The sequence below is a fragment of the Paraburkholderia silvatlantica genome, assembly GCF_003096715.1.
Classification (GTDB): Bacteria; Pseudomonadota; Gammaproteobacteria; order Burkholderiales; family Burkholderiaceae; genus Paraburkholderia; species Paraburkholderia silvatlantica.
In genome coordinates this window covers 1-57,671 of sequence record NZ_QEOL01000035.1, presented here as the reverse complement: position 1 = coordinate 57,671, position 57,671 = coordinate 1, and the positions used below count along the sequence as shown (strand labels likewise).

Annotated in this window: 48 protein-coding genes, 1 tRNA gene and 1 pseudogene; 16 read left to right on the top strand and 34 right to left on the bottom strand. The window is 65.0% G+C overall.

Features of this window, described 5'->3' with window-relative positions; translation table 11 throughout:
- Positions 1-421: 421 nt before the first annotated feature.
- From C7411_RS33330 to C7411_RS33315, 4 genes are all read right to left on the bottom strand, one after another.
- Entirely contained in the window at positions 422-3,412 is a 2,991-nt protein-coding gene (locus tag C7411_RS33330) for a ribonucleoside-diphosphate reductase subunit alpha (protein ID WP_110388367.1), read from the bottom strand.
- Positions 3,413-3,972: 560 nt separating this feature from the next.
- The gene (gene ampD, locus C7411_RS33325; protein WP_110388366.1) at positions 3,973-4,611 is read right to left on the bottom strand and encodes a 1,6-anhydro-N-acetylmuramyl-L-alanine amidase AmpD; all 639 of its coding nucleotides are present in this window, start codon (positions 4,609-4,611) and stop codon (positions 3,973-3,975) included.
- Positions 4,608-4,946 carry a PP0621 family protein gene (locus C7411_RS33320; protein WP_110388365.1) on the bottom strand — a complete coding sequence of 113 codons (339 nt, stop codon included), beginning with the start codon at positions 4,944-4,946 and terminating at the stop codon, positions 4,608-4,610. Before C7411_RS33320 ends, ampD begins: the two co-directional genes overlap by 4 nt.
- A gap of 22 nt (positions 4,947-4,968) precedes the next feature.
- Complete coding sequence (locus C7411_RS33315) at positions 4,969-5,910, bottom strand: cytochrome C assembly family protein (protein WP_110388364.1); 942 nt, start codon at positions 5,908-5,910, stop codon at positions 4,969-4,971.
- Between the two features lie 117 nt (positions 5,911-6,027).
- On the opposite strand from C7411_RS33315, the gene ffh reads away from it, so the two are divergent.
- Both ffh and C7411_RS33305 read left to right on the top strand, forming a co-directional pair.
- On the top strand, positions 6,028-7,395 hold the full coding sequence (gene ffh / locus C7411_RS33310; protein WP_110388363.1) for a signal recognition particle protein: 1,368 nt from the start codon (positions 6,028-6,030) through the stop codon (positions 7,393-7,395).
- 129 nt (positions 7,396-7,524) lie between these two features.
- Positions 7,525-8,076, top strand: a complete 552-nt coding sequence (locus C7411_RS33305) for a hypoxanthine-guanine phosphoribosyltransferase (RefSeq protein WP_110388362.1) — start codon at positions 7,525-7,527, stop codon at positions 8,074-8,076.
- Between the two features lie 86 nt (positions 8,077-8,162).
- Here C7411_RS33305 and C7411_RS33300 read toward each other — a convergent pair whose 3' ends face one another.
- Both C7411_RS33300 and C7411_RS33295 read right to left on the bottom strand, forming a co-directional pair.
- A complete protein-coding gene (locus C7411_RS33300) occupies positions 8,163-8,762 on the bottom strand; it encodes a MarC family protein (protein WP_110388361.1) in 600 nt (199 codons plus the stop codon).
- A gap of 32 nt (positions 8,763-8,794) precedes the next feature.
- Complete coding sequence (locus tag C7411_RS33295; protein WP_110388360.1) at positions 8,795-10,531, bottom strand: proline--tRNA ligase; 1,737 nt, start codon at positions 10,529-10,531, stop codon at positions 8,795-8,797.
- Positions 10,532-10,796: 265 nt separating this feature from the next.
- Here C7411_RS33295 and C7411_RS33285 point away from each other — a divergent pair.
- Positions 10,797-11,345: pseudogene (locus tag C7411_RS33285) on the top strand (RNA pyrophosphohydrolase); the annotation flags it as partial.
- 260 nt (positions 11,346-11,605) lie between these two features.
- On the top strand, positions 11,606-12,175 hold the full coding sequence (locus C7411_RS33280) for a CNP1-like family protein (RefSeq protein WP_110388385.1): 570 nt from the start codon (positions 11,606-11,608) through the stop codon (positions 12,173-12,175).
- Between the two features lie 103 nt (positions 12,176-12,278).
- Here the strand turns inward: C7411_RS33280 and proB are convergent, their stop codons facing one another.
- The 4 genes from proB to rplU form a co-directional block, all read right to left on the bottom strand.
- Positions 12,279-13,397: a glutamate 5-kinase gene (proB, locus tag C7411_RS33275; protein WP_042270350.1), complete on the bottom strand. Its 1,119-nt coding sequence runs from the start codon at positions 13,395-13,397 to the stop codon at positions 12,279-12,281.
- Positions 13,398-13,482: 85 nt separating this feature from the next.
- On the bottom strand, positions 13,483-14,586 hold the full coding sequence (cgtA, locus tag C7411_RS33270; protein WP_110388357.1) for an Obg family GTPase CgtA: 1,104 nt from the start codon (positions 14,584-14,586) through the stop codon (positions 13,483-13,485).
- A gap of 202 nt (positions 14,587-14,788) precedes the next feature.
- Positions 14,789-15,052, bottom strand: a complete 264-nt coding sequence (rpmA, locus tag C7411_RS33265; RefSeq protein WP_042270345.1) for a 50S ribosomal protein L27 — start codon at positions 15,050-15,052, stop codon at positions 14,789-14,791.
- Between the two features lie 26 nt (positions 15,053-15,078).
- On the bottom strand, positions 15,079-15,390 hold the full coding sequence (gene rplU / locus C7411_RS33260; protein WP_007180329.1) for a 50S ribosomal protein L21: 312 nt from the start codon (positions 15,388-15,390) through the stop codon (positions 15,079-15,081).
- A 292-nt stretch (positions 15,391-15,682) separates the two neighbouring features.
- Here rplU and C7411_RS33255 point away from each other — a divergent pair, with 292 nt between their 5' ends.
- The 9 genes from C7411_RS33255 to C7411_RS33215 all read left to right on the top strand — a co-directional run bounded on the left by C7411_RS33255 (position 15,683) and on the right by C7411_RS33215 (position 23,594).
- Complete coding sequence (locus C7411_RS33255) at positions 15,683-16,675, top strand: polyprenyl synthetase family protein (RefSeq protein WP_110388356.1); 993 nt, start codon at positions 15,683-15,685, stop codon at positions 16,673-16,675.
- A 37-nt stretch (positions 16,676-16,712) separates the two neighbouring features.
- Positions 16,713-16,789: transfer RNA gene (locus C7411_RS33250), tRNA-Pro, on the top strand.
- Positions 16,790-16,987: 198 nt separating this feature from the next.
- Positions 16,988-18,307: an HlyC/CorC family transporter gene (locus C7411_RS33245; RefSeq protein WP_110388355.1), complete on the top strand. Its 1,320-nt coding sequence runs from the start codon at positions 16,988-16,990 to the stop codon at positions 18,305-18,307.
- A gap of 84 nt (positions 18,308-18,391) precedes the next feature.
- Entirely contained in the window at positions 18,392-19,678 is a 1,287-nt protein-coding gene (locus C7411_RS33240) for a GspE/PulE family protein (protein WP_110388384.1), read from the top strand.
- Entirely contained in the window at positions 19,675-20,895 is a 1,221-nt protein-coding gene (locus C7411_RS33235; protein ID WP_110388354.1) for a type II secretion system F family protein, read from the top strand. Before C7411_RS33240 ends, C7411_RS33235 begins: the two co-directional genes overlap by 4 nt.
- 28 nt (positions 20,896-20,923) lie before the next feature.
- Positions 20,924-21,841, top strand: a complete 918-nt coding sequence (locus C7411_RS33230; protein WP_110388353.1) for a prepilin peptidase — start codon at positions 20,924-20,926, stop codon at positions 21,839-21,841.
- A gap of 4 nt (positions 21,842-21,845) precedes the next feature.
- Positions 21,846-22,466 carry a dephospho-CoA kinase gene (gene coaE, locus C7411_RS33225; RefSeq protein ID WP_110388352.1) on the top strand — a complete coding sequence of 207 codons (621 nt, stop codon included), beginning with the start codon at positions 21,846-21,848 and terminating at the stop codon, positions 22,464-22,466.
- A 128-nt stretch (positions 22,467-22,594) separates the two neighbouring features.
- A complete protein-coding gene (gene zapD, locus C7411_RS33220) occupies positions 22,595-23,350 on the top strand; it encodes a cell division protein ZapD (protein ID WP_028207804.1) in 756 nt (251 codons plus the stop codon).
- A gap of 49 nt (positions 23,351-23,399) precedes the next feature.
- Positions 23,400-23,594, top strand: a complete 195-nt coding sequence (locus C7411_RS33215; RefSeq protein ID WP_028207803.1) for a DNA gyrase inhibitor YacG — start codon at positions 23,400-23,402, stop codon at positions 23,592-23,594.
- A gap of 91 nt (positions 23,595-23,685) precedes the next feature.
- Here C7411_RS33215 and mutT read toward each other — a convergent pair whose 3' ends face one another.
- The 4 genes from mutT to secA all read right to left on the bottom strand — a co-directional run bounded on the left by mutT (position 23,686) and on the right by secA (position 29,172).
- The gene (gene mutT / locus C7411_RS33210) at positions 23,686-24,117 is read right to left on the bottom strand and encodes an 8-oxo-dGTP diphosphatase MutT (protein ID WP_110388351.1); all 432 of its coding nucleotides are present in this window, start codon (positions 24,115-24,117) and stop codon (positions 23,686-23,688) included.
- Positions 24,114-24,986: an ATP-binding protein gene (locus C7411_RS33205; protein ID WP_110388350.1), complete on the bottom strand. Its 873-nt coding sequence runs from the start codon at positions 24,984-24,986 to the stop codon at positions 24,114-24,116. Before C7411_RS33205 ends, mutT begins: the two co-directional genes overlap by 4 nt.
- 19 nt (positions 24,987-25,005) lie before the next feature.
- Positions 25,006-26,247 (bottom strand): bifunctional glutamate N-acetyltransferase/amino-acid acetyltransferase ArgJ, encoded by a 1,242-nt coding sequence (argJ, locus tag C7411_RS33200; protein WP_110388349.1) that lies wholly within the window; start codon positions 26,245-26,247, stop codon positions 25,006-25,008.
- Between the two features lie 120 nt (positions 26,248-26,367).
- Positions 26,368-29,172 carry a preprotein translocase subunit SecA gene (secA, locus tag C7411_RS33195; protein WP_110388348.1) on the bottom strand — a complete coding sequence of 935 codons (2,805 nt, stop codon included), beginning with the start codon at positions 29,170-29,172 and terminating at the stop codon, positions 26,368-26,370.
- Between the two features lie 353 nt (positions 29,173-29,525).
- Here secA and C7411_RS33190 point away from each other — a divergent pair, with 353 nt between their 5' ends.
- Positions 29,526-29,999 (top strand): DciA family protein, encoded by a 474-nt coding sequence (locus C7411_RS33190; protein ID WP_110388347.1) that lies wholly within the window; start codon positions 29,526-29,528, stop codon positions 29,997-29,999.
- 116 nt (positions 30,000-30,115) lie between these two features.
- Here C7411_RS33190 and lpxC read toward each other — a convergent pair whose 3' ends face one another.
- From lpxC to coq7, 18 genes are all read right to left on the bottom strand, one after another.
- The gene (gene lpxC / locus C7411_RS33185; protein ID WP_028207797.1) at positions 30,116-31,033 is read right to left on the bottom strand and encodes a UDP-3-O-acyl-N-acetylglucosamine deacetylase; all 918 of its coding nucleotides are present in this window, start codon (positions 31,031-31,033) and stop codon (positions 30,116-30,118) included.
- Positions 31,034-31,293: 260 nt separating this feature from the next.
- Positions 31,294-31,803 (bottom strand): peroxiredoxin, encoded by a 510-nt coding sequence (locus C7411_RS33180; protein WP_028207796.1) that lies wholly within the window; start codon positions 31,801-31,803, stop codon positions 31,294-31,296.
- Positions 31,804-32,076: 273 nt separating this feature from the next.
- The gene (gene ftsZ, locus C7411_RS33175) at positions 32,077-33,279 is read right to left on the bottom strand and encodes a cell division protein FtsZ (protein WP_042270317.1); all 1,203 of its coding nucleotides are present in this window, start codon (positions 33,277-33,279) and stop codon (positions 32,077-32,079) included.
- 141 nt (positions 33,280-33,420) lie between these two features.
- A complete protein-coding gene (ftsA, locus tag C7411_RS33170) occupies positions 33,421-34,653 on the bottom strand; it encodes a cell division protein FtsA (RefSeq protein WP_042270315.1) in 1,233 nt (410 codons plus the stop codon).
- 27 nt (positions 34,654-34,680) lie between these two features.
- Positions 34,681-35,436 carry a cell division protein FtsQ/DivIB gene (locus C7411_RS33165; protein WP_110388346.1) on the bottom strand — a complete coding sequence of 252 codons (756 nt, stop codon included), beginning with the start codon at positions 35,434-35,436 and terminating at the stop codon, positions 34,681-34,683.
- Between the two features lie 60 nt (positions 35,437-35,496).
- Positions 35,497-36,450, bottom strand: coding sequence for a D-alanine--D-alanine ligase (locus C7411_RS33160; protein ID WP_110388345.1), 954 nt, complete (start codon positions 36,448-36,450; stop codon positions 35,497-35,499).
- Between the two features lie 5 nt (positions 36,451-36,455).
- Positions 36,456-37,850, bottom strand: coding sequence for a UDP-N-acetylmuramate--L-alanine ligase (gene murC, locus C7411_RS33155; RefSeq protein ID WP_042270308.1), 1,395 nt, complete (start codon positions 37,848-37,850; stop codon positions 36,456-36,458).
- The gene (murG, locus tag C7411_RS33150; RefSeq protein WP_110388344.1) at positions 37,847-38,950 is read right to left on the bottom strand and encodes an undecaprenyldiphospho-muramoylpentapeptide beta-N-acetylglucosaminyltransferase; all 1,104 of its coding nucleotides are present in this window, start codon (positions 38,948-38,950) and stop codon (positions 37,847-37,849) included. Before murG ends, murC begins: the two co-directional genes overlap by 4 nt.
- Entirely contained in the window at positions 38,947-40,212 is a 1,266-nt protein-coding gene (ftsW, locus tag C7411_RS33145) for a putative lipid II flippase FtsW (protein ID WP_110388343.1), read from the bottom strand. The genes murG and ftsW overlap by 4 nt, the downstream gene beginning before the upstream one ends.
- Entirely contained in the window at positions 40,209-41,726 is a 1,518-nt protein-coding gene (gene murD, locus C7411_RS33140) for a UDP-N-acetylmuramoyl-L-alanine--D-glutamate ligase (RefSeq protein ID WP_110388342.1), read from the bottom strand. Before murD ends, ftsW begins: the two co-directional genes overlap by 4 nt.
- Positions 41,727-41,754: 28 nt before the next feature.
- A complete protein-coding gene (gene mraY, locus C7411_RS33135) occupies positions 41,755-42,924 on the bottom strand; it encodes a phospho-N-acetylmuramoyl-pentapeptide-transferase (protein WP_042270300.1) in 1,170 nt (389 codons plus the stop codon).
- 20 nt (positions 42,925-42,944) lie between these two features.
- Positions 42,945-44,381 carry a UDP-N-acetylmuramoyl-tripeptide--D-alanyl-D-alanine ligase gene (locus tag C7411_RS33130; RefSeq protein ID WP_110388341.1) on the bottom strand — a complete coding sequence of 479 codons (1,437 nt, stop codon included), beginning with the start codon at positions 44,379-44,381 and terminating at the stop codon, positions 42,945-42,947.
- Positions 44,378-45,928: a UDP-N-acetylmuramoyl-L-alanyl-D-glutamate--2,6-diaminopimelate ligase gene (locus tag C7411_RS33125; RefSeq protein WP_110388340.1), complete on the bottom strand. Its 1,551-nt coding sequence runs from the start codon at positions 45,926-45,928 to the stop codon at positions 44,378-44,380. The genes C7411_RS33130 and C7411_RS33125 overlap by 4 nt, the downstream gene beginning before the upstream one ends.
- On the bottom strand, positions 45,925-47,820 hold the full coding sequence (locus C7411_RS33120) for a peptidoglycan D,D-transpeptidase FtsI family protein (protein WP_110388339.1): 1,896 nt from the start codon (positions 47,818-47,820) through the stop codon (positions 45,925-45,927). The genes C7411_RS33125 and C7411_RS33120 overlap by 4 nt, the downstream gene beginning before the upstream one ends.
- Positions 47,817-48,173 carry a cell division protein FtsL gene (gene ftsL / locus C7411_RS33115; protein ID WP_110388338.1) on the bottom strand — a complete coding sequence of 119 codons (357 nt, stop codon included), beginning with the start codon at positions 48,171-48,173 and terminating at the stop codon, positions 47,817-47,819. Before ftsL ends, C7411_RS33120 begins: the two co-directional genes overlap by 4 nt.
- Positions 48,170-49,123, bottom strand: coding sequence for a 16S rRNA (cytosine(1402)-N(4))-methyltransferase RsmH (gene rsmH, locus C7411_RS33110; protein ID WP_110388337.1), 954 nt, complete (start codon positions 49,121-49,123; stop codon positions 48,170-48,172). The genes ftsL and rsmH overlap by 4 nt, the downstream gene beginning before the upstream one ends.
- A gap of 17 nt (positions 49,124-49,140) precedes the next feature.
- Positions 49,141-49,569 (bottom strand): division/cell wall cluster transcriptional repressor MraZ, encoded by a 429-nt coding sequence (mraZ, locus tag C7411_RS33105; RefSeq protein ID WP_028207782.1) that lies wholly within the window; start codon positions 49,567-49,569, stop codon positions 49,141-49,143.
- Between the two features lie 391 nt (positions 49,570-49,960).
- A complete protein-coding gene (gene coq7, locus C7411_RS33100; RefSeq protein WP_110388336.1) occupies positions 49,961-50,623 on the bottom strand; it encodes a 2-polyprenyl-3-methyl-6-methoxy-1,4-benzoquinone monooxygenase in 663 nt (220 codons plus the stop codon).
- Positions 50,624-50,931: 308 nt separating this feature from the next.
- Here coq7 and C7411_RS33095 point away from each other — a divergent pair, with 308 nt between their 5' ends.
- Positions 50,932-52,128: a porin gene (locus C7411_RS33095; RefSeq protein ID WP_110388335.1), complete on the top strand. Its 1,197-nt coding sequence runs from the start codon at positions 50,932-50,934 to the stop codon at positions 52,126-52,128.
- 160 nt (positions 52,129-52,288) lie between these two features.
- Here C7411_RS33095 and C7411_RS33090 read toward each other — a convergent pair whose 3' ends face one another.
- Positions 52,289-53,962 carry a long-chain fatty acid--CoA ligase gene (locus C7411_RS33090; protein WP_110388334.1) on the bottom strand — a complete coding sequence of 558 codons (1,674 nt, stop codon included), beginning with the start codon at positions 53,960-53,962 and terminating at the stop codon, positions 52,289-52,291.
- Positions 53,963-54,110: 148 nt separating this feature from the next.
- Positions 54,111-56,189, bottom strand: a complete 2,079-nt coding sequence (locus C7411_RS33085; RefSeq protein ID WP_110388333.1) for a molybdopterin-containing oxidoreductase family protein — start codon at positions 56,187-56,189, stop codon at positions 54,111-54,113.
- 178 nt (positions 56,190-56,367) lie between these two features.
- Between C7411_RS33085 and C7411_RS33080 the strand changes: the two genes are divergently transcribed.
- Complete coding sequence (locus tag C7411_RS33080; protein ID WP_110388332.1) at positions 56,368-57,561, top strand: M20 aminoacylase family protein; 1,194 nt, start codon at positions 56,368-56,370, stop codon at positions 57,559-57,561.
- Positions 57,562-57,671 lie beyond the last annotated feature (110 nt).

Sequence of the window (57,671 nt, the reverse complement as noted above, 5' to 3'; positions counted from 1 at the left end):
GCATCGCGTGAGCACTGTGCAGAGAGCACTGATGCGTCGTGCTCGCTTCGCATGTGCGATGTGCTTCGAAGGTCTTCGCGACATCGAGAGCGTGTGTGAAAGACGGTGTTCGCCGCGCGCTTTTCGCTCGCGCTGCGAGCGCGTTCTCACTCGCCGCTCACTACTTGCCGCGCGCGGCGCCGGAAGCTCGCGCGGCCTCAAGTCTTGTCCCTGCGAGAAACTCCAGGGATTCCTTCCTGTTGCCTCTTTCGCGTACGGCAACGCGCGTGGTGCGAGTTGCCGGGAGAGTCGGCGCGCATTGCGCGCGCCTCTTTCGTTGTTACATCCCGCTGCGACTGCCTCGACTACTGTTTACTACTGATGCTTCGGTCCTCGCACGATGCGAGCGGCGTTGCACCGCGCGCATCGTGCGCAGCCAGCTTTACTGGCAAGCCTCGCACTCTTCGAAGCCGGGGTCGCCCGGACGCATCATGCACACCGGACCCTCTGCTTCCGGCGCCGCTTCAACCGCGGCTTGCGGGGCGGCCTGCATCGTGGTCGACCCTGCTGCACCGCCGAACGCGCCGCCCGTTGCGCCGCCGAATGCGCCGCCTGCATTGCCGCCACCTTCGCCGCCCGTCGGCACGGCGTTGAGCGCGCCATGCGCAACCGTCGACTTCTCGACGTGCGTCGCCGCCATCGTGCGCAGGTAGTACGTGGTCTTCAGACCGCGCACCCATGCGAGCTTGTAGATCTCGTCGAGCTTCTTGCCCGACGCGCCCGCCATGAAGATGTTCAGCGACTGCGCCTGGTCGATCCACTTCTGACGACGCGATGCGGCTTCGACGAGCCACGTCGGGTCGACTTCGAACGCCGTTGCATACACAGCGCGTAGATCGGCCGGCACGCGGTCGATGCGCGAAAGCATGCCGTCGAAGTACTTCAGGTCGGCGACCATGACTTCGTCCCACAGGCCGCGCGCCTTCAGGTCGCGCACCAGGTAGTCGTTCACCACCGTGAATTCGCCCGAGAGGTTCGACTTCACGTAGAGGTTCTGGAACGTCGGCTCGATGCAAGGCGACACGCCGATGATGTTCGAGATGGTCGCGGTCGGCGCGATCGCGATGCAGTTCGAATTGCGCATGCCGTGCGTCGCGATGCGCTCGCGCAGCGCCGTCCAGTCCATCGACTCGCTCGAGTCGACTTCGACGTAGCCGCCGCGCGCTTCGGCGAGCAGCTTGAGCGTGTCCTGCGGGAGGATGCCGCGATCCCACAGCGAGCCGCGGTAGGTCGAGTAGCGCCCTCGCTCGGCTGCCAGCTCCGTCGACGCCCAGTACGCGTAGTAGCAGACGGCTTCCATCGAGCGGTCGGCGAACTCCACGGCTTCCTGCGAAGCAAACGGCGTGCGCAGAACGTGCAGGCAGTCCTGGAAGCCCATGATGCCCATGCCCACCGGACGGTGCTTCAGGTTCGAGTTGCGCGCCTTCGACACCGCGTAGTAGTTGATGTCGATGACGTTGTCGAGCATGCGCATCGCCACGCTGATGGTGCGCTTGAGCTTGTCGTGGTCGAGCGCGTACGTGCCGTCGGCCTGCTCCACCATGTGCGCGACGAGGTTCACCGAGCCCAGGTTACACACGGCGATTTCGCTGTCGCTCGTGTTCAGCGTGATTTCCGTGCACAGGTTCGACGAGTGGACGACGCCCACGTGCTGCTGCGGCGAGCGGATGTTGCACGGATCCTTGAACGTGATCCACGGGTGACCCGTTTCGAACAGCATGCCGAGCATCTTGCGCCACAGTTGCGCGGCCGGCAGCTTCTTGAACAGCTTGATCTCGCCGCGCGCGACTTTCTCTTCGTAAGCCGTGTAAGCCTGCTCGAACTCGGCGCCGAACTTGTCGTGCAGATCGGGGCAGGTCGAGGGCGAGAAGAGCGTCCAGTCGCCGCCTTCCATCACGCGCTTCATGAACAGGTCGGGAATCCAGTTCGCCGTGTTCATGTCGTGGGTGCGGCGGCGGTCGTCGCCCGTGTTCTTGCGCAGCTCGAGGAATTCTTCGATGTCGAGGTGCCACGATTCCAGGTAGGCGCACACCGCGCCCTTGCGCTTGCCGCCCTGGTTCACGGCCACAGCCGTGTCGTTCACGACCTTCAGGAACGGAACCACGCCTTGCGACTTGCCGTTGGTGCCCTTGATGTGCGAACCGAGCGCGCGCACGCGCGTCCAGTCGTTGCCCAGACCGCCGGCGAACTTCGAGAGCAGCGCGTTGTCCTTGAGCGCTTCGTAGATGCCGTCGAGGTCGTCGGCAACCGTCGTGAGGTAGCACGACGAGAGCTGCGAGCGGTGCGTGCCCGAATTGAACAGCGTGGGCGTGGATGACATGAAGTCGAACGACGAGAGCACGTTGTAGAACTCGATCGCGCGCGCTTCGCGGTCGATCTCGTTGAGCGAGAGGCCCATCGCGACGCGCATGAAGAATGCCTGAGGCATTTCGATGCGCGTGCCGTGCACGTGCAGGAAGTAGCGGTCGTAGAGCGTTTGCAGGCCGAGGTAGCCGAACTGCAGGTCGCGGTTCGCGTCGAGCGCGTTGCCGAGACGCTTGAGGTCGAACTGCTGCAGCTTGTCGTCGAGCAGGCCCGCTTCCACGCCGCGCTTGATGAACTGCGGGAAGTAGTCGGCGTAGCGCACGGCCATTTCGGCTTGCGTCACTTCCTCTTCGAGAATTTCGCGACGGATCGTGTGGAGCAGGATGCGCGAGGTCACCTGGCTATACGCCGGGTCCTTTTCGATCATCGTGCGCGCAGCGAGGATGGCCGAGTCGTAGACCTGGCTCATCGGCACGCCGTCGTACAGATTCTTCACCGTCTCCGCGACGATCGGCTCGGCGTTGACCGCATCGCCGAGACCGTCGCACGACGAGTCGATCAGCGCGCGCAGCGCACGCATGTCGAGCGGGCGCGTCACGCCGTTGTCCGTGACGTTGATGCCGGGCGCCGCGGGCGCTGCCGTCTCCACCGCGTGCGCGCGCTCCTGGTTGCGCTTCTCGCGATACAGCACGTAGGCGCGCGCGACGTTGTGCTCGCCGCCGCGCATCAGCGCGAGTTCGACCTGATCCTGGATGTCTTCGATGTGGAACGTGCCGCCGTTCGGACGGCTGCGCACGAGTGCGCGCACGACGTTCTGCGTGAGCTGCTCGACGAGCTCGCGAATGCGCGCCGACGCCGCGCCCTGGCCGCCGTTCACGGCGAGGAAAGCCTTCGTCATCGCGATCGCGACTTTCGAAGGTTCGAACGACACCACGCTACCGTTGCGGCGAATCACCTTGTGGTCGGCGAACTGCTGCGCGCTCGTCTGGCCGTCCTGCGGTTGGCCACCCAGCGTGTGCGCGGCAGGCGCGCCTTCATACCGGGTCGAGACGTTATCGGTCGTTTGCATGTGCAAAGCTCCTGGGTCCTGGAAAGGTGCGAAGAGAGTTCGCGGATTAGTACGGACGCCGACGCCGCGCCCCCGAGTGCGCGATCGATCGGGCAGAGAAAAAAGTCCAGCCTGGCGAGGCTGCCGGATGCGACAAGGCAGATGAATCACGGACTGCTTCGGTCTTCATCGTGGATGTCGCGATCATTGGCTGTACCTTCTCTCTCGATTACAGCCGGTGCGCCGGTTCTCTCGGCCGACGGCACCGTACAAAGTTTCTGTTTTTTCTATGCCGGTAACGCGCGCGGCGCCGTGCTCGTGAAGCGGGGCGCCGCGGTACAACACAACATATGGTGTGAAGCCTTGTTTCGGGTACCAAGTATAGTGGAAGAAACAGTACGATCAAACGGCTTTTTTTTGCTGGTCCTATCTTGACAAGGCCACAAGGCAAGCCACGCGGGGCCTGGCGGCGAATGCCCCTGCGAGTGGTCTGCGCGGCGCGCGCGAAGACCCTGCGTTTGCGCGCAAGAGGTGCTTATTTCTTGTGCAGCCGGGAGGGTTTGTGCAGGCGCTCGAGCGTGTCACGACGCCGCGTTCTGCGCGCCGCGCCCCTGGATATAGGGGAAGCTCGCATCGGCGAGCTGCGTATCGTGTTTGAGGCGCGCCCAGTCGAAGTGCGGGCCGGGGTCGGTCTTGCGCCCGGGCGCGATGTCCGAATGGCCGGCCAGCGCCTCGATCGGATAGTGCGCGACGAGCGCCTTCACGAGCGCGGCGAGCGTGGCGTACTGCGGCGCCTCGAAGGCCGTCGTGTCGCTGCCTTCCAGCTCGATGCCGATGGCGAAATCGTTGCAGCGCTCGCGCCCGAAGAAGCTCGACGCGCCCGCGTGCCACGCGCGCTCGTCGCATGAGACGAACTGCTCGAGCGCGCCGTCGCGATGAATGACGAAATGCGCCGAGACGCGCACGCCGCGCAGGTTGGCGTCGAAGTACGGATGCGCGTCGCAGTCGAGGCGGTTGAGAAAAAGATCGGCGATCTCTGGCCCGCCGAAAACGTTGGGCGGCAGGCTGATGTTGTGGACGACGATGAGCGTCGGCACGGCGCCTTGCGGGCGGGCCTCGAAGTTAGGCGAAGGCAGGCGGCGCGCGCCGGACACCCAGCCCTGCGCGTCGACTTCGTACGCGCGCGACACTGGCAAACCTGGCGATGCAGCAGCGCTCATCGTGCGGGGCGATCCTGGGCCGTGGTGCGCGCGTCGTAGGCACGCGCGTGCTCGGAACTGCAGAACGAGCGCGCACCGACATTCACCGATTCGCTGCGCGGCGCATGCACGCCGCACTCGGCGCAGCGGACCATCGGCTCGGGCAGCGCAGCCTTGCCGTTCGCACCGCCATCGGCGTTGCGTGCGGCGCCCTGCCCCGGCTGTGCGCCTTGTCCCGGCTGTGCGCCTTGCCCCGGTTGGGCACCGGGCCGCGACTGCGTCTGCGCACGGCGCAGCGCCTTGACGAACCACTGCCCGACCACGAACAGCAGCACGAGGAGAAAAATCTGTCTCATCGGAATACGCGACTCAAACGACTCAAACCACAGGGCGGTGCAGCAGCACCTCGAAGACGAACCGGCTGCCCACGTAAGCGAGCAGCAAGGCGATGAACGATGCGATCACCCAGCGTAACGCAGCGCGGCCGCGCCAGCCGGAAATCTTGCGCGCGGTAAGCAGCGCGCCGAACATCAGCCACGAAAGAATCGCGAAGACGGTCTTGTGATCGAGCGAGAGCGGCCGGTCGATCAACTGCTCGCTGAACACGATGCCCGAGACGAGCGTGGCCGTGAGCAGCACGAAGCCCGCGCCGATCAGGCGGAACAGCAGCTTTTCCATCGTGAGGAGGGGCGGCAACGTCTCGATCCAGTTCGAGAGCCAGCCGCCGCCGCGATTGCTCGCGTTGCGCTGGAAGCCGGCGCCCTTCAGGGCATGCAGCCGGCGCTCGACGGCGAGCATCAGCACCGCATGCAACGCGGCGATCGCAAAGAGCCCATAGGCGACGTTCGCGATGACGAAGTGCAGCTTGAACATCGGCGCGGCCGCGTAGGGCAGCACCCGCACGCCGCCGAACACGAGCGGCAGGATCGACGCGACGGCCGCCAACGGCAGCAGCAGGAGACGCAGGCCGTCGAGCGCAAAGAAAAAGCTCTCGATCCAGTAGATGCCCGCACCGAGCCAGAACATGGCCGACAACGCGAAGGCAAAGCCGAACACCATTTCATTGGCGGGGAAGATCGTCATGTGCAGCAGCACGCCGTGCGCGGCGAGCGCGACGAAGAGCAGCGCGCGGGAAAGCGGGCCGAAGGTCCGCGCGCGCAAGGCGTCGCCACCCAAGCCCGCCCCTGCGCCGAGCGTCACCGGAACGGGCGGCACGCTGCCGAGCAGCGGCGCGGTGCCCGCGCGGCGCAGCGCGCGCCAGTCGGCGGCACACAATCCGCCGTACAGGAGCACGGTGAGGGCATACAGTACAATATCCATGTTCGAAGTTTACTATAGGCCCCCTGGCCGCGCGGCAAACACACAGAAGCGCGGCGAAACGCGGCGCATTCCCGTTTTTGCGCGCGCGGGCCGGGCCGCACTGCTCACCGCCTCCCCATGCTCGACAATCTCACTCAACGGATGGCGCGCGTCGTCAAGACGCTGCGCGGCGAAGCCCGGCTGACCGAAGCCAATACGCAGGAAATGCTGCGCGAGGTGCGTCTCGCCCTGCTCGAAGCGGACGTGGCGCTGCCCGTCGTGCGCGAATTCATCGCCAAGGTGAAGGAGAAGGCGCTCGGCGAGGAAGTGATCGCAAGCCTCTCGCCGGGCCAGGCGCTCGTCGGCGTGGTGCAGCGCGAGCTGACCGCCGTGATCGGCGGCGACTACGAGGGGAAGGCCGCCGAACTCGATCTCGCCGTCACGCCGCCTGCCGTCATCCTCATGGCGGGTCTGCAGGGCGCCGGTAAAACCACCACCACCGGCAAGCTCGCCAAGCTCCTGCGCGAGAAGTACAGGAAGAAGGTCCTCACCGTTTCGTGCGACGTCTACCGCCCTGCCGCTATCGCGCAGTTGAAGACGGTGACGGAGCAGGTCGGCGCCGACTTCTTCCCCTCGCAGCCGGACCAGAAGCCCGTCGAGATCGCCGCCGCGGCGGTCGACTGGGCGAGGCGCCACTATCACGACGTGCTGCTCGTCGACACAGCCGGCCGCCTCGGTATCGACGAGGCGATGATGAACGAGATCACCGCGCTGCACGCGTCGCTCAAGCCGGCTGAGACGCTCTTCGTGGTGGACGCGATGCTCGGTCAGGACGCGGTCAACACCGCGAAGGCGTTCAACGACGCCCTGCCGCTCACCGGCGTCGTGCTCACCAAGCTCGATGGCGACTCGCGCGGCGGCGCGGCGCTTTCCGTGCGTCACATCACGGGCAAGCCGATCAAGTTCGTCGGCGTTGCCGAAAAGCTCGACGGCCTCGAGGTGTTCCACCCGGACCGCATGGCGAACCGTATTCTCGGCATGGGCGACATTCTCGCGCTCGTCGAGGAAGCGCAGCGCGGCGTGGATGTTCAAGCCGCGCAAAAGCTCGCCGACAAGGTCAAGAAGGGCGGCGACTTCGACCTCAACGACTTCCGCGCGCAACTCACGCAGATGAAGAGCATGGGCGGCCTGTCGTCGCTCATGGACAAGCTGCCCGCGCAGTTCCAGCAGGCGGCCTCGGGTGCCGACATGGGCCAGGCCGAGAAGCAGATGCGCCGCATGGAAGGCATCATCAACTCGATGACGCCCGCCGAGCGCGCCAAGCCCGAACTCATCAAGGCCACGCGCAAGCGCCGCATTGCGGCGGGCGCGGGCGTGCAGGTTCAGGAAGTGAACCGCATGCTCAACCAGTATGAGCAGATGCGCACCATGATGAAGAAGCTCAAGGGCGGCAATCTGCAAAAGATGATGCGCGGCATGAAGGGCATGATGCCCGGCATGCGTTGATCCTGCGGGCCGCGCGGCGGCCCCGCTCGACGCGGCGCACGACGGACCCAATGCGCGGGTTTATGCTGTAGCGCGCGCCGCCGTAATTTTCCACACTTCAGTAGCGACCGCTACCTTCCCGCCAGAGTCATGAATCGCGAAGAAGCCCTGCACATTTTCCGCCACTCCGAAGAGATCGTTTCGGAGGGCGACGTCAATGCGTCGATCGGCCGGATGGCCGAAGCCATCCGCGCCGAGATCAGCGAGGACTTCCCGCTCGTGCTCTCGGTGATGGGCGGCGCCGCCGTGTTCACCGGCATGCTGCTGCCGCACCTCGACTTCCCGCTCGAGTTCGACTACATCCACCTCACGCGCTACCGCAACGCGATCAAGGGCAGCGCCGAGATGCAGTGGCGCGTGGCGCCGCGCGAGTCGGTCAAGGACCGAGTGGTGCTCGTGCTCGACGACATCCTCGACGAAGGCGAGACCATGGCGGCGATTCGCGACCGCATCATGGACATGGGTGCGAAGCGTTTCCTTTCGGCCGTGCTGTGCGAGAAGACGCTCACGAAGGCCAAGCCGCTGTATCCCGACTACTGCGGCTTTTCGGTGCCGGACCGCTACGTGTTTGGCTGCGGCATGGACGCCAAGGGTTACTGGCGCAATCTGCCGACTATCCGCGCGCTGACCGAAGGCGCGTGAAGCGCGCGTCGGCCTTTTGACGCACCATCGAAAAAGCAGCCCGCGGGCTGCTTTTTTGTTGCCTGCGACGCCCGCTCTACGCGGCATCAGAGGTGATGCACGAAGTTGGCGATGCCCGCGAGGATCATTTCCACCGATATCGCCACGAGCACGAGGCCCATCAGGCGCTCGAAGGCCGTCACGACGCGCTCGCCGAGCCACTGCTGGATGCGTTCCGCCATCACCAGCACGACCGCGCAGATCACCATCGTCACGACGAGCGCGGCGACCCATTCGTAGAGTTTGCCGGGTGCCTGCGAGGTGAGCAGCATGACCGTGGCGAGCGCCGAAGGCCCCGCCAGCGCGGGAATGGCGAGCGGCACGATGAGCGGCTCGCCGCCCTTGTCGCCGCCGCCGAACGGGCCGCCCGGATGCGGAAAGATCATGCGCAGCGCAATGAGGAACAGCACGATGCCGCCGCCGATGCGCAGCGAGGTATCGGTGAGCCCCATCATGCGCAGGAAGCTGTTGCCGGCGACCATGAAGACGAGCAGGATCACGAACGCAATCGCGACCTCGCGCAGGATCACGATCGCGCGGCGCTGCTTGGCAACGCCGCGCAGGCAACTGATGAAGAGCGGAATATTACCGAGCGGGTCGGTGATGAGGAGCAGCAGGACCGTAGCGGACAGAAAACTGTACTGCACGCTCGCAGCGCTCCTTTAACCGGGATGGACCGTTAAACCGCGAGCGCCGCGCGGACCTTCTGCGCCACCGTCTGCGCGGCCTCGTCGGCTGCGAGCAGCGTCGCTTCGGTATCGCGGCGGCCCTGGTACTCGATCTTGCCGTCCTTCAGGCCGCGCTCGCCGATCACGAGACGATGCGGCACGCCGATCAGTTCCCAGTCGGCGAACATCACGCCCGGGCGCTCGCCGCGGTCGTCGAGGATCACGTCCACGCCCGCTTCGAGCAGTTCGTCGTAGACGCGCTCGGCGTGCTCGCGCACGAGCTCGCTGCGGTCCATGCCCATCGGGCACACGACAACCTGGAACGGCGCGATCGACTCAGGCCAGATGATGCCCTTCTCGTCGAAGTTCTGCTCGATGGCTGCACCGAGAATACGCGTGATGCCAATGCCGTAGCAGCCCATCTGCATCGGCGCGGGCTTGCCGTTTTCGGCGAGGAACGTGGCGTTCATCGCTTCCGAATACTTCGTGCCGAGCTGGAACACGTGGCCCACTTCGATGCCGCGGCAGATGTCGATCACGCCCTTGCCGTCCGGCGAGGGATCGCCCTTCTTCACGTTGCGGATGTCGGCGACGACCGGCTCCGGCAGGTCGCGGCCCCAGTTCACGCCCGTGGTGTGGAAATCGACTTCGTTCGTGCCCACCACGAAATCGCTCATGTTCGCGACCGTGCGATCGGCGATCACCCTGACCGGCTTCTTCGTGTTCAGCGGTCCGAGGTAGCCCGGGGGCGTACCGAACCACTCGACGATTTCCGCTTCGGTCGCGAAGCGAAAGCCGCTCAGGCCTTCGAGCTTGCCGGCCTTGATCTCGTTCAGGTCGTGGTCGCCGCGCAGCATCAGCAGCCAGATCGTGGGCTCGGCGCCTTCGTTGTCCGTCGCGAGGATGATCGACTTGATGGTGCTTTCGAGCGGGATGCCGAGCAGCTCGGCGACTGCCTCGCACTTGGCCGCGCCGGGCGTGGGCGTCTTCGTGAGCGCCTGGGTGGGTGCGCCGCGCTGCGCGATGAGCGGCAGCGCTTCGGCGGCTTCGACGTTGGCCGCGAAGTCCGAGGTCGGGCAATAGGCGATGTCGTCTTCGCCCGTTTCCGCGATCACGTGGAATTCGTGCGAGCCGCTGCCGCCGATCGAGCCGTTGTCGGCCGCGACTGCACGGAATTGCAGGCCAAGACGCGTGAAGATGCGCACGTAAGCGTCGTACATCTTCTGGTACGAAAGCTTGAGCCCTTCGACGTCCTTATCGAACGAGTACGCATCCTTCATGATGAATTCGCGCCCGCGCATCACGCCAAAACGGGGACGGATTTCGTCGCGGAACTTCGTCTGCACCTGATAGAAGTTCACCGGCAGCTGCCGATAGCTCTTGATCTGGCCACGCGCGATGTCGGTGACGACCTCTTCGTGCGTCGGGCCCATCACGAAGTCACTCTGCTTGCGATCCTTGAAGCGCAGCAGTTCCGGCCCGTATTGTTCCCAGCGACCCGATTCCTGCCACAGCTCGGCCGGCTGCACGGCCGGCATGAGCAGTTCGATGGCGCCGGCGCGGTTCATTTCCTCGCGCACGATCTGCTCGACCTTGCGGATCGAACGCAGGCCGATCGGCAGATAGTTGTAAATGCCGCCGGCGACGCGACGGATCATGCCCGCGCGAACCATCAGCTTGTGGCTGACGATTTCCGCGTCAGCGGGCGCTTCCTTCAGGGTGCCGATAAAGAAACGGGAGGCTTTCATTCAAATTATCCAAAAGCGGCGGCCCGGTGCAGACCGCCCGAAGAAGTGACCAACGGAGGAGTTCACGAACTCGCCATTATGACAACGCGCCGCGAGCCGCGCCGATAACGCCGGCCAGATTCCAGGCCGATCGCGCCCCGAGGCTGTTTTGCGCGGCCGTGGCCATTCGCTCGACTTTCCGGATGGCGGGTCACGGACGGCGGGTGCGTGAGGGCCGTTATCTGTTTATAATCAAAGCAATTTTAAAGGATTCGAAGGTGGTTGTATGCTGGATCGTGAGGGGTTTCGCCCGAACGTCGGCATCATCCTCTTGAACGCGCGAAACGAGGTGTTTTGGGGCAAGCGGGTTCGCGAACATTCCTGGCAGTTTCCGCAAGGGGGCATCAAGTATGGTGAAACCCCCATGCAGGCAATGTTTCGGGAGTTGCACGAAGAAACCGGTTTGCATCCGGAGCACGTCAAGATCGTCGGTCGCACACGCGACTGGTTGCGTTATGAGGTGCCGGACAAGTTCATCAAGCGCGAAGTGCGCGGCCATTATCGCGGCCAGAAACAGATCTGGTTTCTGCTGCGCATGGTCGGGCGCGACTGCGATATCTGCCTGCGGGCAACGGAGCATCCGGAGTTCGATGCGTGGCGCTGGAATGAATACTGGGTGCCGCTCGAAGCGGTCATCGAGTTCAAGCGCGACGTCTATCAGCTTGCGCTGACCGAGCTCTCGCGCTTCCTGCGCCGGCCCGCGCCGCGCCAGGAACGCCTGGGCGTACAGGCTCACGAGGTGCGCTACCCGCGCATCGTGACGTCGGCGCACGCGGACGCGGTGCACGCCGAGCCGTATGAGGCCGCGCCGGAGGGCGCACCCGAACGTACGCCGCGTACGCCGATCGAAAGCGATTGCGCGTCGGCGCAGAGTATCATCGAGCCTGCGCAGGACGAGCAGGATCAAGGGGCTTGAGCCAACGCAAAGAACGCCCGAACCGGCGGGGCCCGGCGCATCGCGCGCCGGGCCCCGCCGGTTCGCATTCGCGGCGCAGTTCGTTCGCAACGCGCGCCCGTGCTTCGAGGAAAACCAATTTGAAACGATTTGCTCTTGCTGCGGCATGCGCCGCAGGCGGTGTACTGCTTGTGTCAGGACTGGCCGCGTGCTCCAGTTCCGGTCCCACGAACAAGGACGACAGCACGTTTGTCTACCTTCTGGACCGCAAGGGCGAATGGCAGGAAAACAAGCTCGAGGGCCTGCCGCCGCTGCCGCAGGCCGGCGCGACGCTGCTGCCGTTCGACGTCTCGAACAATTCGCCGCTCAAGTTCGCCGTCGATCCTGCTTCGGTCACGGTCGGCACGGACGGCGTCGTGCGCTACACGATCGTCATCACGAGCCCGAGCGGCGCGCGCAACGTGAACTACGAAGGGATTCGCTGCGACACTTACGAGTGGCGCCTCTATGCGAGCCTCGACGCCGATCACAACGGCTGGGACCAGACCGTCGCGAACAACTGGTCGCGCATCGAGAACGGCACGCTCAATGCGTACCAGTCGAGGCTGTATCAGGACTACTTCTGCGCCAACAAGATGCCGATCGCGAAGGCGCCGACCATCATCGAAAATCTGCGCTACGGCCGCACGCAGTCGACGCTGGTACGTTAAGCCGTGCCAGTCGTGCTGGGGTGGGCATGAAAAAAGCCGCTGTGGCCACAGGCCACAGCGGCTTTTTAACTTCTGGCGAAGCGCGGCTGGCTGGAAACGGCCGTCAAACCAGCACGAGATTGTCCCGGTGGATCAGTTCCGGCTCGAGCATATAGCCCAGGATGCCCTCGATCTCGCCGCTCGGATGGCGCTGGATCAGCTTCGTTTCCGCGCTGCTGTAGTTGGTGAGCCCGCGCGCCACTTCCACACCCGCGCCGTTCAGGCAAGCGATGACTTCACCGCGTGCGAACGCGCCCTGCACGCCGGTCACGCCGATCGGCAGCAGGCTCTTGCCGTCCGCCGTGAGCTTCTGCACCGCGCCGTCGTCGATCACGACGTGGCCGCGCACCTGCAGGTGGTCGGCCATCCACTGCTTGCGCGCCGCCATGCGCGCCGTGCGAGCGATGAGCTGCGTGCCGATCGCCTCGCCCGCCGCGAGGCGCACGAGCACTTGCGCTTCACGCCCGCTCGCGATCACCGTGTTCGCGCCGCTATGCGCGGCGCGCTTGGCCGCGAGGATCTTGGTGAGCATGCCGCCGCGACCGATGCTCGAGCCGGCGCCGCCCGCCATTGCCTCGAGCTCCGGCTTGCCTGCGTCCGCCTCCTGGACAAGCGTTGCGCTCGGGTCCTTGCGCGGATCGGCCGTATAAAGGCCGCTCTGGTCGGTGAGGATGATGAGCGCGTCGCCTTCGATCAGGTTCGCGACGAGCGCGCCGAGCGTGTCGTTGTCGCCGAACTTGATTTCGTCGGTGACCACGGTGTCGTTCTCGTTGATGATCGGCACGACGCCGAGGCGCAGCAGCGTGAGCAACGTGGAGCGCGCGTTGAGATAGCGTTCGCGGTCGGCCAGGTCGGCGTGCGTGAGCAGGATCTGCGCAGTGCGGATGTCATGCTCGGCAAAGCGGCTTTCGTAGACCTGCGCGAGCCCCATCTGCCCGACAGCCGCGGCAGCCTGAAGCTCGTCGATCTCGCGCGGCCGCTTCGTCCAGCCGAGCCGTTGCATGCCTTCGGCGATCGCGCCCGAACTCACGAGCACGACTTCCTTGCCCTGCGCACGCAGCGCCGCAATTTGCGCGGCCCAGCGGCCGATTGCCGCATGATCGAGCCCGCGGCCGTCGTTGGTGACGAGGCTCGAACCGACTTTCACTACCAGACGCCGCGAATCGGCGATGACGGAACGCATGCTGCGCGGTCTCCCAAATGACTGATGACGCGTGAAGTTTCCTTAGCGCGGCCTGCGCGGCTCGCGTGCCGGCCGGTGCGGCGAATTACTCCTGTGGCTGCTGCGCGTTCCCGCCCTGCCCTTCGCGGAAGCGCACGTCGGAGGCGAGGTCTTCGGCTTCGGCCGCACGGCGCGCGTCCGAGTGCGCGGAAACGTAGTCGTACACCGCGTAGCACAGGTTTTCGCAGCCCTGCCCTGTGAGCGCGGAAATCTCGAACACGGGACCGTCCCACTCGAAGCGCTTCACAAAGTCGGCAATGCGCCCGGCGCGCTCTTCCTCCGGCACCATGTCGAGCTTGTTCAGCACGAGCCAGCGCGGCTTTTCATAGAGCGTCTCGTCGTACTTGCGCAACTCGCCGACGATCGCCTTCGCCTCGGCAACCGGATCGACGCTTTCGTCGAAGGGTGCAAGGTCGACCAGATGCAGCAGCAAATTCGTGCGCTGCAGGTGGCGCAGGAACTGGTGACCGAGGCCCGCGCCTTCGGCGGCGCCTTCGATCAGGCCCGGAATATCGGCGATCACGAAGCTCTTGCTCGGCCCCACGCGCACCACGCCCAGATTCGGCGCAAGCGTCGTGAACGGGTAGTCGGCAATCTTGGGCTTCGCGTTCGAGACTGAGGCGATGAACGTGGACTTGCCCGCGTTCGGCATGCCGAGCAGGCCGACGTCGGCCAGCACCTTCAGCTCCAGCTTGAGCATGCGGCGCTCGCCGGGCTTGCCGTCGGTCTTCTGACGCGGCGCGCGGTTCGTGGACGACTTGAAATGCAGGTTGCCGAGGCCGCCCGCGCCGCCCTTCGCAACCATCACCTGCTGCTCGTGCTCGGTCAGGTCGGCGATCAGTTCGCCCGTTTCCAGGTCGGTGATGACCGTGCCCACCGGCATGCGCAGCGTGATGTCGTCGCCGCCCTTGCCGTAGCAGTCGGAGCCGCGGCCATTCTCGCCGTTGCGCGCCTGATGCTTCTTCGTGTAGCGGTAATCGATGAGGGTGTTGATGTTGCGGTCCCCGACTGCGTAGACGCTGCCGCCGCGCCCGCCGTCACCGCCGTCCGGCCCGCCGAACGGGACGAACTTCTCGCGTCGCATCGACGCGCTGCCATCGCCCCCATCGCCGGCGATGACTTCGATCTTCGCTTCGTCAATGAACTTCATGAGTTACTCCGTCCCGTGAATGTCGATATTTTGCCCGCCATGGCCGAAACTGGCCAACCTGGCCGAACGGCCAACGACGCCCGCGAAGTCAAATCGAAGCCTGTTACGACCCCGAAAGATTGCGGGTAAATAAAAAGGCCCCGCAAACTTCGCGGGGCCTTTCCTTGCGTCGCGTGTAGCCCGCTCTCGAGCGGTCTAAAGCTCAGGCCGCTGCCGGGACGACGTTGACCGTGTGCTTGTTGGCTGCGCCCTTGGTCGTGAACGAGACATGACCGTCGACCAGCGCGTAGAGCGTGTGGTCCTTGCCGATGCCGACGTTGTTGCCCGGGTGCATGCGCGTGCCGCGCTGGCGAACGATGATGCCGCCGGCGAGGATGGCCTGGCCGCCGTACACCTTCACGCCAAGTCGTTTCGACTCTGAGTCGCGGCCGTTACGTGACGACCCGCCTGCCTTTTTGTGTGCCATTTGTTTGCTCCTTTACCTGCGTGCGCTTACGCGTTGATCGCGTCGATGCGCAGTTCGGTGTAGTTCTGGCGGTGGCCGCCATGCTTCTGGTAGTGCTTCCGGCGACGCATCTTGAAGATGGTCACTTTGGCGTGCCGACCTTGCGACACAACGGTGGCCTTGACGGAAGCCCCACTCACCAGCGGCGTACCGAACTTAATCGATTCGCCTTCGCCCACTGCGAGAACCTGGTCGAGCGTGATTTCTGCGTCAATGTCAGCCGGTATCTGTTCTACTTTAAGTTTTTCGCCAACGGCAACCTTGTACTGCTTGCCGCCGGTTTTTATGACCGCGTACATTGAGAACCTCACTCTTCAATAATTTCGGGACACACTGCGCGCCCGAAACCTTAGATTATACATAGAGTTAGCTGCGCGGTCAAAAGGTGTGCAAGACCATTGCGCGGGTGCGCGCGAGGGATAGGGAGCCTGTCGGACGGGCTCCAGGGCTATGCGCACGGCATAGCGCCAGCATCCATGCGCCCGTGCGGGCCGCGAGAAAATAGAGGGAACCATCGGCACGGCAGCAGCGGAGCGTCCGGCATGCAGTCGATTCGCCTTATAATCCGCGGCACTACCCCTATTTGCCATCATGTCGTCCACCGCCACCCCATCCCCCAGCGCAGCGACCCTGCTTGCCCCCATCGCCAGTGACATGGAGCAGGTGAATCGTGTCATCCGGCAGAGCCTGGCGTCCGAGGTGATGCTGATCAACCAGATCTCCGAGTACATCATCGGCGCGGGCGGCAAGCGGCTGCGTCCGGCTCTCCTGCTGATGGTGGCCGGCGCGCTTGGCGACCACGGCACGCAGCGCCATGTGCTCGCGGCGGTCGTCGAGTTCATTCACACGGCGACCCTCCTGCACGACGACGTCGTCGACGAATCGGACCTGCGGCGCGGCCGCCAGACAGCCAATGCCCTCTTCGGCAACGCCGCCAGCGTACTGGTGGGCGATTACCTGTATTCGCGCTCGTTCGAGATGATGGTGGGCGTCGGCAAGATGCGCGTGATGGAAATCCTGTCCGCCGCCACGACGATCATTTCCGAGGGTGAAGTCCTGCAGCTCCTGAACATGCACGACGCCGACGTGGACACCGACCGCTACATGCGGGTGATCCGCTACAAGACCGCCAAGCTTTTCGAAGCCGCGGCGCAACTCGGTGCGGTGCTTTCGGGGGCGGATGCACGCACCGAGGAAGCCGCGGCCGAGTACGGGAGGCGCATCGGCACCGCATTCCAGATCATGGACGACTGGCTCGACTACACGGGCACGCCCGAATCGATGGGCAAGAACGCCGGCGACGACCTGCGCGAAGGCAAGCCCACGCTGCCGCTCATCTGGCTGATCGAACACGGCACAGCGGCGGAAGCCGCGCTCGCACGCGAAGCGATCGAGCAAGGCGGCACGACGCGCTTCGACGAAATCTTCGCGGCGATCACGCGCTCGGGAGCGCTCGAGCACACGCTGCAATGCGCGCGCACCGAGGCCCAGGCCGCCGCCGATGCGATTTCAGCGTTCCCCCCTTCCATTTACAAAGATAGCCTGCTAGAATTATGTTCTTACTCGACGACGCGTCAGTCTTGAAAAAGACAAAGCGGGTTGTGGAGTCCAGCAGTCAATTCGGGGTGTAGCTTAGCCTGGTAGAGCGCTACGTTCGGGACGTAGAGGCCGGAGGTTCGAATCCTCTCACCCCGACCAGAATTCGAAAAAAACCGCGCATGCGTTGCGCGGTTTTTTTTCGTCTGTATCTCCCGTACCTGCTTCCTGTCCGGGCAACTCACGGCGCACCACGCCTCGCGCAGCCGGCAGCGGCCTTGTCCGTTCGGCCAGTGGCCCTGGAACTGCGGTACCCCTCTGTTATAGTTTCCCCATCCGCCCCCCTCATTGTCTCGACGCGTGGACCACCTTCCCTTATGGGCGCAGATTTGCGCCGTCTTCGTCCTGCTCATCTGCTCAAGCTTCTTCTCCATCTCCGAAACGGCGATGATGGCGCTCAATCGCCATCGGCTCAAATACCTCGCCAATCACGGCACGCTCGGCGCGAAGACCACCCAGAAGCTGCTCGCGCGCACCGACTTGCTGCTTTCGGTAATCCTGATCGGCAACAATCTCTTCAACACCATCATCCCGGTCCTTACGACCTCGATCGCGCTCCATACCTTCGGCCGCAATAACCTCGTACTGTCGATCGCAACGGGCATCGTCGCGTTTCTCATCATCGTGTTCGCGGAAATCACGCCGAAGATTGTGGGCGCAACGTTTCCGGAAAAAATCGCACTGCCCGCGAGCCTCCTGATCGCGCCGCTCATGCGTGTGACGAAGCCGATCATCTGGTTCGTCAACATGTTTGCGAACACCATCCTGCGCATCCTGCACATCAATACGCGCAAGGCGCATGACCAGCGGCTCTCCACCGAGGAGTTGCGCACCATCGTGCTCGAATCGGGCAGCTTCATGCCGACCAAGCACCGCAGCATCCTGCTCAACCTGTTCGATCTCGAGAACATCACCGTCGACGACGTGATGATTCCGCGCCGGCGCATCGAGGCGCTCGATTACGACGCTCCGCTCGAAGACATCCTGCATCAGCTCGAGACCTGCTATCACAACAAGCTGATCGTCTATCAAGGCGACATCGACCGCGTGCTTGGCGTGCTGCATGTGCGCAAGACGCTGGCCGCGCTGCACAACCAGGATTTCGAGCGCGAGACGCTGCGCGAACTGCTCGCCGAGCCGTACTTCGTGCCCACGGGCACGCCGGGGTTCCAGCAACTTCAGTACTTCCAGGAAAGCCGCCATCGCATCGCGCTTGTCGTGAACGAGTACGGCGAGATGGAAGGGCTCGTCACGCCCGAAGACATCATCGAGGAGCTGATCGGCGAATTCACCACGTCGATGCCGCGCAGCGGCACCGGACGCGGCGGCTGGAACGACGAAGGCGAATGTATCGTGCCGGGCAGCATGCCTTTGCGCGAACTCAATCGCTGGCTTCATATCAAGCTGCCCACGGATGGGCCCAAGACGCTCAACGGCCTGATCCTCGAAGTGCTCGAAGAGATTCCCGAAGGCGACGTGTGCCTGCAGATCGGCGACGTGAAGCTCGAAGTGCTACGCAGCGACGACCAGGCCGTACGCACGGTCAAGCTCTTCAAGCCCGGCGCCAAACCGCGCCAGGGGACGCTGCAAAAGGCGAAGAAGCTGCTGCCGGGACGTTAGCCGCTTGGCCAGGTGGCGGCGCGGTGCGCCGCGCGCCATGATGAAGGCGTCATTTGTTCGAGGCGGCTTCGCGCCGGCATGCCGATGCTTTCTATTCCTTATCGCGCGCGCCCTTCGGCAGCCGCGGCTGCCGAAGGCGCTACGGGCGGTGGAGAAAGGGCGCGTACACCTGCGCCTGTCTCCCCACCGCAGCCCGACGACGCACCCGCCGTTCGCCTGCTCTCCGAAACGTTGCGCGAAGCCGCACGGCGCAACGCCTCCGATCTGCACATCGAGCCGATGGAACACGGCTGGCGCGTGCGTCTGCGCATCGACGGCGTGCTGCATGAAATGGCGCGGCCGCCTGCGCATCTGCGCGATGCGTTCGTCACGCGCATCAAGGTGCTCGCGCGCATGGACATCGCCGAGCGGCGCATTCCGCAGGACGGCAAGCTGCGGCTCGCGTCATCGGCAGCCTCGCGCGCCGCCGATGACTATCGCGTGAATTCGCTGCCCACGCTGCACGGCGAAAAGCTCGTCTTACGCAGGCTCGAAGCGCTTCCCGCCGATCTGTCGCTTGCCGAACTCGGGCTCGATGAAGCCCAACAGCACGCGGTAGCCGAAGCGATCGGCGCCCCGCACGGTCTTGTCCTCGTCACGGGACCCACTGGCAGCGGCAAGACGCTCTCGCTCTACTGCTTCCTGCAAAGGCTCAACATCACGGCGCGCAATCTCTGCTCGGTGGAAGACCCCGCCGAAATCCAGCTCGCGGGCATCAATCAGGTCAACGTGCGCGAGAAGGCCGGGCTCACCTTTGCAGTAGCACTGCGTGCGCTGCTGCGCCAGGACCCGGACGTCATCATGATCGGCGAAATTCGCGACGAAGAAACCGCCAGCGTGGCCGTCAGGGCCGCGCAGACCGGCCATCTCGTGCTCTCGACCGTGCACACGAACGACGCCAGCGCGGCCTGCGCACGGCTCGTCGACATCGGCGTCGAACCGTACAACCTGGCGGGCTCGCTGCGGCTCGTCACGGCGCAACGTCTTGTGCGGCGGCTATGTCCGTTATGCCGCGTCCGCGACGAAGCTTCGCCGGCGGCGCTCGTCGCGGCGGGGCAGAACGTCCGCGACAGTGAGATGACGCAGCCTTATGTCGCGCGCGGCTGCGAGGCTTGCCATGGCATCGGCTATCGAGGTCGCGTGGGAATTCACGAGGTGTTGCCGATCTCGGAAGCCATACGCGAGCTGATCGTCACAGGGCGCGGCGCGCACGAAATCGCTCGCGAAGCACGCAGAAGCGGCGTGGCAACCTTGCGCGACGCGGCGCTCGCACGCGTGCGCGACGGCACCACGAGCCTCGCCGAAGCGCTTGCCGCTACGCAGGCACCATGAGCGCCGCGCACGGCCGTCGCGGCCCACCGGAGTGGCGCTTCGCGTGGCGCGGCCTCGACGCATCGGGCGCGACCAGGCGTGGCACGCTGATCGCGCTCGACGCCGCGGCTGTACGCGTCGCGCTCAAGCGCGAGCGCATCACCGTGCTCGCCATCGAGCGCAGAGCGAGCGCGGGCGCGCCCAAGGCGCGCCACGCGGACGTCACGCGCTTTACACGTCAGCTCGCGAGCCTCCTGCGCGCGGGACTGCCGCTTGCGAACGCGCTCGAGCTGCTCGCCCTCTCGCCGGGGCCGAACGGCATGCCGCGCATTGCCGCGGCGCTCGCGCGCGACATCGCCGGAGGCCTGCGCTTTGCCGACTCGCTCGCGCAACATCCGGCGCGCTTCAACGCGCTGTATTGCCAGCTCGTTGCCGTTGGCGAAGCCTCGGGTGCGCTCGCCGCCGTACTCGCGCGCCTCGCCGACGACCGCGAGCGTGCCGCCGCGCAGCGCGCCAAAGTGCGGGCCGCGCTCACCTACCCCATGGCGGTGCTGCTGCTCGCGTTTGTCATTACCGCCGCGTTGCTGGTCTGGGTCGTGCCCACGTTCAAGCAGATCTTCGACGGCTTCGGCGCCGCACTGCCCGCGCCCACGCAGTTCGTGCTGATGCTCTCCGCGGGCGCCGCGCGCTGGAGCGTGCCGGCCGCCGTAGCCGCAGCCACCGGCACGCTCGCCCTGCAAGCGGGCTTACGCCGCTCGGAAGCCGCACGCATCGCGTTTGGACGCACGCTGCTGAAGCTCCCGCTTTGCGGCGCCCTGCTCACCACACTGTGCGCCGCCCGCTGGAGCCGAGCGCTCGGCACGCTGCTCGCCGCCGGCACGCCGCTCGCGGACGCCTTCGATTCGCTCGCGCATGCAAGCGGCAACGCATTCTTCGATCGCGCGAGCGCGGGCATCAGCGAGCGCCTGCGGCACGGCGAGCGGCTCGCCGCGGCCATGCGCGCGGCAGGATGCTTTCCGGCCGATGTGGTTCAGCCCGTTGCCGTCGCGGAAGAATCGGGCGCGCTCGACGCGATGTTGCTCGACGTTGCCTCGCTCGCCGACCGTCAGGTCGACGAAAAGATCGCGCTCGTATCGAGCCTGTGCGAACCGCTCGTGATTGTGGTGCTCGGTGCGCTGGTCGGCGGCCTTGTCGTCGCGATGTATCTTCCCATCATTCAACTGGGCAACGTGGTGTAGCATCGCTGCCAGAATCCGGTACCGTCTCATGCCCGTCCAACTCCCTTCCGCGCCCGATACTGCAACGCCGCTCGCCGCCGCTCTCGCCGGTCTGCCCTTCGGCGTGCTCATGGTCTTCGCCATTGCGTTCGGGCTCGTCATCGGCAGCTTTCTCAACGTCGTCGTGCACCGGCTGCCAATCATGCTGGAGCGCGCGTGGCGCACCGATGTGGCCGAAGCGACCGGCACGCCCGGTCCGCTCTTCGAAGAAGACGGGCTGCCCGCGCGCTACAACCTCTGGCTCCCACGCAGCGCGTGCCCGCACTGCGGCCACGTCTTGCGCGCCTGGGAAAACATTCCGGTGCTCAGTTGGGTCGCGTTGCGCGGGCGCTGCTCGCACTGTCATGCGCGCGTGAGCGCGCGCTACCCGCTCATCGAGATCGCGAGCGCGGCCTGCGCGGCCGGCGCATTGCTCGCCTTCGGGCCCACCGGCAAAGCGCTCGCCGCCTTCGTGCTGTGCGCCACGCTCATCGCCGCGAGTGCCATCGACCTCGAACACCAGATGCTGCACGACGAAATCACGCAGCCGCTGCTGTGGGCCGGGTTGCTGGTCAATTTTGCCGGCACCTTCGTCACGCTGCGCGAAGCGGTGATCGGTGCGGTCGCGGGTTATCTGGCGCTCTGGTGCGTCTACTGGGTCTTCAAGCTGTTGCGTGGCGTAGAAGGCATGGGCCACGGCGATTTCAAGCTGCTCGCCGCGCTCGGCGCATGGCTCGGCTGGAGCGCACTGCCGCAGATCGTCGTGATCGCCGCAGTAGCCGGCGCGCTGGTCGGCATCATCGCCACGTTGACGGGACGCATGCGCTTCGAAGAGCCGCTGCCGTTCGGCCCGTATCTGGCCGCTGGCGCGCTCATCACATTGTTTGCAGGCACACCGCTCTATGGTGTATTTGCGTGGGGAAACTGATCAAATGTTCGCGGTCGGATTGACGGGTGGCATCGGCAGCGGCAAATCCACGGTCGCCGATGGCTTTGCCGCGCGCGGCGTGACGATCGTCGACACCGATCTCATCGCGCATCGCATTACCGCGCCGCACGGCATCGCGATGGCGCAGATCGCCGCGGAATTCGGCCCTCAATTCGTCGCGCCGGACGGCTCGATGGACCGCGCGCGCATGCGCACGCTCGTGTTCGGCGATGAGTCCGCGCGCAAGCGACTCGAGGCCATCACACACCCGCTGATCCGCTCCGAAACCGAACGCGAAACGCGAGAGGCCAGCGGGCCCTATGTCATCGTGGTCGTACCCTTGCTCGTAGAGTCGGGCACCTGGAAGACGCGTGTCGATCGCGTGCTCACCGTCGATTGCAGCGTGGAAACCCAGATCGCGCGCGTCATGCGCCGCAATGGCTTCACGCGTGATCAGGTGCTCGCGATCATCGCGCGGCAGGCCACGCGCGAAGCGCGCCTCGCGGCTGCCGACAACGTGGTGGTGAACGACAACGGCGCGACGCTCGAAACGCTCGATCAGGACGTCGACGCATTGCATCAGACGTATCTCAAGCTTGCTGCCGAAAAGGCCGGCAACGCTTAAAACGCGCCATCCGCAGGCGATTAGCGGGTCACATCGGCAAAGCACCGGGCCGGCGCGATTGCGACCGTAGTCCCACGGCATTAGAATGTCCTGCAATCCGTCACCTACCACGCCCGAGGCGAGCGCGCTTGATTCTTTACGAGTATCCCTTCAACGAGCGAATCCGAACGCTGCTGCGCCTCGAAGACCTGTTCGAGCGCTTCACGTTTTTCCTGACCCAGGAGGATCCGAGGGAACATCACGTCGCGCTCACGACGCTCTTCGAAATCGCGGAAGTCGCAGGCCGCGCCGACCTGAAGTCGGATCTCATGAAGGAACTCGAGCGGCAACGCCAAACGCTCGCGCCGTTCCGCGGCAATCCCGGCATCGAGCAGAATGCGCTCGAAACCGTGCTGGGCGAAATCGAGCAGACGCTCGCCGGTCTCACGCAGATGCAAGGCAAGACGGGCCAGCATCTAATGGACAATGAGTGGCTCACGAGCATCCGCAGCCGCGCGATTATTCCCGGCGGCACCTGCAAGTTCGATCTGCCGTCGTACTATGCGTGGCAGCAGTTGCATCCGGATCAACGCCGCCAGGACATTGCGAAATGGGTCACGCCGCTGCTGCCGCTGCGCGACGCCGCCGCCATCGTGCTGCGCCTCGCGCGCGAATCGGGCCAGGCGTCGAAGGTGATGGCGATGCAGGGCAGCTATCAGCAGATGCTGTCAGGGCGTGCCTATCAGCTCATGCAAGTCCGCGTGGCACCGGAATTGCGCATGATTCCCGAAGCGAGCGCCAACAAGTACATGCTGTGGGTGCGCTTCACCGTGCAGGACGGCGATCTGCGTCCGCGCGCCGTCGATCAGGACGTGCCGTTCCAGCTCACGCTCTGCAGCCTGTGAAACCGGACGCGCCGCCACGCCAGACTCAACGCAACCCAAGTTCTATCGCATGACCACTGTCGTCAAATGTCCGACCTGCGGCAAGGAAGTCCGCTGGGTGCCGGAAAACCGCTTCCGGCCGTTCTGCTCCGAGCGCTGCAAGCAAATGGATCTCGGCGCATGGGCGGCCGAAAAATACCGCATCGGCGGCGCCGACGACGAAACGCCGCCCGAAGACGCGCCGCCCACCGATACGCGGCAGTAAGCGACGCGCGTGCGCGGGCGTGTGCCGGACAAAAAGGCCGCTGTGCATCACGCACAGCGGCCTTTTGCATCGTGGCGGCCCGTGCAGGGCGTTACTCCGCGGCAAGCCACTCCAGCACAGGAATCGTCGCGGGCAAGAGCGGCTCGACGCTCGCCGGCAGCGACTGCCAGACAAACGCCTGGCCTTCGCGGCCATGCGGCTCGCCGGTCCACTCGGTCACCTTGCAGAAGTAGAGCCGCACATAGGCGTGCGGGTAATCGTGTTCGAGCGTGTGCCACAGGTGGCACGCCTTCACGTCGATGCCCAGTTCCTCGTGCAACTCGCGCGCGAGCGCCGCTTCGACCGTTTCGCCCGCTTCCAGCTTGCCGCCCGGAAACTCCCAGTAGCCTGCATACGGTTTGCCTTCGGGGCGCTGAGCGAGCAGATAGCGGCCATCGGGCTGGACCAGCACGCCCACCGCGACTTCCGTCACGGGGCGTACGTTCGCGCAAGCATCCTTCGTGGCGTTGGCTTCGGCGCTCATGCCTCTTGCGCCTTCTTGCCCGACCAGTCGCGTGCGAACTGCCACGCCACGCGGCCCGAACGCGAGCCGCGCTCCAGCGCCCAAACGAGGGCGTCGCCGCGCGCCGACTCGACTTCGGCGTCGTCGCAGCCGAAATGGCGCAGCCAGTGGCCGACGATCGTCAGGTAATCGTCCTGCTTGAACGGATAGAAGCTCACCCAGAGGCCAAAGCGCTCGGAGAGCGAAATCTTCTCCTCCACCACTTCGCCCGGATGAATCTCGCCGTCGGGCATGTGCTTGTACGTCTCGTTGTCGCTCATGTACTCGGGCAGCAGATGGCGGCGGTTCGAGGTCGCGTAAATCAGCACGTTGTCCGACTGCGCGGCCACCGAGCCGTCCAGCGCCACCTTCAGCGCCTTGTAGCCCGATTCGCCTTCCTCGAACGAGAGGTCGTCGCAGAACACGATGAAGCGCTCGGGGCGCGTCGAGATGAGATCGACGATATCGCCGAGGTCATGCAGATCGTCCTTGTCGACTTCGATCAGGCGAAGACCGTCCTTCGCGTACGCGTTCAGGCAGGCCTTGATCAACGACGACTTGCCCGTGCCGCGCGCGCCGGTGAGCAGCACGTTGTTCGCGGGCTTGCTCTGCACGAACTGGCGCGTGTTGCGGTCGATGAGATCTTTCTGCCGGTCGATGTTCTGCAGGTCGTCGAGCGAGATCAGCGAGATCGCCGGCACCGGCTGCAGGAAACCGCGCCCCTGGCGCTTGCGCCAGCGAAACGCAACGGCCGCGTTCCAGTCGACATCGGGTGCCGAGGGCGGCAGCACGGCCTCGAGGCGGCCGAGCAGCGCTTCGGCGCGGGTCAGAAACTGTTCGAGCTTGTCCATGTGGTAAAGGCGCTTGAAATCAGGAGCGGTAATCCGCGTTGATGCTCACGTAGTCGTGCGAGAGGTCGCAGGTCCAGATCGTGGCCTGCGCGTCGCCGCGGCCGAGCAGCACACGAATCAGGATCTCGCTCTTCTTCATGACGCGCTGGCCGTCCTCTTCGCGGTAAGCCGGGTTGCGGCCGCCCGCTTTCGCCACGAGCACGTCGTCGAGATACAGGTCGATCTTGTCGACGTCGAGGTCGGTCACGCCGGCATAGCCGATCGCCGCGAGGATACGGCCGAGGTTGGGGTCCGATGCGTAGAACGCCGTCTTCACGAGCGGCGAATGGCCGATCGCATAGGCGATCTGGCGGCACTCGGCCACGTCCTTGCCGCCTTCCACCTGCACGGTCATGAACTTGGTTGCGCCTTCGCCGTCGCGCACGATGAGTTGCGAGAGTTCCTGGGCGACAGCCGTCACGGCGTCGCGCAGCGCGGCGTAGGCGGGCGTGTCAGTCGAGGTGATCGCGGGCAGGCTGGACTTGCCCGAGGCGATCATGATGAACGAGTCGTTGGTCGAGGTATCGCCGTCGATCGTGACGCAATTGAACGAGCGGTCGGCCACGTACTTCACGAGTTCGTCGAGCACGGGCTGTGCAACGTTCGCATCGAAAGCGAGGAAGCCGAGCATGGTCGCCATGTTCGGCTTGATCATGCCCGCGCCCTTGCTGATGCCCGTGAACGTGACAGTGTGGCCATCGACCGCGACCTGGCGCGACACGGCCTTCGGCAGCGTGTCGGTCGTCATGATGGCCTGCGCGGCGTCGTACCAGTTCGCGGCCTTGCGGTTCTCCAGCGCGGCGGGAAGACCCGCCTTCAGGCGGTCGATGGGCAGCGGCTCGAGAATCACGCCAGTCGAGAACGGCAGCACCTGCGAGGACTCGAGGCCGGCAAGACGCGCGAGTTCATCGCAGGTCTCGCGGGCGTGCTTCATGCCCGGCTCGCCGGTGCCCGCATTCGCGTTGCCGGTGTTCACCACCAGCGCGCGAATGCCCTTGCCGCCCGCGCGCACCTTCGCGAGATGTTCGCGGCACACGGTCACCGGCGCGGCACAGAAGCGGTTCAGCGTGAACACGCCGGCCACGCTCGCGCCTTCGTCGACGGAAATCACCAGGACGTCCTTGCGATTGGGCTTGCGGATGTTGGCTTCTGCCCAGCCGAGCGTCACGCCGGCGACCGGATGAAGTTGAGCGGGATCAATCGAGGGGAAATTGACAGCCATGGTGGCGACCTGTCGAAAAGGCGATGCCGGCCAGGGCGCTGGAGCCCGGCCGGCATCGGGATTCAAAACGCAAGGCCCGCCAGGAGAAGCGGGCCACCGGAGTCTACGTTCAAGCCTGCGTCACGCGATCTTGCCGTGACATTGCTTATATTTTTTGCCGCTGCCGCACGGGCACGGATCGTTGCGGCCCACCTTCGGCATCTCGCTGCCCACCGGCGGCGTATGGCTCATGGCCGCGCCGACCATTGCGGCGGCGGCGTCGGCCGCCACCGGCGCTGCAGCCGCGGGGGCCGGCGCAGCGTCGGCTTCGGCGAACTCGGCATGGCGGAACTCGACGTTCTCGACATGATGGCCCTGCTCTTCGATCTGCTCGGCCGCCTGTTCGAGCTGCTCCGGCGACTGGATCTGCACGTTCATCACGATACGCGTGACTTCGAGCTTCACGGCTTCGAGCATCGCGGCGAACAGTTCGAACGCCTCGCGCTTGTACTCCTGCTTCGGGTTCTTCTGCGCATAGCCGCGCAGATGGATGCCCTGACGCAGGTGGTCGAGCGCCGCGAGGTGTTCGCGCCAGCTGCGGTCGAGCGTTTGCAGCATGACCGAGCGCTCGAATGCGCTGAACGATTCGCGCCCCACGAGCGCGACCTTCTGCTCGTACGCTTCGTCGGCGGCGGCGAGCACGGCTTCGAGGATCTCATCGGCGTCGATCGACGACGACTCGTTGATCATCTCCTGGATCGCGAGGTCGAGCTGCCATTCGTTGCGCAGCACTTCTTCGAGCTCGGGCACGTCCCACTGCTCTTCGATACTGCCGTGCGGCACGAACTGGCGCACGATGTCGGTGATCACGCCATGACGCATCGCGCCGATCGTTTCGGTGATGTCGTGCGCTTCGAGCAGTTCGTTGCGCTGCTGGTAGATCACCTTGCGCTGGTCGTTCGACACGTCGTCGTATTCGAGCAGCTGCTTGCGGATGTCGAAGTTGCGCGCTTCGACCTTGCGCTGCGCCGACTCGATCGAACGCGTGACGATGCCCGCCTCGATCGCCTCGCCCTCCGGCATCTTCAGGCGTTCCATGATCGCGCGCACGCGATCGCCCGCGAAAATACGCAGGAGCGGGTCTTCGAGCGAGAGATAGAAACGCGACGAGCCCGGGTCGCCCTGACGGCCCGCACGGCCGCGCAGCTGGTTGTCGATCCGGCGCGACTCGTGACGCTCGGTGCCGATGATGTGCAGACCGCCGGCGGCCTTCACCTGATCGTGCAGTGTCTGCCACTCGTCGTGCAGTTGCTGGATGCGGCGCGCCTTTTCGTCGGCGGGTACCGCTTCGTCGGCTTCGATGAACGCGGCCTGCTTCTCCGCATTGCCGCCCAGCACGATGTCGGTACCGCGGCCGGCCATGTTGGTGGCGATGGTGACGCGCTGCGGACGGCCCGCTTCGGCGACGATCGCGGCTTCACGCGCATGCTGCTTCGCGTTGAGCACTTCGTGCGGCAGACCGGCCTTCGTGAGCAGGTTCGAGAGCAACTCGGAGTTTTCGATCGACGTCGTGCCGACCAGCACCGGCTGGCCACGCTCGTAGCAGTCGCGGATGTCGCGAATCACGGCGTCGTAGCGCTCCTTCGCCGTCTTGTAGATCTGGTCCTGCTTGTCGATCCGCTTGGGCGTACGGTTCGTCGGAATCACGACCGTCTCGAGCCCGTAGATCTCGTTGAATTCGTACGCTTCGGTGTCGGCCGTACCCGTCATGCCCGAGAGCTTCGCGTACATGCGGAAGTAATTCTGGAACGTGATCGAAGCGAGCGTCTGGTTCTCGCTCTGGATCTTCACGTGCTCCTTCGCTTCCACGGCCTGGTGCAGGCCGTCCGACCAGCGGCGGCCGGCCATGAGACGGCCGGTGAATTCGTCGACGATGATGACTTCGCCGTTCTGCACCACGTAGTGCTGGTCCTTGTGGAACAGCGTGTGGGCGCGCAGCGCAGCGTACACGTGGTGCATCAGCGTGATGTTCTGCGGCGCGTAGAGGCTCTCGCCCTGACCGATCAGGCCCCACTCGGCGAGCATGCGCTCGGCCTTCTCGTGGCCCGACTCGGTGAGAAACACCTGGCGCGCCTTCTCGTCGAGCGTGTAGTCGCCCGGCTTTTCCACGCCCGTGCCGTCGGCCTTCTCTTCGCCGATCTGCTGCTCGAGCAGCGGCGGCAGCGCGTTCATGCGCACGTAGAGTTCGGTATGGTCTTCGGCCTGTCCCGAAATGATGAGCGGCGTACGCGCTTCGTCGATCAGGATCGAGTCCACCTCGTCGACCACGGCGAAGTTCAGCGCACGCTGCACGCGCGCCTCGGTCTCGTAGACCATGTTGTCGCGCAGGTAGTCGAAGCCGAACTCGTTGTTCGTGCCGTAGGTGATGTCCGCCGCGTACGCTTCCTGCTTCATTGCGTGGTCCATCTGCGACAGGTTGATGCCGACCGAAAGACCGAGGAAGTTGTAGAGGCGCGCCATCCATTCGGCGTCGCGCTGCGCGAGGTAGTCGTTCACCGTCACGACGTGCACACCGCGGCCCGACAGCGCATTCAGGTACACGGGCAGCGTGGCGACCAGCGTTTTGCCTTCGCCGGTGCGCATTTCAGCGATCTTGCCGTAATGCAGCACCATGCCGCCGATCAGCTGCACGTCGAAGTGGCGCATCTTCAGCACGCGCTTGCTCGCCTCGCGGCAAACGGCGAACGCCTCCGGCAGCAGTTCGTCGAGCGAGGTGCCTTTGGCCACGCGCTCGCGGAACTCGGCCGTCTTCGCGCGCAGTTGCTCGTCGGTGTACTGCTCGATCTTCGGTTCGAGCGCGTTGATCGCCACGACCGTCTTCTGATATTGCTTGATCAGGCGCTGATTGCGGCTGCCAAAGATTTTCTGTAAGAAACCGGTGGTCATCGGATCGGTGTCTGCGTCGCGGCTTCGGCCGGGATTCCTGAGGGTGGGTTCAGCGGGTGTGCAACGTCTGTCGGCGTCTGCACTACGCATCCGGACCGGAGGGACCTCGGCGGCTTTAGCCCAAAATTGGTGGATTCGAATCGTGCATTTTAGCACGCGCCCTCTCACCCGCCTGTGTCAGCGCGAAGGCGGCTCTGGCGCGCATGATGCCCGCATGGACGGCCTTCCCGCCGGGCGGCGAAGGGCCGCGAGGCGGCCCTGGCCGAATGGCCTGAAGGCGTTGGATGGGCGGTGCGCAGGCTACAATGACGGCATCGCAGCCCCGCCTGCGCGCTCGCCCATCCTTACACGACATGAGCCGTTTCTCGCCGTTTTCAAGGTCCATGGGACCACGCGCCCCCCAGCCGCTCGCCGAAGTGCTCAGCCGCACCGACGCGTTCGCGCCGCTGCGCGCCGGCGTCGAACAGATCGCGGCGATCCAGCGCGACCTGAACGCACTGCTGCCCGACTATCTCGCGGCCAGCGTCGAGCCCGGCTTCATCAAGGACGGCACGCTGGCCCTTTTCACTGCGCACAACGCGCTCGCGGCGCGGCTGCGGCACCTGGAGCCGCGGCTCGTGGCCGACCTGCAGGCGCGCGGCTGGGCATTGAACAGTGTGCGTATCCGTGTGCGTCCGCAAGCCGTGAAAGATCCCGCGCCGCCCAAGCAGGCGCGCATGACGCCGGCTGGCGCGGCAGCGCTCCAGGCGCTCAGTGAAACGCTGCAGGCCTCGCCGCTGCAGGCAGCGCTCGCGAAGATGGCGGCGCGCCACACGAAAAAGCGCTGATCCGGCGCGCCAACGTCTCACGAAACCGCGCTCACGAAACCGCGCGGCGAAGCCGCGCAAAAAAGCGAAAGGGCAGCGTGAAGCTGCCCTTTTTACTGGCAAATCGCGCTCGAAACTCAGGCGAATGCCGTCTGCGCCTCGTAGCCGAAGCCGCGCGGCGCCTTCTGCGGATCGTCGAACGTGACGATCTCGTAGGCGTCCTCATTCGCGAGCAGCTCGCGCAGCAGCGCGTTGTTCAGGCCGTGGCCCGACTTGTACGCGTCGTACGCCGCCAGCAGCGGATGACCGACCACATACAGGTCGCCGATCGCGTCGAGCATCTTGTGCTTCACGAACTCATCGTCGTAGCGCAGGCCGTCGTTGTTCAGAATGCGGTACTCGTCCAGCACGATGGCGTTGTCCATGCTGCCGCCGCGTGCGAGGCCCAGCTCGCGCATCATCTCGACTTCGTGCGCGAAGCCGAACGTGCGGGCGCGCGCGATTTCGCGCACGTACGAGGTATTCGCGAAGTCCACTTCGAGCGCCTGGCCCGTCTTGTCGACGGCCGGGTGGCGGAAATCGATCGTGAACTTGAGCTTGAAGCCAAAGTAAGGCTCGAGGCGCGCGAACTTGTCGCCGTCGCGGATCTCAACCGGCTTCTTGACCTTGATGAACTTCTTCGGAGCATTCTGCTCCTCAATACCCGCCGACTGGATCAGGAACACGAACGAAGCCGCACTGCCGTCCATGATCGGAATTTCCTCGGCGGTCACGTCCACATAGAGGTTGTCGATGCCAAGGCCAGCGCAGGCAGACATGAGATGCTCGATCGTCGAGACACGTGCGCCGTCTTTCTGCAGCACCGAGGCCAAGCGCGTGTCGCCAATCGCCATCGCCGATGCGGGGATGTCAACCGGCGTCGGCAAATCCACGCGCGAAAACACGATGCCCGTGTTCGGCGCCGCCGGACGCAGCGTCAGGTCGACCTTGCGCCCCGAGTGCAGGCCGATGCCGACTGTCTTCACGATTGATTTGATGGTTCGCTGCTTCAACATGGTCTTCTTGCTCATTGAAAATCCCAATCGGGACTTTTTAATTCATAGCACGAATTATACTCCAGTTGCGTCGAGTCCGTCGTTTTCGCCGGCGTGACAAACTGTTTCCGCTGCGTTACCCATCAGGGATGGAGCGCGGGCCGATGCCCGGAACGGAGGCGTTCCCGGGGTGATCGGCCCGCTGGGCTCACGTAATCGCCTGTCACATTTGCGTCGCAATTGCGCGTTGCTTCAGGGCAACGCAGCGCCCGCGAACGCGCTCATGCGCGGGTCAACGTGGCAAGTATGCTCGCAGCATCGCTCACTTCGAACTTGCCGGGTGCTTCGACGTGCAGCGTCTTGACCACGCCGTCGTCGACCACCATCGCATAGCGCTGGGAGCGGATTCCCATGCCACGCGCCGACAAATCCTGCTCCAGTCCGAGTGCACGAGTCAACGCTGCGCTGCCGTCGGCCATCATGCGTACCTTGCCCGAGGTACGCTGATCGCGTCCCCACGCGCCCATGACGAACGCGTCGTTGACGGACACGCACCAGACCTCGTCGACACCGGCCGCGCGCAGCGCGTCGAAGTGTTCGACGTAACCCGGCACGTGCTTCGCGGAGCACGTGGGCGTGAATGCGCCCGGCAATCCGAAGATCACCACGCGCTTGCCCGCCGCTTCCTTTTGCACGTCGAAGCTGTTCGGCCCCAGCGTGCAACCCTCGCGCGCGTCTTCGACGAACTCGAAGAGGGTCGCTTCGGGCAGCGTTTCACCCTGTTTGATCATGACTCGTCCTTCGCAACGATGCACAAGCTTGTTCAAGCCTCATGCGCCGGCGTCGTGCAATGTTGGGCAACGATGTACTCCAAGGTTACACAGGAACGCCTGGCGACACCGCGCCTGTCCCCCACGCTCTACGCGTGGCGGGCAACCGTCCCTGCCGCGCATCCTCGCGGATGCGGCCTTGCTGGTCTTGCTCGCCTTCATTGCTGCGCAGCGCGCTATCTGTCTGCGGGCGAGGGCAACGCGTGCCCTGCCGCAGTCAGATCGGCTTGCGTGTCAGTCCGCCTGCTTGCGCAGGAACGCCGGGATATCGTACGTGTCGACGCCCTTTTCCTGCAGCGCCTGCACGTGCGAAGCCGCGGTGTCGCGCGACGTGCGCCACACTGCCGGCGTGTCGAGCGCGCCGTAGTCGGCCGTGTTGCCATGGCCGCTGTGCTGCGGTGCATACGCGCCCGCCGGAGCCGGGATCGGCTGGTTGTCCGTGCCCGTGCGCAGCAGTTGCATCGGCGCGGCTTGCTGCTTCTTCGCAGCGCGGCCAAGGCCCGTTGCCACCACCGTCACGCGCAGCGCGTCGCCCATCGCGTCGTCGTACACCGCACCGAAGATCACCGTCGCGTCTTCCGCAGCATAGCTCTTGATGGTGTTCATCACTTCGCGCGTTTCCGACAGTCGCAGCGAACGGCTCGACGTGATGTTGACCAGCACGCCGCGCGCACCCGACAGATCGACGCCTTCGAGCAGCGGGCTCGCCACGGCCTGTTCCGCCGCGAGGCGCGCGCGATCGACGCCGGCAACCGTCGCCGTGCCCATCATCGCCTTGCCCTGCTCGCCCATCACCGTCTTCACGTCTTCGAAGTCGACGTTCACGAGGCCGTCGACGTTGATGATTTCGGCGATGCCGGCCACCGCGTTGTTCAGAACGTCGTCCGCGCACTGGAAGCACTTGTCCATCTCGGCGTCATCGCCCATCACGTCGAACAGCTTGTCGTTCAGGACGACGATCAGCGAGTCGACGTGATCCTCCAGTTGCTGCGAGCCGGCTTCCGCCACACGCATGCGCTTGCCGCCTTCGAACTCGAACGGCTTGCTCACCACGCCAACGGTGAGAATGCCCATTTCCTTGGCGATCTGCGCGACGACCGGGGCGGCGCCCGTGCCGGTGCCGCCACCCATGCCGGCGGTGATGAACACCATGTGCGCGCCGCGCAGTGCGTCGGCGATGCGCTCACGCGCTTCTTCCGCTGCCGCGCGGCCCATCTCCGGCTTCGCACCGGCGCCGAGGCCCGTGTTGCCGAGTTGAATCACGGCCGATGCACGCGAGCGCGAGAGCGCCTGTGCGTCCGTGTTCATCACGATGAAATCGACGCCTTGCACGCCGCGGTTGATCATGTGCTGCACGGCATTGCCGCCCGCACCACCAACGCCTACCACCTTGATGATGGTGCCGTTGGTTTCCGTTTCCAGCATCTGGAATTCCATGTTGCCTCCGTCAAGAAAAAGATTCCGCTCCTCGGCCGTTATCCAGTGGAAGATCGGGCAACCTTCCACTGCGCGCCAGCCGCCGTCACCAGCGCGATTTTCGAAGCTTGTACTTCGCCTTCTGTCCTGCGACTGCGGTTCCTAGAAGTTGCCGAGGAACCAGTCCTTCATGCGTGAAAAGACCTGACCCATCGACCCCGACTGCACGGCAACCTTGCGCCCGCGCATGCGCTGCGAGCGGCCTTCGACGAGCAGGCCCATCGCCGTCGAGTAGCGCGGATTGCGCACCACGTCGGCCAGACCGCCCGCGTACTCCGGCACGCCGATGCGCACCGGCTTCAGGAAAATGTCCTCGCCCAGCTCCACCATGCCCGGCATCATCGCGGCGCCGCCCGTGAGCACGACACCCGAGCTCAGCAATTCTTCGTAGCCCGACTCGCGCACCACCTGCTGCACGAGCGAGAAAAGCTCTTCCACGCGCGGCTCGATCACGGCGGCCAGCGCCTGGCGCGACAGCGTGCGCGGACCGCGCTCGCCCAGACCCGGCACTTCGATCATCTCGTCCGGGTCGGCCAGCGCCTGCTTCGCGATGCCGTAGCTCACCTTGATGTCTTCCGCGTCGGGCGTGGGCGTGCGCAGCGCCATGGCGATGTCGCTCGTCACCTGGTCGCCCGCGATCGGAATCACCGCGGTATGGCGAATCGCGCCTTCGCTGAAGATCGCGATGTCGGTCGTGCCGCCGCCCACGTCGACGAGCACCACGCCCAGTTCCTTCTCGTCCTCGGTCAGCACCGCCAGCGACGAGGCGAGCGGCTGCAGAATGAGGTCGTTCACTTCGAGGCCGCAGCGGCGCACGCACTTCACGATGTTCTGCGCCGCGCTCACCGCGCCCGTCACGATATGCACCTTCACTTCGAGGCGGATGCCGCTCATGCCGATCGGCTCGCGCACATCTTCCTGGCCGTCGATGATGAATTCCTGCGTGAGGATATGCAGCACCTGCTGGTCGGTCGGGATGTTGATCGCCTTCGCCGTTTCGATCACGCGCGCGACGTCTGCCTGCGTGACTTCCTTCTCCTTGATGGCGACCATGCCGCTCGAGTTGAAGCTGCGAATGTGGCTGCCCGCAATGCCGGTGAATACGTTAGTGATCTTGCAGTCGGCCATGAGTTCCGCTTCTTCGAGCGCTCTCTGGATAGACTGCACAGTGGCCTCGATGTTCACCACCACGCCCTTCTTGAGACCTTTCGATTCGCTCTGGCCGAGACCGATCACTTCGTAGTGGCCTTCGCCCTTCAATTCGGCGACGACGGCCACCACCTTCGACGTCCCGATGTCGAGGCTGACCAGCAGATCCTTATAGTCTTTACTCATATCGTGCTCGTTGCGTGTGATGTCCTGTTACTTCTTGCCCGGAGCGGGCGTGTCACTGATGAAGCGCATGCCGGCCGCCCTTATCGCAAACCCGTTCGGATAGCGCAAGTCCGCGTATTCGATCTCTTTGCCCCAACGTTGCGTCACCGCCGACCATGCCGCGATGAGGCGGTGCGAGCGCTCGTTCAGTGTGTCGGCGTTGCGCTCGCGGCCCAGCTCCACCTGCATGCCGTTCGAGAGCTTCACCGTCCACGCGTAGCGCGCCGAGAGCGTCACCTCGTCGGGTGTGAGCCCGAGCGGCGCGAACCACTTCTCCAGGTCGCGGTAGCGCGCGACTACTTCAGGCGCAGTGCCGTCGGGGCCGTCGAACGCGGGCAGTTCTTCGTCGAGTTCGCCCTGGTTCGCCGTGAACAGCTCGCCGTCCGTGCTCACGAGCTGATCGCTGCCCCACGTGCCCAACGGTTTGTACTCTTCGAGCGTGACAGCCAGTGCGTTGGGCCACACGCGGCGCACGCTCGCGTGACGTACCCACGGCATCTGCTCGAACGCAGCGCGCGCCGCATCGAGATCGACCGTGAAGAAGTTGCCCTTGAGCCGGCCGACTACGCCCGCGCGCACGGTGGGCGAATTGATGTGCTCGGTGTCGCCCTCGATGCGGATTTCCCGCAGCGCGAAGTTCGGGCGCTGCACGAGCCAGTAGCATCCAGCCGCCAGAAGCGCGAGCGCGAGCAGCGCGTGCAACGCGTTGGCGGCAAGGTTGAGCTGGCGTACGTTATTCCACATTTCGAGATTGTCGGTTTAGTCCAGGTTCGGCAATTCGTCGGTCAGCGATTATTTAGGGGTTCAATCTTTCAGCGTCAGCGCAAGCACACGCACCACGAGATCGCGATACTCGATGCCCATCGCGCGCGCGGCCTTCGGCGGCAGCGAGTGATCGGTCATGCCCGGCGCCGTGTTCACTTCGAGGAAGTACGCGTTGCCCGCGCCGTCCAGCATGAAATCGGCGCGGCCCCAGTCGGTGCAGCCGAGCACGTCGAACGCGCGGCGCGCGAGCTTCTTCAGTTGCACCTCTTTCTCCGGCGCGACGCCGCAGGGAATCAGATACTGCGTCGTGTCGAGGATGTACTTCGCGTCGTAGTCGTAGAACTCGCCCGCCGGCACGATCTTGATGATCGGCAGATCGAGGTCGCCCGCGATGCACGCCGTGTACTCGCCGCCGCCTTCGATGCTCTTTTCCACCAGTACGATCTTGTCGAACTTCGCGGCTTCTTCGAGCGCCGGCACGAGTTCGCCTTCGGTCTTCACCTTGATCACGGCCACGCTCGAGCCTTCGCTCGCGGGCTTCACGAACAGCGGCAGGCCGAGCTTCGCGACGATCTGCGGCGCGCGCGCCGCGTAGTCGTCGCCGCGCAGCACCGCTTCGAACGGCGGCGTGGGAATGCCGAGCTGCTGCCAGACGAGCTTGCTGCGGAACTTGTCGAGCCCGAGCGCGGAGCCGAGCACGCCCGTGCCGGTATAGCGGATGCCATAAAAATCGAGCGCGCCCTGAATCTGGCCGTTCTCGCCGTAGCCGCCATGCAGCGCGTTGAACACGCGCACGAAACCTTCGTCCTTCAACGCGGAAAGCGGGCGCCCGGACGGGTCGAACGGATGCGCGTCGATGCCGGCGCTCTGCAGCGCCTGCAGCACCAGCGTGCCCGACTTGAGCGATACCTCGCGCTCGGCGGACACGCCGCCGTACAACACCGCCACCTTGCCGAACTGCTTCGGGTCGAACTTCGGATCGATACTGCTCATGTCACTCACGCCTTCTGTTCCTGGGCTGCGATCCGGCCCGGCACACCGCCGATCGAACCCGCGCCCATCGTAATCACCACATCGCCGTCGCGCACCACTGCTGCAAGCGCCTCCGGCACTTCATCCACGGTCTCGACGAACACCGGCTCGACCTTGCCCGCCACGCGAATCGCGCGTGCGAGCGCGCGGCCATCCGCAGCGACGATCGGCGCTTCGCCGGCCGCATAGACATCGGTCAGCACGAGCGCGTCGACGGTCGACAGCACGCGCACGAAATCTTCGAAGCAGTCGCGCGTGCGTGTGTAGCGGTGCGGCTGGAACGCCAGCACGAGACGGCGCTCGGGAAACGCGCCGCGCGCCGCCGCGATCGTCGCGGCCATTTCCACCGGGTGGTGGCCGTAGTCGTCGATCAACGTCCAGGCGCCGCCGCCGTTGACGGGAATCTCGCCATAGCGCTGAAAACGGCGGCCCACGCCGTTGAATTCCGCGAGCGCGCGCTGGATATCGGCGTCTTTCACTTCGAGTTCGGTCGCGATCGCAATCGCGGCGAGTGCGTTCTGCACGTTGTGCGTGCCCGGCAGGTTCAGCACGATGTCGAGCGACGGCGCGTCCTCGCGCATCACCGTGAAGTACATCTTGCCTTCGCGTGCGATCACGTTCACCGCACGGACCTGCGCGTCGGAAGCGAAGCCGTAGCGGATGATCGGCTTCGAGACGAACGGCAGAATCTCCTTCACGTTCGGGTCGTCCACGCACAGCACCGCGATGCCATAGAACGGCAGGCGGTGCGTGAACTCGATGAACGCCTGCTTCAGGCGCGCGAAGTCGTGCCCGTAGGTGTCCATGTGATCGGCGTCGATGTTCGTAATGACTTCGATCACCGGGAACAGGTTCAGGAACGAGGCGTCGGATTCGTCGGCTTCGGCCACGATGAAGTCGCCCGTGCCGAGGCGCGCGTTCGCGCCCGCGCTGATCAGACGCCCGCCGATCACGAAAGTCGGGTCGAGTCCGCCCGCCGCCAGCACGCTCGCCACGAGCGAGGTCGTGGTGGTCTTGCCGTGCGTGCCCGCGATCGCGATGCCCTGCTTCAGACGCATCAGTTCCGCGAGCATCACGGCGCGCGGCACGATGGGAATGCGGCGATGACGTGCCGCGAGCACTTCCGGGTTGTCGCTGCGCACCGCGGTCGAAACGACCACGGCGTTGGCGCCTTCGATGTTCTCTTCGGCATGGCCGATCGCGATGCGCGCGCCGAGCGCGGCGAGTCGATCGGTGACCGCGTTCTTCGCGAGGTCCGAGCCGCTGACCTGATAGCCGAGGTTGACGAGCACTTCGGCGATGCCGCTCATGCCCGCGCCGCCGATACCGACGAAATGGATGTGTTTGACGATGTGTTTCATTGCTTTCCTCCCGCTACTACGCCCGCCACGGCCGCGCAGATGCGCGCGACCTGATCGGCGGCGTCGGGTTTCGCGAGCGCGCGGGCGCGCCCGGCCATTTCCGCCAGCGATGTTCTGGTCTGATGCCGCAACCAGTCGGCGAGTCCTTCCGCTGTCAGGTCGCGTTGCTGCACCACGAGCGCTGCGTCCTTGTCGGCAAGGAACGCGGCGTTGGTGGTCTGGTGGTCGTCCACGGCGTAGGGGAACGGCACGAAGCATGCCGCCACGCCCACCGCCGCGATCTCGGCCACCGTCATCGCGCCCGAACGGCAGATCACGAGATCCGCGTTCCGGTAGGCGCTCGCCATGTCGTCGATGAACGGCACGAGCTGCACCGTGTCGTTCAGTTCGAGTCCGGCGTCGAGATAGTTTTGACGCAAGGCGTCGATGTGCTTCGCGCCCGCCTGGTGCATGATGTGCGGACGCTCTTCTGGCGCGAGCAGCGACAGCGCGCGCGGCACCACTTCGTTGAGCGCCGTGGCGCCGAGACTGCCGCCCACCACGAGCACGCGCAGCGGGCCGCTGCGCGCAGCGTAGCGCGCAGCCGGGGCGTCGACGTGCTCGAGCGTTTCGCGGATCGGGTTGCCGGTCCACTCGGCATTCGGCAAGGCGCCCGGAAACGCCACGAGCACGCGCCTCGCCAGCTTCGCAAGCACCTTGTTCGCGAGACCCGCAATGGAGTTCTGCTCATGCAGCACGAGCGGACGGCCCGAAAGCGCGCTCATCACGCCCGCCGGGAACGTGATGTAGCCGCCCATGCCGAGCACGACGTCGGGTTTCACGCGGCGCAGCGCCGCGAGGCTCTGCGTGCACGCGCGCAGCAGATTCAGCGGCAGCATCAGCTTGGTCTTGATGCCCTTGCCGCGCACGCCGCCAAAGCGCACGTATTCCATCGCGATGCCGTGCTTCGGCACGAGCGTCGCTTCCATGCCCGCGGGATTGCCTAGCCACACCACGCGCCAGCCCCACTGCTCCATGCGATGTGCGACGGCGAGCCCCGGGAACACGTGCCCCCCGGTGCCGCCGGCCATCACCATGAGCGTGCGCGTCGCTGCGGTCATACCTTGCCTCCGCGCATCAGGACCCGGTTTTCGTAATCCACGCGCAACAGCAGCGCCACCGCAACGCAGTTCAGCAGGATGCCCGAGCCGCCATAGCTCACGAGCGGCAGCGTGAGACCCTTGGTCGGCAGGAGACCCAGATTCACGCCCATGTTGATGAAGGCCTGCGCGCCGAACCACACGCCAAGCCCCTTGGCGACGAGTCCCGCGAACGTGCGGTCGAGCGCGAGCGCCTGGCGGCCAATCTCGAACGCGCGGCGCACGATCCAGTAGAACAGCAGGATCACGACAAGCACGCCGACGAAACCGAGTTCCTCGCCGATCACGGCGAGAATGAAGTCGGTGTGCGCTTCCGGCAGATAGTTGAGCTTCTCGACGCTGCCGCCAAGACCTACGCCGAACCACTCGCCGCGACCGAACGCGATGAGCGAGTGCGTGAGCTGATACGCCTTGCCCTGCGCGTAGCGGTCGTCCCACGGATCGAGGTACGCGAAGATCCGCTCGCGGCGCCACGGCGACGCCCACACGAGCAGCGTGAAAGTGCCCACAGCCGTGGCCACGAGGCCGCCGAACAGCTTGCCGTTCACGCCGCCGAGGAACAGCACGCCCATGGCGATCGCGGCGATCACCATGAATGCGCCCATGTCGGGCTCGAGCAGCAGCAGCGCGCCGACCACGCCCACGGCGAATGCCATCGGCAGGAAGCCTTTCGCAAAGCTGTGCATGTATTCCTGCTTGCGCACCGTGTAGTTCGCCGCGTAGATCGTGACGGCGAGCTTCATGATTTCCGACGGCTGCATGTTCGTGATGCCGAGCGGAATCCAGCGCCGCGCGCCGTTCACGCCCTTGCCGATGTGCGGAATCAGCACGACCACCAGCATGGCGAGCGCAATGAGAAAGAGCTTCGGCGCGTAGCGGTCCCACGTGGAAACGGGGATGCGGAACGCGACGAGCGCCGCGACCGTGGCGATCACGAGCGAAACGATATGGCGCGCGAGAAACGCCCAGTCGCGGTACGAGGCGTACTTGGGCGAATCGGGCATGGCGATCGAGGCCGAGTAGACCATCACGACGCCAAGGCCGAGCAGCGCGATCACGGCCCACAAGAGCGAGTGGTCGTAGTCGAGCATGCGCGAGCGGCCGGGACGCACGCCGTTGACGACGCTCGCAAGACCGCCCGAGCGCGCGCCGCCGCCCGACGAAGCGCCGGCCTGACCGTCTTCGCGCGAGAGGCGCGCACCGAATCGCTCGGACCAGCTCATATCATCGTCCCCCGTTCTGCAGCGATTTCTTCTACGGTGTCGTGGAATACGGCCGCGCGATGGGCGTAGTTGCGGAACATGTCGAGGCTCGCGCAAGCGGGCGAAAGCAGCACGACGTCGCCGGGTTGCGCAAGCGCGCTCGCCGCGCGCGTGGCTTCTTCGAGCGTCGCGTGGTCGCTCATTGCGATGCCCGTTTCTTCGAGCGCCGCGCGGATCTTCGACGCGTCGCGGCCGATCAGCATCACGGCGCGGCACCAGCGCGCAACCGGCGCCGCGAGCGGATCGAAGTCCTGGCCCTTGCCGTCGCCGCCGGCGATCAGCACCGTGCGCTGCGCAAGGCCGTCGAGCGCCGCAACCGTCGCGCCGACGTTCGTGCCCTTGCTGTCGTCCACGTAGTCGATGCCGTCGATCGACGCGATCAGCTCCACGCGATGCGGCTCGCCCCGATACTCGCGCAGGCCGTGCAGAAGCGGCGCGGGCGCCAGGTCGATCGCGCGCGTGAGCGCAAACGCCGCGAGCGCGTTCGCCGCGTTATGCAGGCCGCGAATGCGCAGGGCGTCGGCGGGCATGAGGCGCTTCATGCCGAGATTCGCCGGCGCGGCTTCCTGCTGCCTGCGGCGGCGCGCAGACACAGGCACGTCGGCCGCATCGAGATCGTGCGCCTGCACGAGCCACTGCATGCCGTTCTCGCGCGACAGACCCAGGTCGCCGTCGCTCTCCGGCTCGTTCAGGCCGAAGGTCACGATCTTTGCGTCGCCGCTCGCCTTCACGCTCGCGAGCGACATGACGCGCGCGTCGTCGCGGTTGAGCACGCGCGTCGTGCGCGGCCCGAAGATGCGGCCCTTGGCGGCTGCGTAAGCGTCGAGGCCGCCGTGCCAGTCGAGGTGGTCCTGCGTGATGTTGAGGACCGCCGCGGCGTCCGGTTCGAACGTGTGCGCCGTCTCCAGCTGGAAGCTCGACAGTTCGAGCACCCAGACGTCGGGCAGCGCGGTGTTGTCGATGGCTTCGGCGAGCTTGTCGAGCATGGCCGGGCTGATGTTGCCCGCCACCGCCACGCGCTTGCCCGCGCGCTCGCAGAGCATGCCTGTGAGGCTAGTCGTGGTGGTCTTGCCGTTCGTGCCGGTGATGGCGAGCACCTTCGGCGCGTAGCCGCTCTCGCCGAGATGACGCAGCGCCTGCGCGAAGAGTTCGAGCTCGCCCCACACTTCGATGCCGCGCTCGCGCGCCGCCGCGATCAGCGGCACGAGATCTTCGGCCAGCGGCGAGAGGCCCGGGCTGATTGCAACGAGTTCCACGCCGTCGAGCAGCGCCGTCGTGAACGGACCGCCGACGAAATCGGCGTCGATGCCGCGCGCGGCGAGTTCGGGAAGATTGGGCGGCGCTTCGCGCGTGTCGGCAATGCGCAGGCGGCAACCATGCCGCGCGCACCAGCGCGCCATCGCGAGACCCGATTCCCCGAGTCCCAGCACGAGCACCATCGGCTTTTGCCGATCCCGAAACTTCTCGCCGAACATCGCTTGCTTCCCTTGCTTGCTTAAAGGCTCAACGCAGCTTGAGCGTGGACAGACCGATCAGACACAGCATCAGCGTGATGACCCAGAAACGCACGACAACTTGCGTTTCTTTCCAGCCAGACAACTCGAAATGGTGATGCAGCGGCGCCATCTTGAAGATGCGGCGCCCTTCGCCGTAACGCTTTTTCGTGTACTTGAACCACGTGACCTGGAGCATCACGGAGAGCGTCTCCGCGACGAAGATGCCGCCCATGATGAAAAGCACGATTTCCTGGCGCACGATCACCGCAATGGTGCCAAGCGCGCCGCCGAGCGCGAGCGCGCCCACGTCGCCCATGAACACCTGCGCCGGATACGTGTTGAACCAGAGGAACGCGAGACCTGCCCCGCCCATCGCCGAACAGAAAATGAGCAGTTCGCCCGCGCCGGCGATGTGCGGAAAGAGCAGATACTTCGAGTAGACCGAGCTGCCCATCACATACGCGAACACGCCGAGCGACGCACCGACCAGCACGACGGGCATGATGACGAGACCGTCGAGGCCATCGGTGAGGTTCACGGCGTTACTGGCGCCGACGATCACGAAGTAGGTGAGCGCGATGAAGCCCCACACGCCGAGCGGATAGCTGATCGACTTGAGGAACGGCAGCAGCAGGTCGGCGCGCGCGGGCAGCCCCATCGACAGACCGCTGCGCACCCACGCCATGAAGAGATCGAACACGCGCACGTTGCTCGCTTCGGACACGCTGAATGCGAGGTACACCGCGGCGAACAAGCCGATCACCGACTGCCAGAAGTACTTCTCGCGCGAAGACATGCCGCGCGGGTCCTTGTAGACCACCTTGCGATAGTCGTCGACCCAGCCGATCGCGCCGAAGCCGAACGTGACGAGCATCACGATCCAGATGAAGCGGTTCGTGAGATCGCCCCACAGCAAGGTGGAAACCGCGATGCCCAACAGAATGAGCACGCCGCCCATGGTGGGCGTGCCGGACTTCACGAGGTGAGTTTGCGGGCCGTCCGTACGCACGGCCTGGCCGACCTTCATTGCGGTGAGCTTGCGGATCACCAGGGGGCCGAGGAAAAGCCCGATCGCCATCGCGGTGATGGTGGCCATCACCGCACGGAACGTCAGATAACTGAACACGCGCAAGAAGCTTGCGTCATTCTGCAGCCATTGCGCCAGCGCCAGTAGCATGCCTTGTATTCCTTACTATTTCAGAGCGCACCGGACTGGGCGTCCGGCGCAGGGTTTTGCGGATTCGTGAGCGGATTTGTCAACGCCGCCACCACGCGCTCCATCTGCATGAAGCGCGAGCCTTTCACGAGAATGGTCGCGCCGGCGCCATAACCAGCGCCGGCCAGCGCGCGCACGAGTTCGCCCACGTCCGCCGAATGCAGCGCCTGCGCGCCGAACGCCGCTGCGCTGTCACGCGCGGCGTCGCCGAGCGTGTAGAGCGCGTCGATGCCGCGTTGCTTCGCGTAAGCGCCCACCTCGCGGTGAAACGCGGGACCGTCGTCGCCGACTTCGCCCATGTCGCCCAGCACCAGCACGCGCGGCGACATGCGCGAAGCGAGCACGTCGATCGCCGCACGCACCGAATCGGGATTCGCGTTGTAGGTGTCGTCGATCACCGCCGCGCCCGCCAGCTCGCCGAGCGCCGCGCGCTTCACCTGCAGGCGGCCCTTCACCGGCTCGAACGCTTCCAGTCCGCGGCCGATTGCTTCGAGCGAGACGCCCGACGCAAGCGCCGCCGCGGTGGCCGCGAGCGCGTTGTGCGCGTTGTGCGCGCCCAGCACCTTCAACTCCACTTCGAGATGGCCTTCCGGCGTCGCGATCGCGAGACGGTTGCCACCCCGCGCGCCAACGAGCTTGCCGGTGACGGCCGCTTCGACTGCGCTTGCTTCCGTGTGCAGCGCGAAGTCGAGAATGCGCGAACCCGTTGCCGCCACGCGCCAGATGCTCGCGTAGGCATCGTCGGCGGGAAATACCGCGACGCCCGTGGGCTTGAGCGCATGGATCACGCTCGCATGCTCGAGCGCGACGGCTTCCACCGTCGCCATGAATTCCTGATGCTCGCGCTGCGCGTTGTTCACCACCGCGACCGTCGGCTCGGCGAATTTCGCGAGCAACTCGGTCTCGCCCGGATGATTCATGCCGAGTTCGACCACCGCCAGTTGATGAACGCCGCTCAAACGCAGCAGCGTTAACGGCACGCCGATGTCGTTATTGAGGTTTCCGGTGGTCGCGAGACGCGAATTTTCACCGACGGCCGCCGCAAAGATCGACGCGATCATTTCCTTGACCGTCGTCTTGCCGTTGCTGCCCGTCACGGCGACGAGCGGCATCGAAAAGCGGCGGCGCCAGCCGAGCGCGAGCGCGCCGAGCGCCTTGCGCGTGTCGTCCACGCGCAGCGCGGGCATGCGCCAGTCGCCTGGGCTGCGCGAAACGAGCGCGGCGCTCACATGGCGGCCCGCGACCTCGCCGAGAAAGTCGTGCGCGTCGAAGCGGTCGCCCTTGAGCGCGACGAAGAGATCGCCGGGGCCCGCAGTGCGGCTGTCGGTCGAAATGCGCTCGAACGTCGCGTTCTCGTCGCCGAGGACGCTCGCGCCGGGAATCAGCGCCGCGGCTTCGCGCAGGGAAAGCATCGTCATTCACCACCTCCGCGCCCGTGCGTCGCACGGGCGGCGAGTGCAAGCCGCGCGTGGTCCTGATCGGAGAACGCGCGCTTCTTGCCCATGATTTCCTGGGTCGCCTCATGGCCCTTGCCGGCCAGCAAGACGACGTCTTCGCGCGCCGCGCCGCGCACCGCTTGCAGGATCGCGCTCGCGCGGTCCTCGATGCGGCGCGCCTTCGCGGGCTCGCGCATGCCTTGCGCGATCTGGTCGATGATCGCAGCGGGCGATTCGCTGCGCGGGTTATCGCTCGTCACGACGACCTGGTCGGCGAGACGTTCTGCGATCGCGCCCATGAGCGGGCGCTTGGTCGCGTCGCGATCGCCGCCGCAGCCGAACATGCAGACGAGCTGGCCGCCGCGTGCGGCTGCCATCGGGCGCAGCGCTTCGAGCGTTTTTTCGAGCGCGTCCGGCGTATGCGCGTAATCGATCACGACGAGCGGCTCGTCGTGATCGGCGCGGCCGCCAAGACGCTCCATGCGGCCGTTCACCGGCTGCAGCCTCGCGATCTCGTTGAGCGCCGCGACGAGCGGCACGTTTGCCGCAAAGAGCGCGCCGAGCACGCCGAGCAGATTGCTCACGTTGAAGAGGCCGAGAACATGTGCCTCGACTTGCGCCTCGCCCCAGTCCGACGTTTCCAGACGGAACGCCGTGCCGGTGGCAGTCGCTCGCACGTCGCTCGCGCGCAGCCACGCGTCGGCAACGGGTGCGTCGGCCGCGGGCGTCGCCACGCTGTATGCAATCGTGCGAGCCTTGCCGCGCGTCGCGGCGATCAGGCGGCGCCCCGCTGCGTCGTCGGCGTTGACGATCGCGGCGCGCAGGCCCGGCCAAGCGAACAGACGCGCCTTCGCGGCCTCGTAGGCCTCGAACGTGTGGTGATAGTCGAGATGGTCTTGCGTGAGATTCGTGAAGACGGCGATGTCGAACGAGGTGCCGTTCACGCGACCCTGATGCAGCGCGTGCGAGGAGACTTCCATCGCAATCGCCTGTGCGCCTTCGCCACGCAATTGCGCGAGGCTGCGCTGCAGTTGCGGCGCATCGGGTGTCGTGAAGCCCGTATGCACGAGCTGGCCCGGAAAACCCGTGCCCAGCGTGCCGACGATCGCGCACTTCTGGCCGATGGCCGTGAACGCCGAGGCGATCCACTGGCTGCACGACGTCTTGCCGTTCGTGCCCGTCACGCCGACCACGAGCATGGCATCGCTCGGGTCGCCATACCAGCCGCTGGCGATATCCCCTGCGAGCCCGTCGAGTTGCGGCACAGCGAGCGCGATCGACGCGTCGAGCGTGTCGCCCGTATAGCCCTCCGGCTGATAGAGCACGGCCGCGGCGCCACGCTCGATCGCGTTGGCGATGTGCGGACGGTTGTCCGCGCCTTCGACGGCGTAAGCGAGAAACACGTCGCCCGGCTTGAGCGAACGCGTGTCGGCGTGCAGGCCGGCTGCGGGCGCGACGTGCGCGCGCAGCCATGCGAGCGCGTCCGCGATCTGCCGGTGCGCGGGATGCTGGGTGCGCGTGGCGCTCATCGGACGACTCCGGGTCGATTTTTCGCGTTGTCCGCGACGGTCATGTGATGCGCGGCTGCGGCGTTTTTCGCGGCGCTCGTATTCGCCACGCGCTTCACAGGCGTAGCGGGTGCGTTCGCGACGGCCGGGGCCGAAGCGCCGGCAGAGCTGTTGTCCTCGACGACGAGCTGCTTCACCGGCATGTCCGGCGGGACGTTGAGCGAGCGCAGCGTATCGCCGACGATGCCCGAGAACACCGGACCCGACACCGCGCCGCCGAAGTGGCTGCCGGCCGTCGGCTCGTCGACCGTGACGGCCACGACGATGCGCGGATTCGGCATCGGCGCCATGCCGACGAACGACGCGCGGTATTTCGAATGATCGTAGCCGTGCGCGCCGTGCTTATAAGCCGTACCGGACTTGCCGCCCACGCGGTAGCCGGGCACGGCGGCGTCGGGCGAGGTGCCGTCCTTCGACACCACGCTCTCCAGCATCGTGCGCACTTCACGCGCCGTGGTCGGCGCGAAGACCTGGGTGCCCTGCACCGGCTGCGTGTCGCCGGGGTGGCGGAAGATCGTCACAGGCAGAATCTGGCCGTCATGCGCGATGGCCGTATACGCGCGCGCGAGCTGGAACAGCGAAACGGAGAGGCCGTAGCCGTAGGACATGGTCGCCTGCTCGATGCGGCGCCAGCTTTTCCACGGACGCAAACGGCCCGCCGCCGCGCCGGGGAACCCGACCTTCGGCGCCTGACCGAGACCGATGCTGGTGTACATGTCCCACATTTCTTCGGGCTTGAGCGTCATCGCGATCTTGGTCGCGCCGATGTTGCTCGACTTCTGGATCACGCCGCCGACCGTCAGGACGCCGAACGCCGCGTCGTCGGTGATGGTCGCGCCGTCGAGCGTGAAGTGGCCCGGGCCCGTATCCACCAGTGTACTCGGCGAGACGCGATGCAGATCCAGCGCGAGCGACACCGTGAAGGGCTTCATGATCGAGCCCGGTTCGAACACGTCGGTGAGAATGCGGTTGCGCAACTGCTCGCCCGTGAGGTGCGAGCGGTCGTTCGGGTTGTAGGTCGGATAGTTCACGAGCGCGAGCACTTCGCCCGTGCGCACGTCCACCACCATCGCGGCGCCGGCCTTGGCCTTGAACTTCTCGACGGCCGCTTTCAGGTTCGAATAGGCGATGTACTGAATCTTGCTGTCGATCGACAGCTCGACGTCCGTGCCATCGTGGGGCACGACCGTTTCGTCGACGTCCTCGACGATGTGGCCCATGCGGTCCTTGATGACGTGGCGGATGCCCGGCACGCCCGCGAGCACCTTCTGGTCCGATAGTTCGACGCCTTCCTGACCTTCGTCCTCGACGTTGGTGAAACCGATCAAATGCGCGGTGACGTCGCCTTCCGGATAAAAGCGCTTGTATTCGTTGCGCTGGTAGATGCCCGGAATGTCGAGCGCCGTCACTTTCTGCGCGACGTCGAGCGGCACCTGGCGCTTCACGTACACGAACGTCTTGTCTTCGGAGAGCTTCGCGCGCAGCTCTTTCGTGTTCATGCCGAGCAGCGCGCCGAGCTGGTTGAGCTTGTCGGCGCCGAGATCGTCGGGCACGGCTTCGGGAATCGCCCAGATCGCGCGCACGGGCAGGCTCGTGGCGAGCACGAGGCCGTTACGGTCGAGAATCTTGCCGCGCGTCGCCGGCAACTCGATCGTGCGCTGGTAGCGGCTTTCGCCCTGTTTTTGATAGAACGCGTTGCCCGGGCCCTGAATCCAGAACGCGCGCGCGGCGAGCGCGACGAACGCCATGAAGAGCAGGAACACGACGAGCTTCGAGCGCCACATCGGCAGGCGCACGGAGAGAATGGGGTTGGCGCTGAAGGCGACGCTCTTGCGGCGATTGTCCTTTTTCATCGCGCGCCTCCGCGGCGGCCAGGCGTGGGCGCGGCGCCCTGCGGGGGCGCCGGGGTCGGCACGGGTGCGTCGACAGCGGCTGCGCTGCCGGGCGCGAGCGTCAGATATTGCGTGCGTCCGGTCGTGACGGGCTGCATCTTGAGCGAGTCGGTGGCGATCTGTTCGATGCGCGACGTTCTCGACAGCGCGCTCTGCTGATATTGAAGCTGTGCGTAGTCCTGCTGGAGCTGATGCTCCTGCGACTGCGCGCGTTGCAACTGGATGAAGATCTGGCGCTGCTGATTGGTGGCGTTCACGACGGAAAGCGCGCACCCCATGACGACGATCAGCAGGAAGATGTTCAGACGATTCATGGCGTGATGCGCTCCGCGATGCGCATCACGGCCGAGCGGGCGCGCGGGTTCGCGGCGACTTCCTCGTCGCTCGCGAACACGCGGCCGAGCAGCTTGAGCGGCGGGCTCGGCAGGTCGACGGCGCGGATCGGCAGGCGACGGTCCACCGCCGGCGCGCTCGCGTGCGCCTGCATGAACCGCTTGACGATCCGGTCTTCGAGCGAATGAAAGCTGATGACCACCAGCCGCCCCCCCTGTTCCAGCAACGACAGTGCTGCTTCTAGAACGACCTGCAGCTCCGCAAGCTCTTGATTGACGTGAATCCGTATAGCTTGAAAGGTGCGGGTTGCCGGGTCCTTCCCCTTCTCACGGGTTTTGACGACGTTAGCCACGATTTGGGCAAGCTCGCCCGTGCTGTCGAGAGGCCCGAGACGGTCGGACTCTGCCCGGCGAGCAACAAGCGCCTTTGCAATCTGAAAAGCAAACCGTTCTTCCCCATAATCGCGAATTACCTCCGTCAGTTCCTGCACCGTGGCCCGAGCGAGCCAGTCAGCGGCGGACTCGCCGCGCGTCGGGTCCATCCGCATGTCGAGCGGACCATCCGCGCGGAAGCTGAAACCGCGCTGCGGATCGTCGAACTGCGGCGACGACACGCCAAGGTCCAGCAACACTCCCGACACACGCCCTACCCCGCGCGACGCGAGCTCGTCGCGCAGCGAAGCAAAACTCTCATGCACGATCGAAAACCGCGCGTCGTTCACGGTTTGCGCGGTCGCGATCGCCAGCGGGTCCTTGTCGAACGCGATCAGGCGCCCCGCCTCGCCGAGACGCCCGAGGATCGCGCGACTGTGCCCGCCGCGGCCGAACGTGCCGTCCACATAGACGCCGTCCGCGCGCGTGATCAGCGCGTTCACCGCTTCGTCCAGCAGCACCGTGCGATGCTGCAGTCCCTGTCCCATCGCAGATGCCATAGCTTTTTGAACCGCGATCAGAACGTGAAATTTTTCAAGGCGTCGGGCATGCCCTGCGCCATCGCCGCCTGCTCCTTGGCGGCGTAGGTCTGCGCATCCCACAACTCAAAATGACTACCCATGCCGAGCAGCATGACTTCCTTTTCCATTCCTGCCGCCAGACGTAATTCAGGTGAGACGAGCACGCGGCCCGCACTGTCGACATCGACGTCGGACGCATTGCCCAGAAAAATGCGGCGCCACCAGTGCGCGTCCATCGGCAACGCGGCGACCTTCGAGCGGAACACCTCCCATTCGGGGCGCGGAAACAGCAACAGGCAGCCGTCCGGGTGCTTGGTGATCGTCACCCGTCCTTCTGCCTGTTGTTGCAGCGCTTCCCGATAGCGCGACGGAATCGACATCCGTCCTTTCGCATCGAGTGTCAGCGCCGACGCCCCCTGGAACAATTTGCTCCCCCTAATGCGGCGCTTTTCGCCGCCCGCCTGGAAAATCTACCTGAATACGCGCCTGAAATCACACAAAAATACACTTTCTCACACTGTCTCCCACTTTAGAGGAACGCCCAACGAGGGTCAAGGGAGACTGGACGTTTTTTGACGAAATTTATCCGCTAGAACAAGGACTTAGCGGCACTTGTTGAAGTCCGGACAAAAGCCAAAAACCGTTATGAATGAATGAGCTAACGCAGGTTCTGAAGGTGATACGTGAAAAGCGCGGCGATAAACGGCCTTCGGCGGGATCGAGCGGGGGCTTGCGGGGGTTAAAACCGTGTGCTGAAAGCTCTGAAAGATTAATCCGGATTTGAGCCGACAGCGATTGCCGGCCCAAGTCCATTAATCAGATGTAGTAGGCGGTGCGCGTCATGACTTTCGATGCTACACGCATTAGCGAACGCACCGGCAAAGGCAATTCGGCTCCGCCCAGATCGGTGGCCGATTTTGCGTGCGAGATTTCGTCGGCGCGCATCTGCTCGACGACCGCGCGCGACTCGAGATCGGCGGGCGGCAGGCTGTCGAGGTGGCTGTCGAGATGATGCTCGACCTGGCGTTCGGTTTCGGCCATGAAGCCGAGACTCACCTTGTCGCCCAGACGGCCGGCGGCGAAGCCGATCGCGAGTGCGCCCGCGTACCAGAGCGGATTGAGCAGGCTCGGACGCGAGTCGAGCGCCTGCAGGCGGCGCGAGGTCCACGCGAGGTGATCCTCTTCTTCGCGCGCAGCCTGCTCGAAGGTTGCCTTCAAAGACGGCGAGCGCGCCGAGATTTTCTGCGCCTGATACAGCGCCTGCGCGCACACTTCGCCGACGTGGTTGACGCGCATGAGGCCGGCGGCATGCGTGCGCTCGGCAGGTGTGAGTTCGCTGCCGGCTGGCATGGCATCGCCCTCGGGCGTCACTTCGATGGTAACGGGGGAAGGCTGCGGCATCGGACGCGTCATGCGCGACACGCCGGTGAGCGAGCGCAGGCCCCGGTCGAATTCGGTAATCAAGTCGTCTAGCAGCATCCAGCCTCCCTTTCGTTTCTTCGGCGAGCCGGATTTCCCCGCTCGCCCGGACTGCCTCTCCACCCCTACACAAACTCACGGAGATCCGTCAATCCGGGGCAGAGCCGATAGATAGCCGCGTATTCTAGACCATGTTGTGTAAACGAAACAGGTACTTAGCGGTGCCCTGGCTTTTCCTTTGTGACTATTAACCCTTTTGTTACATTACGTGGCAACTTCTCGCGAAGTTAGAAGGACGGGACCACGCACGATAAAAAACCGGTTCCGTTACAAGACGCAAAAGATTCGCAAACACTGGAGATCATTCAATGAAGAAGTCGCTTCTCGCGCTGGCAGCGCTGGGCGCGTTCGCGGGCGTTGCTCACGCTCAGAGCAGCGTCACGCTGTACGGCATCATCGACGAAGGTTTCAACATCAACACGAACGCGGGTGGCAAGCACCTGTACAACCTGTCGAGCGGCGTGATGCAAGGCAGCCGTTTCGGCCTGCGCGGCGCTGAAGACCTCGGCGGCGGCCTGAAGGCAGTCTTCGTGCTCGAAAACGGTTTTGACGTGAACACCGGCAAGCTCGGCCAGGGCGGCCTGATGTTCGGTCGTCAGGCTTATGTCGGCCTCTCGAGCGCCCAGTTCGGCACGGTCACGCTGGGTCGCCAGTACGACTCCGTCGTCGACTACGTCGGCCCGCTCGAAGCCGGCGACCAGTGGGGCGGCTACATCGCAGCTCACCCGCAGGATCTGGACAACTTCAACAACGCCTACCGTACGAACAATACGGTCAAGTTCACCAGCGCCAACTACGCTGGCCTGACGTTCGGCGGCACGTACAGCTTCGGTGGCCAGGCAGGCAACTTCTCGGCGAACCAGATCTGGTCGTTGGGTGCCGGCTATAACAACGGTCCCCTCGTGCTCGGCGTTGGTTACTTGAACGCGCGTACGCCGAACGCTTTCGGCGGTATCTTCAACACCGGCAGTTCGAGTTCGCCGCTGACGGGTACGAGCGGCGTGACGGGCACGACGTTCAACACGGTTTATGGCGGCTTCGCTTCGGCCAACACGTACCAGGTCATCGGTGCAGGCGGTGCATACACGTTCGGCGCGGCAACGTTCGGCGTGACGTACTCAAACGTCAGCTTCCGCAACCTCGGCGCGACCTCGGCATCGATCTTCGAGCGCGGCACGAACGCTACGTTCAACAACGTAGAAGCGAACGTCAAGTACCAGTTCACGCCGGCCCTGCTGGCTGGCTTCGCGTTCGACTACACGGACGGCAACAGCGTCACGCGTGCGAACGGCACGAGCCAGAGCGGCGCAAAGTACTACCAGTACGCACTGGGCACGGACTACTTCCTGTCGAAGCGCACGGACGTCTACCTGATCGGCGTGTACCAGCACGCTTCGGGCCACGACTCGACGGGTGGTTCCGCTGTTGCGTCGATCAACGGCCTGACGGCATCGAGCAACGACAACCAGTTCACGGCTCGCGTCGGTATCCGCCACAAGTTCTAAGAAGAACAGTCGCTGTAATCTCGAAGGCGCCTCCGGGCGCCTTTTTTCTTTGGCGCGTTCTGTCGTTTCGCGACAGTGCGCACAAAAAAGCGGCCAGCCCTCGATGGGCTGGCCGCTCTTCGCTCGTGGCTCGCTGGCCTTTCGCTTCGCTCCTGCGTTTTCAGGCGCGACCGTCGCGCAGCTCGCGGCGCAGGATCTTGCCGACGTTGCTCTTGGGCAGATCGTTGCGGAACTCGATGATCTTCGGCCGCTTGTAGCCAGTCAACTGCGTCTTGCAGTACTCGAACACGTCCCGGTCGGTGAGCGCCGGATCCTTCTTGACGATATAAAGCTTCACTGCCTCGCCCGAATTCTGGTCCGGCACGCCCACCGCCGCCACTTCGAACACGCCCGGCAGCCTGGCCACGACGTCCTCGACTTCGTTCGGATAGACATTGAAGCCCGAGACCAGAATCATGTCCTTCTTGCGGTCGACGAGCTTGATATACCCGCGCGCGTCGATGAGACCGATGTCGCCCGACTTGAAGTAGCCGTCCGGCGTCATGACCTTCGCCGTTTCTTCCGGGCGCTGCCAGTAGCCCGCCATTACCTGCGGCCCGCGGATGCAGATCTCACCCGCTTCGCCGATCGGCAGTTCGTTGCCGGCGTCGTCGCGGATCGAGATTTCGGTGGAAGGCAGCGGCAAGCCGATCGTGCCGGTGTATTCCGTCGCCGTGACCGGATTGCAGGTCACGCTGGGCGAGGTTTCCGAGAGGCCATAGCCTTCGACGATCGGCGTATGCGTGCGCTCGTACCAGCGCCTCGCCACCGCTTCCTGCACCGCCATTCCGCCGCCGTTCGCAACGAGCAGGTGCGTGAAGTCCAGATTGCCGAAATCCGGATGGTTGAGCATCGCGTTGTAGAGCGTGTTCACCGCGGGGAAACACGTGATCGAGTAGCCGCGCAGCGCCTTGATCATGCCGGCGATATCGCGCGGATTCGGAATCAGGATCGCGAGACCGCCGGTGCGCAGCGTCAGGAGCCCGCAAACGGTCAACGCAAACACGTGATAAAGCGGCAGTGCCGCGACCGTCGCAGGCTGCGCACCGGACGGCAATTTCGCAAGCGCGGGCTCGGTCCATGCCGCCGACTGCAGCACGTTCGCGATCAGGTTGCGATGCAGCAGCGTCGCCCCTTTGGCCACACCGGTCGTGCCGCCCGTGTACTGGAGGAAGGCGACGTCCCCGGGTGTCTGCTCGACGCGCTTGAACCCTTTGCGCGCCCCTTCGGCGAGCGCGTCATTGAAGCGCACGTGGCCGGGCAGGTTCCAGGCGGGCACCATCTTCTTCACGCGCCGCACGACGAAATTGACGACGAAACCCTTCGCGCCGAGGAGATCGCCCATCGCCGCGACCAGCACGTGCTTCACGCGCGTATTGGCGACGACCGCGCTCACGGTCCCGGCGAAATTCTCGAGGACGACGATCGCCTCGGCGCCGCTGTCCTTCAACTGGTGCTCGAGTTCGCGCGGCGTGTAGAGCGGGTTCACGTTCACGACGACGTATCCCGCGCGCAGCACCGCGGCGAGCGCGACCGGATACTGGAGCACGTTGGGCATCATGAGCGCGATGCGCGCGCCACGTGCGATGCCGCGCGACTGGAACCACGCGGCCAGGCGCTGGGAGAGCTGGTCCAGCTCGCCGTAGGTGATCGTCTTGCCCATGCAGGCGAAAGCGGGCTTTGCGCGGAATTCGCTGAAGCTCTCCTCGAGCAGCGCAGTGATGGACGCGTAACGGCTCGCGTCGATTTCAGCGGGAACGCCGGGCGGGTACGATTTCAGCCAGACCTTTTCCATACAGCGTCTCCTCCTTGATTTTTCGAATGGTCGTGCTAAAAAATGGGATCGTAGCATGGCGATCCCGCTTTTATGTCAGCAAATCAGCGAGTTAGAAAGGCCCCTCGAACATGCGCTGCAGGGCCGCTAGCGCTAGCGTGAGGCGCTTTCAGGCGCGCTCGACCTCGACGAGACAATCGTAGAAAGTCGCCGAGCCGCCAAGGTCGGTGAGCGCCTGGCTCGTCACCTCGTTGGCGTTGCGGCCGTCCGGCGCAAGCTTCTTCCACCAGATCGACAGGCCCACCACGAGGCCGCTGCGCGCCCGATCGGTCACGCGCGCGCGTGCGCGCATCGAGCCGCGGTCGTTGAACACGCGAACCTCGTCGCCGTCGGCAATCTCGCGGAGGGCGGCATCGGCCGGATGGAGGTCCACGTGCGGCTCCCCTTCTGTCGCGCGCAGGCTCTCCACGTTCACGAAGGTGCTGTTGAGGAAGTTGCGCGCAGGCGGCGAAATCATCGCCAGCGGATAACGCGCTGCGAGCTCGGGTGAGCCGTCCGCCGACTCATGCGGCGGCAGGTAATCGGGCAGCGGATCGAGCCCGGCCTTCGCAAGCGCCTCGCTACGGAACTCGCACTTGCCCGTGGGCGTGCGAAAACCGCCGTTCGCAAACGGCGCTTCGGGAATGTCCAGCTTCAGCCAGCCTGCGCGTTTGAGCGCCGCCCAGTCGGCGCCGCCCAGCGCGGGATCGCTCCAGTCGAATGCCTGGGCCGCCACGTCTTCGTCGCTTTCGAACAACGCCGGCTCGATCAGGCCCATCGCGCGCGCGATGCAACGGAAGATTTCGGTATTCGGCCGCGCCTCGCCAACAGGCGCGATGGCAGGCAAGTTCGCCATGACGTGCGTGTGGCCGTAGGACTTGTGGACGTCGAGATGTTCGAGCTGGGTCGTGGCGGGTAGCAGCAGGTCGGCGTAATCGGCGGTATCGGTCTGGAACTGCTCGAGCACGATCGTAAAGAGGTCCTCGCGCGCAAAACCAGCCGCGACCTTCGCCGACTCGGGCGCAACCGCAACCGGATTCGAGTTGTAGACGACGATCGCTTCGACCTTCGGCCCGAATGCGGCGTCGCCTGTATGCGTGAGCGCGTCGCCGATCTGGTTCATGTTGACGATGCGCGGCTGGTGCTGCGGCCAACCCGGGATCAGATCCGGACGCTGGAGCGCGTTCGCATCGACAGGAGCCCAGCCCGACGAGGAAAGCAGCACGCCGCCCGCGCGCTCGCGCCACGCGCCCGTCAACGCCGGCAGGCAGGCAATGGCGCGCACGGCGTTGCCGCCGCCGCGCACGCGTTGCAGGCCATAGTTCATGCGAATTGCCGTCTTGCGCGTCGAGGCGTAGAGGCGCGCGAGATCGACGACGACCTGTTCCTCGATGCCGCAGATCGCGGCAACGCGCGCGGGCGTGTAGATGAGCGCACGCGCCTTCAGCGCGTCGAAGCCGTGCGTGTGGGCCGCAATGTAATCGTGATCGAGCCGGTCCTCGGTGATCAGCACGTGCATCATCCCGAGCGCGAGCGCGCCATCTGTGCCGGGCTTGAGCGCAATGTGCTGATGGCACTTCTCGGCCGTGAGCGAACGATAGGGATCGATCGCGATCAGCTTCGCGCCGTTGCGTTTCGCCTCTTGCGCGCGGGTCCAGAAGTGCAGGTTCGACGCGATCGGGTTGGCGCCCCAGATCAGGATCACTTCGCTTTCTGCGAAATACTCCGTGAGCATGCCGAGGCTCGAGCCGAACGTATAACGCAGGCCAGCGGCGCCCGCTGCCGCGCAGATCGCTCGATCGAGACGCGACGCGCCGAGCTTGTGAAAGAAGCGCTGGGCGATGCTGTCGCCCTGAACGAGCCCCATCGTGCCGGCATAGCTGTACGGCAGGATGGCTTCGGGCGCACGCCGCGCGATCTCGCCGAGGCGTTCGGCGGCGATCCGGGTGGCCTCGTCCCAGCTGATCGGCTCGAAGCGCCCTTCCCCCTTGCGCCCGACCCGTTTCATTGGCTGCGTCAAGCGCTTCGGGTGATGGACTCGTTCGGCATAACGGGTCACCTTCGTGCACAACACGCCCTGCGTGGGCGGATGGTCGGGGTCGCCGCTCACCTTGATCGCCCGGCCGTTTTCGACGGTCACGCGCATCGCGCAGGTATCGGGGCAATCGTGCGGGCAAACTGCACGGGCAAATTCGGCTGGGGCGTTCATCGGGAATCCATGGGTGAGGCGTTCTGTCGTAACTGCGATTTTATTATGTCCAGTGCGCGCGCCCTGTCGGCACCAGGTGGGTTGGCGCGAAAAAAAAGGTTCGGCGTAGAATGGTCCGTCTAGACCCGGTTTATTTGGAGACAAAGGCCGGGCGCCCACTTTTTGAGCACCGTCCGCCATGAAACTGATTCCGGAAATCCAGGCCGCGCAAGGCGAAATTCAGGGCCTCCGACGAACGATCCACGCGCATCCCGAACTGCGCTACGAAGAAACCCAGACCTCCGACCTCGTTGCGGCAAAGCTCACAGAATGGGGTATTAACGTGCATCGGGGCATGGGCAAGACCGGTGTCGTCGGCGTGCTCAAACGCGGCACCGGCAAACGAATGGTCGGATTGCGCGCCGATATGGACGCGTTGCCGATCCAGGAACTCAACACGTTCGATCATCGCTCGCGCAACGAAGGCAAGATGCACGCGTGCGGCCACGACGGCCATACGGCGATGTTGCTTGGCGCGGCGCAATATCTCGCGCAGCACGGACAGTTCGACGGCACGATCGTCTTTATTTTCCAGCCTGCTGAAGAAGGCGGCGCAGGCGCGAAAGCCATGATCGAAGATGGCCTCTTCACGCAATTTCCGGTGGATGCCGTTTTCGGCATTCACAACTGGCCTGGCATGCCGGCCGGCTACTTCGGCGTGACCGAAGGGCCGATTATGGCCTCAAGCAACGAATTTCGAATTGAAATCAAGGGCGTAGGTTCGCATGCCGCGTTGCCGCATAACGGCCGGGATCCGGTCTTCACAGCAGTGCAGATCGCGAACGGATTGCAGAGCATCATCACGCGCAACAAGAAGCCGCTCGATACGGCCGTGCTCTCGATCACGCAGATTCATGCGGGCGACGCGGTCAATGTGGTGCCGAATACAGCCTGGATCGCGGGCACGGTGCGCACCTTTACGACGGAGACGCTGGATCTGATCGAATCGCGATTGCGCAAGATCGCCGAAAGCACGGCTGAAGCGTACGACTGCTCGGTCGATATCACCTTCCATCGCAACTATCCCCCGACGGTGAACAGTAGCGCAGAGGCGCAGTTCGCCGCGGAGGTCATGCGTGAGGTGGTCGGCGCCGATCACGTCGATGCGGACGTCGAGCCGACCATGGGCGCCGAGGACTTCTCGTTCATGCTGCTGGAGAAGCCCGGCTGCTACGCGTTTCTAGGCAATGGCGAAGGCGGCCACCGGGATGCGGGACACGGCGCAGGCCCTTGCATGCTGCACAACGCGAGCTATGACTTCAACGATCAACTGCTGCCGGTTGGATCGTCGTTTTGGGTGCATTTGGCGACGAAATTTCTGGCGCAGCAGTAATTCGAGGCATCAACACAAAAAGCCGTCCACTGGACGGCTTTTTGTGTTTCCGGCATCGGAAGCCCAAACGCCAGAACCCCGGTTCTCTTCAGGAGAGACCGGGGTTCTGG

Bases quoted from the DNA above. Each gene is read 5' to 3' on its own strand.
- C7411_RS33330 (WP_110388367.1), bottom strand. From the start codon at position 3,412: ATGCAAACGACCGATAACGTCTCGACCCGGTATGAAGGCGCGCCTGCC.
- ampD (WP_110388366.1), bottom strand. From the start codon at position 4,611: ATGAGCGCTGCTGCATCGCCAGGTTTGCCAGTGTCGCGCGCGTACGAA.
- C7411_RS33320 (WP_110388365.1), bottom strand. From the start codon at position 4,946: ATGAGACAGATTTTTCTCCTCGTGCTGCTGTTCGTGGTCGGGCAGTGG.
- C7411_RS33315 (WP_110388364.1), bottom strand. From the start codon at position 5,910: ATGGATATTGTACTGTATGCCCTCACCGTGCTCCTGTACGGCGGATTG.
- ffh (WP_110388363.1), top strand. From the start codon at position 6,028: ATGCTCGACAATCTCACTCAACGGATGGCGCGCGTCGTCAAGACGCTG.
- C7411_RS33305 (WP_110388362.1), top strand. From the start codon at position 7,525: ATGAATCGCGAAGAAGCCCTGCACATTTTCCGCCACTCCGAAGAGATC.
- C7411_RS33295 (WP_110388360.1), bottom strand. From the start codon at position 10,531: ATGAAAGCCTCCCGTTTCTTTATCGGCACCCTGAAGGAAGCGCCCGCT.
- proB (WP_042270350.1), bottom strand. From the start codon at position 13,397: ATGCGTTCCGTCATCGCCGATTCGCGGCGTCTGGTAGTGAAAGTCGGT.
- cgtA (WP_110388357.1), bottom strand. From the start codon at position 14,586: ATGAAGTTCATTGACGAAGCGAAGATCGAAGTCATCGCCGGCGATGGG.
- rpmA (WP_042270345.1), bottom strand. From the start codon at position 15,052: ATGGCACACAAAAAGGCAGGCGGGTCGTCACGTAACGGCCGCGACTCA.
- rplU (WP_007180329.1), bottom strand. From the start codon at position 15,390: ATGTACGCGGTCATAAAAACCGGCGGCAAGCAGTACAAGGTTGCCGTT.
- C7411_RS33255 (WP_110388356.1), top strand. From the start codon at position 15,683: ATGTCGTCCACCGCCACCCCATCCCCCAGCGCAGCGACCCTGCTTGCC.
- C7411_RS33240 (WP_110388384.1), top strand. From the start codon at position 18,392: ATGCTTTCTATTCCTTATCGCGCGCGCCCTTCGGCAGCCGCGGCTGCC.
- C7411_RS33235 (WP_110388354.1), top strand. From the start codon at position 19,675: ATGAGCGCCGCGCACGGCCGTCGCGGCCCACCGGAGTGGCGCTTCGCG.
- C7411_RS33230 (WP_110388353.1), top strand. From the start codon at position 20,924: ATGCCCGTCCAACTCCCTTCCGCGCCCGATACTGCAACGCCGCTCGCC.
- coaE (WP_110388352.1), top strand. From the start codon at position 21,846: ATGTTCGCGGTCGGATTGACGGGTGGCATCGGCAGCGGCAAATCCACG.
- C7411_RS33215 (WP_028207803.1), top strand. From the start codon at position 23,400: ATGACCACTGTCGTCAAATGTCCGACCTGCGGCAAGGAAGTCCGCTGG.
- mutT (WP_110388351.1), bottom strand. From the start codon at position 24,117: ATGAGCGCCGAAGCCAACGCCACGAAGGATGCTTGCGCGAACGTACGC.
- C7411_RS33205 (WP_110388350.1), bottom strand. From the start codon at position 24,986: ATGGACAAGCTCGAACAGTTTCTGACCCGCGCCGAAGCGCTGCTCGGC.
- argJ (WP_110388349.1), bottom strand. From the start codon at position 26,247: ATGGCTGTCAATTTCCCCTCGATTGATCCCGCTCAACTTCATCCGGTC.
- secA (WP_110388348.1), bottom strand. From the start codon at position 29,172: ATGACCACCGGTTTCTTACAGAAAATCTTTGGCAGCCGCAATCAGCGC.
- C7411_RS33190 (WP_110388347.1), top strand. From the start codon at position 29,526: ATGAGCCGTTTCTCGCCGTTTTCAAGGTCCATGGGACCACGCGCCCCC.
- lpxC (WP_028207797.1), bottom strand. From the start codon at position 31,033: ATGTTGAAGCAGCGAACCATCAAATCAATCGTGAAGACAGTCGGCATC.
- C7411_RS33180 (WP_028207796.1), bottom strand. From the start codon at position 31,803: ATGATCAAACAGGGTGAAACGCTGCCCGAAGCGACCCTCTTCGAGTTC.
- ftsZ (WP_042270317.1), bottom strand. From the start codon at position 33,279: ATGGAATTCCAGATGCTGGAAACGGAAACCAACGGCACCATCATCAAG.
- ftsA (WP_042270315.1), bottom strand. From the start codon at position 34,653: ATGAGTAAAGACTATAAGGATCTGCTGGTCAGCCTCGACATCGGGACG.
- C7411_RS33165 (WP_110388346.1), bottom strand. From the start codon at position 35,436: ATGTGGAATAACGTACGCCAGCTCAACCTTGCCGCCAACGCGTTGCAC.
- C7411_RS33160 (WP_110388345.1), bottom strand. From the start codon at position 36,450: ATGAGCAGTATCGATCCGAAGTTCGACCCGAAGCAGTTCGGCAAGGTG.
- murC (WP_042270308.1), bottom strand. From the start codon at position 37,850: ATGAAACACATCGTCAAACACATCCATTTCGTCGGTATCGGCGGCGCG.
- murG (WP_110388344.1), bottom strand. From the start codon at position 38,950: ATGACCGCAGCGACGCGCACGCTCATGGTGATGGCCGGCGGCACCGGG.
- ftsW (WP_110388343.1), bottom strand. From the start codon at position 40,212: ATGAGCTGGTCCGAGCGATTCGGTGCGCGCCTCTCGCGCGAAGACGGT.
- murD (WP_110388342.1), bottom strand. From the start codon at position 41,726: ATGTTCGGCGAGAAGTTTCGGGATCGGCAAAAGCCGATGGTGCTCGTG.
- mraY (WP_042270300.1), bottom strand. From the start codon at position 42,924: ATGCTACTGGCGCTGGCGCAATGGCTGCAGAATGACGCAAGCTTCTTG.
- C7411_RS33130 (WP_110388341.1), bottom strand. From the start codon at position 44,381: ATGACGATGCTTTCCCTGCGCGAAGCCGCGGCGCTGATTCCCGGCGCG.
- C7411_RS33125 (WP_110388340.1), bottom strand. From the start codon at position 45,928: ATGAGCGCCACGCGCACCCAGCATCCCGCGCACCGGCAGATCGCGGAC.
- C7411_RS33120 (WP_110388339.1), bottom strand. From the start codon at position 47,820: ATGAAAAAGGACAATCGCCGCAAGAGCGTCGCCTTCAGCGCCAACCCC.
- ftsL (WP_110388338.1), bottom strand. From the start codon at position 48,173: ATGAATCGTCTGAACATCTTCCTGCTGATCGTCGTCATGGGGTGCGCG.
- rsmH (WP_110388337.1), bottom strand. From the start codon at position 49,123: ATGGCATCTGCGATGGGACAGGGACTGCAGCATCGCACGGTGCTGCTG.
- coq7 (WP_110388336.1), bottom strand. From the start codon at position 50,623: ATGCTGCTAGACGACTTGATTACCGAATTCGACCGGGGCCTGCGCTCG.
- C7411_RS33095 (WP_110388335.1), top strand. From the start codon at position 50,932: ATGAAGAAGTCGCTTCTCGCGCTGGCAGCGCTGGGCGCGTTCGCGGGC.
- C7411_RS33090 (WP_110388334.1), bottom strand. From the start codon at position 53,962: ATGGAAAAGGTCTGGCTGAAATCGTACCCGCCCGGCGTTCCCGCTGAA.
- C7411_RS33085 (WP_110388333.1), bottom strand. From the start codon at position 56,189: ATGAACGCCCCAGCCGAATTTGCCCGTGCAGTTTGCCCGCACGATTGC.
- C7411_RS33080 (WP_110388332.1), top strand. From the start codon at position 56,368: ATGAAACTGATTCCGGAAATCCAGGCCGCGCAAGGCGAAATTCAGGGC.